This window comes from Advenella kashmirensis W13003, from assembly GCF_000506985.1.
Classification (GTDB): domain Bacteria; phylum Pseudomonadota; class Gammaproteobacteria; order Burkholderiales; family Burkholderiaceae_B; genus Advenella; species Advenella kashmirensis_A.
Window position 1 is genome coordinate 230,687 of the sequence record NZ_KI650979.1, and the last position, 57,671, is coordinate 288,357.

A 57,671-nucleotide genomic window follows, 5' to 3' on the forward strand; every position below is an offset into this window, starting at 1 on the left:
GATGATTAGGTTGAAATTTACATAATCAAATTTTATTTTATTAAATTCCACTTCGCGATAAATAAAATCACATATCTGGCGCTGTCGATCTTGGGAGTTATTTCCATTTGTCTCGCATAAATCCTGCAATTCTCGACTGTATTCCTTTACTTTATCGAAACTCCAAACTGCTTCTGTAAAGTGATCCATTGTGACTTCGCACAAGCTTAGAAAGAGAATTCTCTTTTTTTCTTCAGTAGCTTTTTCTCTATTAGTCTCTCGCTGCCAATTGCTGTTTGCTATATACAAAGAAATGATCGCAGCGGTGAATGTACCGGCGGCAATCAATAAGCTCGTTTTACTGGAAAAGTCAATATCCGAAATCATGAAAAGGATGAAAATCGCTACTGCTAACGTTCCCAATAAAATAAGTTTTAGTTTGTGCTTCACGGCAGTACCCTTTGAGTTGGACCCAGAACACCATCATTTCATAGAACGAAGGCTGAAACTTTACTGATTGAAATCATTTGTATCGATAGGAGCAGCAGTAATGATCCGGAGCAAATTTCGACACTTTTATGGGACATAAGGAAACATCGGAATAGAAACATCAACGAAGTATTGGCTAATCTAATTTTGCACGCAAAGGCTTAAAGAACTATGTCGTATCGCTCTTCAACTGATAACGGCTTTTTCCAACGTTCGGAAGGAGCACCCATCATTGTCGTATCCCCCCATTACGATGATGCCGTATTCAGTTGTGGTCAATTGCTTTGCAACTTGCCGCTTTGCACTGTAATGACAATTTTTACAGGCCAACCAGAGAACACTAGCATGCAGACAGATTGGGATAGACACTGTGGGTTTACTGATGCTGGTCAAGCGATGCAGGCGCGCGCAGCAGAAAATTCTGCTGCTTTATCTATTTTGAAAGTAGAAGGCATAGACCTCGGTTTTTTGGACAGCCAATACATAAAGCGACCTAGAATCGGTTCTGATCTGCTTGCCGATACTATCAGCTCAAACATCGAACAGATAAAGCCGTCATCGGTATTCTTCCCGCTGGGTTTATTTCATGAAGACCATATTCATGTTTCGGATGCCTTCTTGATGATTTGCTACCGCTTTTCTAACGTTCAGTGGTTTGTATACGAGGACATTCCATACAGAAATAGACCTGATCGTGCCTCGCAGCGTATCTCCGAGTTAATTAAAAGAGGTTTAGCAATAGAACCGTTTCATGTCGATTGTATTCGTCGACACAAACGCCAGGCGGTCGAAGCATACAAAAGCCAGTTAAGAGGCCTGGGTTATAACAATAGTCAACCGGTAATGCAACAAAAGGAGACCTATTGGCGTGTCCACTGCAACTTGGAGCTACCATGACCAACGATCAATATACCGTCACTAAGAAAATCACTGTGGTGGTATTGACATACAATCGCTCTCACGAGCTGCGTCGTACACTTATGCAATTGTCGGCTTTACCGGAACAGCCGCCCATTATTGTGGTCAACAACGGGAGTTCTGATACTACAGCTCGTTTGGTAAGCAGAGACTTCCCTGAGGTAAAACTTATTAGCCTGGCGAAAAACTGGGGTGCTGCCGGTCGGAATGTCGGTGTTGACTTGGTAAAAACACCCTATGTCGCGTTCTGTGACGATGACACCTGGTGGACTCCCAGATCGCTGGAAATTGCGGTTGACATACTAGACTACCATCCGGAGATCGCTGTCTTGAACGCTCGTATTTTAGTTGGCGAGGACAAGAAGCTGGATCCTTCTTGTTCGACGATGGAAGAAAGCCCGCTTGGATTCTGGAAAGACGTAGGCCCTTTGTTGACTGGGTTTATGGCAGGGGCCAATGTTATGCGGACGTCAGCGTATATACAGGCCGATGGCTATTGGGATGCCTTCTTTATAGGTGGTGAAGAGTCCTTGATCGCCATGGATATTCTGAATTGTGGAGGAAAAATTGTATACGCACCTGAGTTGGTGGTTCGTCATCTACCTTCAAAACAGCGAGACAACAAGCTGCGTCAGCGATTAATCGCTCGTAACGCAATTTGGACATGCTGGCTGAGACTGCCCTGGCGCCTTGCTTGGTCGCGAAGTAAAGAAATATTGGGACAAATCAGTGACCGCCAACTACGTCGTCGTGCACTCTTTGACGCGCTCTTGGGTTTTAATAAAATTGTCTCAGAACGGCGGGTCCTGAACCGGGACACTTGTGAACTGCTACGGCGCGTGTGGCAAAAAGAGTAAACGAGCTGCGATCGAGCTCTCCGCTGTTGCGATTTTGCTTGCTTTATCCTGGGTGTTTCTCTTTCGAGGTTTCGCGTGTCGATCGCGCATGGAATGGGCGCCCGGCCTTGGTCTCCTCCTCCAATTCGCTTTCAATTACCCTTTTCTGACCCAACCGATAATGTTTCAAACCATACTTTCGTAATGTCTCGGGTCGATACAAAGCGCGAGAGTCAAATATCATGTTGCCGCGCATTTGTCGCTTAATCACATTAAAATCAGGACGTTTAAACTCATCCCATTCAGTCATTACAACAAGCGCGTCAGCATCTTTGCAAACATCCATAGCAGCTTTACCAAACCCCACTTCAGTTTCCGCTAACGCAGCATTTGCTGTCTGTTGAGCTACCGGATCATAAGCATGGACACATGCGCCATCCTCAACCAGATCCCGGATTAACGTTAAGCTGGGCGCTGCCCGTACATCGTTTGTACCCGGTTTGAATGATAAACCCCAAACGGCGATTTTCTTACTGGAAAGATCACCCATGAAATGCTCGCGGATAGCGTCCAGCAATCGATCCCGTTGCGACAGGTTGACTCTCTGGATACTGCGCAACATATCGGCGGGCTCTCCCATCCGCTTTGCTGAATAAATGAGTGCGCTCAAATCCTTAGGAAGGCAAGAACCGCCGTATCCGACACCCGGATGCAAATAGCTTCCTCCGATTCGTGGATCCGCCTCCAGCACTTGGCAAATGGACGAAATCTCTGCACCCAAAGCCCCCGCCAAGCCAGACAGCTCGTTTATCATTGAAATTCTCGCAGCCAGCATGGAGTTACATGCGTATTTTGCAAACTCCGCGCTGCGCACATCCATAAAGATGAGTCGCTGCCCATCATAGTCGAAAGGCTCATATAATTCTTCTAATATTGCGAAACATTGAGGATCCGCGGCGCCAATGACAATACGATCCGGATGACGGAAATCTTGCACTGCCCGGCCCTCTGCAAGAAACTCGGGGTTCGACGCTATTCTTATCCTGATTTTGCGGTCAGAACGGTCGGCTCGTTCACTTGATTGGTTCAATATTTTTTCGATATACTCGCCGGTGCCTACAGGTACGGTCGATTTTACGACCACTATGCAATCACTCGTGATGACCCGCGCCAGGTCTTTAGCGCAGTTCAGAAGATTCTTGAGATCGGCGCTCCCGTCTTCATTGGCAGGGGTACCAACAGCAAGAAATACAATATCGGCTTTCTCCACGGCATCTTCAATTGATACTTCGAATATGAGTCTGCCACTGTCACGCTGAATGGTAAGCAAGTCTCCAAGCTGCGGTTCATAGAAAGGCAAATGTCCGGCTTCTAACGCTTTAATCTTTTTCAGATCACTATCTACACAGATCACACGATTTCCCGCCTCCGCAAGGCAGCATCCAGTTACCAGCCCAACGTATCCTGCTCCAATAACGACTATATTCATAATAATGCCTCTAGTTCCTTATGTCTGTTCTTGCGTTCCCAACCGCGTCGAGACGCTTTGAATTTCTTTTTGGCTTTTCTGCAAGAAATGCGTATAGGTCTGCAGTAGCCCTTGCCTAAAGCGTACCGTCGGCTTCCAGTTAAGATGGTGTTGTGCAAGCGTGATGTCCGGGCAGCGTACGGTAGGATCGTCAGCAGGCAAGGGTCTGAATTCAATATTCGAATCCTTTTGAGCGAGTTCTATTATCAAATTTGCGATCTCCAACACGGATATCTCTTCTGTGTTACCCAGATTAACAGGGCCTCTAAAGGTGTCTGCACTGTTCATGAGAGTAATTAATCCTTTGATCATGTCGTCAACGTAACAGAGTGACCTGGTCTGGCTGCCATCGCCATACACGGTGAGCGGTTCACCTTGTAGCATCTGGTGAATAAGGGTGGAAATAACACGACCATCATCCGCTGCCATGCCTGGCCCGTAAGTATTGAAAATCCGGGCTATCTTGGCCGTCACACCTCGCGTTCGCGCATAGTCCGAAATTAGGGTCTCAGCACAGCGCTTGCCTTCGTCGTAACATGAGCGGACTCCAACCGGATTGACATTTCCATGGTAACTTTCGTGTTGTGGATGTTCTTTGGGATCTCCATACACCTCACTGGTTGATGCCTGTAAAATCCGCGCATTCTGAGCAACAGCCAACTCCAGCAAATTAAACGTTCCCTGAACACAAGTTCGCAATGTATGAACAGGATCTTTCTGATACTGTCGTGGCGAGGCTGCACACGCAAGGTTATAAATTTGAGTGGGAAAAAGGTTCTTAGGTAGAGGGTCAATAATGTCATGTTGGATGACACTGAAATTGGGATGATCATTCAGTGGTCCAAGGTTCGCTTCTGAGCTCGTCAGGAAATTATCCATACAGATGACTGTATCCCCTTGGGTCAACAACCTTCTGCATAAGTGCGTGCCCAGGAATCCGGCACCGCCAGTCACAAGGATGACCTGCTCGTCATTCGTCTCTAACATGGTTTATCCTTTTCAATTCTTGAAGCACGTACTGCCAGTCGTCCACAAAACGCCCAATTCCGAAGCGACTACGTGCTGTGTTTTGTGCTGCCTGGCCCCATTTCATTGCCAGGCCTGGGTCTTTTAGCAGTTTGTTGCACACATCCCGCAATTCCGATGGGCGATTGTCGACGTATCCGTTAATTCCGTTCTGTATAACAAATGGCAACTCGGTTGCCGCAATACCCACGATAGGCATTCCGACCATCATGGCTTGCACGAGTGACAGCCCGAGACTTGCATATCGGATCGGTGTAAAAAAGAATCGGTAACGTGCAATGTAAGCAGGGACATCCATATTACTAATTTCTCCCTGGCCACCCGGCACGTCATTCGATCCCATCCCAATCAAGTCAACGGGCATTGCCTGACTGGCCCATTCATAGATATCTGCACCGACTCGTCTGCCACGACTGGAAAGGTTGTTAATCACCACAATACCCCGTTCCAGTTCACCGCTATATTCCACTTCAGGTGGCTCCGGAACGCCATGCTCAATGACGGCAACAGGCGTGTTTCCCGAATCCCACATCAACGCGTTGTATTGAGTTACATGGACAAGAATCCCGCGCTCCTCCTGAAAAAAGTGACGAGTATTGGTCGGATGAGGCTCTGGCGGATTATGTTCAATATACGCACAGGGCAGTTTTTGTTGCGTTTCAGTCAGAAGCGTCAATCGGTCTTGTTCGTAGACCTGTCTGGACTGATAAATGATGCAGTCGAAATCTTCGCGACATAGTGTCTCAGCCGCCACCATGCGGACATTAGTTCCCCATGGTATTTTTTTCCCCAGATCTGAGTATCCTGATCGATTATCGTTGAACACAGGGATAATGAAGTCATGGGGCAAATGAGTCAGTGAGTACAAGTAATTGCCGTGTACGTGCCAGGTCAGAATTCGCAGCTTTCTCATTGCAATGCACCCGAACGAAGATGGCGGTCTATTTCACTCATAACATGAGTGAAATCCACACCCAAAGCGCACGGATGCCCAATAGGACATTCATCATACAGGCATGGCCGACATGCAACGGGAGTATGCAACACAGTATGGCGTTGTTTATCCAAGGGCGCCCATCGGAGCACATCACTTCCTGAAGCGATCACTACGCTCGGCAAATGGACACCAGCAGCAACGTGAGAAATGCCCGTGTCGTTGCATACCAGTAATTTTCCTCTCTGCAACAAGCTTGCCAGGCTTCCCAACGAGGTAACTCCAGACAAGTCCACGAGCGGGCAGCCGGATCGAGCAATTAATGCTTTTGCTAATTCGGACTCCCTTGTGCTTCCTGTCACTGCGATTTGCCAGCCTCGTTCGCTGATCGCGCGCGCGACTTTAGCGAATCTATCCAAGGGCCATCTGCGCGATGCCAGGCGGGCGCCGGGATGGATAAAAACCGTTTTTTCCAGCTCAAGCCCTGATTGAAGCGCAATAGAATCAGCCGACGCTTCATCTTCCGCTGTCACCGGGAACTCCAGCCTGTCATCAGCCGCGTCAAGTCCAATATACCGCAGCAATGCAAGATATCGATGGACTTCGTGAAGATCATCAGGCCAGGGCAAAAGCCTGCCTCTTACTGCCTGACATTTTTCAGGAACAAACCCGGCCCATTGCTTAGGTGCCATTGCACTCACAATATGATTCGCTCGCCGGCCACTCCCGTGAATCTGTAATGCCAGATCAAATGAACGGGCACGCATATCGCGATAGAAATCGGACAATGCTTCTTTATTTACCGATTGTTCCGGAAATGCAGCATCCCCTGGGAATTCGATTAATTCGTCAAGGTACTCGGGAAATCGCTCCATGACGGGCATGGCACTTTTCAGACCGATAAGTGAAATATGCGCCTTCGGAAGCTGCCGGCGTAGAACTCGCAATGTAGGGATTGCACATAACATATCCCCCAGATTGAGTGCGCGAAATAGGGCAACGTTTCTGATTGTGGCGTTCCATTCGATTGGCGTACTTTTCATGGGAACCAGGCTCCATATCGGCTCATACCCACGAAACGCCAGTAAATGGACAAGGGCGGAATAACAATCGAGGTTAGCAACAACTCAAGCGTATTTCGCATTGTCGGCGCACTACGGGCAAGCCTCGTCAAGAAGAATCGTAGCGTAAACAGAACCCATAACACAATAAAAATGGAAGCAAGATCTAAACGTCCGCTTAGCGCGCTCAACAAAGCGAGCACCGCGAGCGAACTAATAGCAATATATAACCACGGTAAGCCTTTTCTGACGTATGTCCGGTATAGTTTCGGATGCTTTTGATACAGCAACACATCGAAAAGGACTTTTTTTTGCATCGCGATTCCCGCAGCGAACTTGGCAGGCCTCAACGGATGGACAACCAACGCGCCGGGCTCCTTCTGAATAGCGTAGCCGGATTCAAGCAGCGTAAAGTGCAAATCCGAATCCTCACGCCATGCCATGGAGAATCGTTCATCAAAGCCGCCCAATTCATTCAAGATACTGCGCCGCACGAAGCAGTTAGCCGTGACAAATCCGGCCTGCTCCAGACCAGCTGCATCCAGCTCGATGTCCGAAGGCTTCGTCGGCAAAGGCATCGATATACGCCCCGCGACCACCTCAGCTCCCGCATGCATCGCTCTAAGACCGGCAGCAAGCCAACCTTCGTTCGGGATGGTATCGTCGTCAGTGAACGCAATAACAGCAGCGCGAGCGCGCTGCCAGCCTTTGTTTCGGGCGCCCGCCGGCCCTTGTGTTTCAGTGATTTCAAGATATCTGATCTCGGGCCCGTTTGGCATTGCTGACAGTGCATTGCGGATAACATCCCGCACCATTGCGCTGGGACCGTCGTCACAAACGATAATTTCGTAGTCCGAAGGAAATAGCGTCTGCCGCTGGAGCGCATCTAAACATCGCTCCAGCAGATCCGGTCTGCGGTAGGTTGGTACCACCACACTCAGTTGCAGATGTGTATCCGTACTCATATGGATTTCTCTACCAAATAGCCCCCTATGAACAAGGCATCTAACGGAGACGTCCAAAAGGATTCAAGTGCATCTCTCGGGGTGCATACCACCGGCTCACCTCGCGTGTTAAAAGAAGTATTTACTAACACCGGGACATCTGTGAGAGCCTCAAACCGGGTCAGTAAGGCGTGCAGTAAGGCGTTTTGCTTTGCATTCACTGTTTGCACCCGCGCTGTTCCGTCGATATGGCGCACGGCCGGTATAAGCTCGGCCTTATCCGCCAATACATCAAATACGAAAAGCATAAATGGTGCGTCAATCCGCTCCTTTCCCTGGCTATCGAACCATTCATGAGCCCGTTCGGCCAGTACGACCGGCGCAACCGGTCTAAAATCCTCGCGATCCTTAAGCTCGTTGAGGCGCGCTTGCATTCCGGTATGGCGTGGTGAGGCCAGAATGGAGCGTGCACCCAGCGCCCTGGGGCCAAATTCCATCGGCCCCTGGAACCATCCGATCACCTTCTCGTCGGCAAGCCATTCTGCGGCGGTCTGCGCCACATCCCGAACTTTTCGGTGTTTTATACCGGAACGAGTGAGAAACTGACCAATTTCTTCGTCGCTATACTCTGGGCCAAGATACGCGTGGTCCATCACCCAACGCCTATCTTCTTCTGCACTCTCTCGTATATTCATCAACAATGCCGCCCCTAATGAAATGCCGGCATCGCCTGCTGCAGGCTGCACCCAAACATTTTCGAAAGGCCCGGCTACGGCCAAATGCGAATTGAGTACACAGTTCAGGGCGACTCCGCCAGCCATGCACAGGTTCGTTGTACCCGTTTGCTGGTACAGCCACTCGGCCATCTTCAGTACCGTCTCTTCGAGCACTTTCTGCAAGGAATGAGCGATATCCATATGATGCTGCTCAAACTTATCCCCGCGTACCCTTGCGGGTCCAAATTTCTTTTCCAGCCGGCATGGATGCAGGGTATAGACTCCATCTCCATCGTATCGGAGAATCTCATGGAACTCATGCAGAAACTCAGGCTTTCCATAAGAGGCGAGCGCCATCACTTTATACTCGTCCGACGAATGTAAGAATCCCAGATAACGCGTTACTTCTTCATAAAGCAGTCCAAGCGAGTGCGGTAGCTGTATCTGTTTCAAACGTTTATAGATTCCTCCGGCATAGTGCCCATAACTCGTCGTTGTCTGTTCTCCTCTGCCGTCCATGGTTAGGACCGCCGCCTCGTCGAAAGGCGAAGCCAAAAATGCACTGGCCTCGTGACACAGATGATGTTCAAGGAATTGCCACCGGTCCAGAAGATGCGGTAACGTGTCGGATCGAAAGCGCTTTTGCAGGTGCAACGGTACGCCATCAATTAGCTGGCGCGGCGCATTGAGAATGTAGGAAAGAAAAAGTCCGTCCCAGGGCGAACCAGCGCCCACCCATTCCGCAGAAGGTTCCAGCGGCAACTCGATACGTCCTTCTGGCGCAATACTAGCCACGATGAGTGACGGATCAAATCCATATACAATGTGGTCGACAGCAGCCAGATCACAGTTCGCTTTCTCCAGACAGTAATCGATTGAATGATAGGGAAGCTGCCAAGTTGAGAAGGGAACTGGACGCTTTCCGTGTTTGATGCGAGTGAAGCGTTCTTCCTCGACAGCCGCGAGAACAGTACCATCGCGCACGATGGTGGCAGAGCAATCATGAAAAGTTGCATTTATACCTAAGGTAAGCATTCGGCCTCCTTCGTTCGAACAAAAGCCGTACGAAAATGAGATTTTGTGTCCGCGAGCAGGTCTGTCACAGCTTCGCTCACACTTTCCGGCGTCACAAGTCGCAGGCAATTGTGGTGTTTTTCGGGGCATACGCTGCGATAACAGTTTTTACATGGTACGTCGTGGGACAAAACCCGGTGAGCCACCATCCAGGGCTTGTGTTGGGGGTTGGTCAACGCATAGAGATCAACGATCGGCGTGCCCAAAGCTGCAGCCAAATGGACAGGGCCGGTATTATTTGAAAGTAACAAAGAAGCATCTTCAATCAAACAGGCGAACTCACCCAGCGTAAGAATTCCCGCCACATTAAACAAGGGCGCTTTGTTCCCACACTTTTTCATGATTTCCCGGGTTAGGTTTTGTTCTGATGTATTGCCCGTCAAAACCACTTGTCCGGCACGCGAACCCAATTGGCTCAAGACTTTCACATAGCTGTCAAGCGGATATCGGCGCGATGGCGCACTGGCCCCACAATGAGCAACGATCCATGGCTGGTCGCTGCGGATATTCGCTGCCTCCAGTTTTTTGTATAGATGTCGCCGGTCGCTCTCCTTCGTAAGAAATATAAGCCTTGCATCTTCTGCGTAAGCGTGAACATGTCCTACAAGGTCGAGTTGACGCTGAACTTCGTGACGAGTGACGAGTTCGGGTTCTGTTTCGGGGATCCAGTCTGAAAGTAAATGGTATGGGTTTTCTCGACAATATGCGAGGGTCAATGGAATTTCTGCCAGCCTGCACATAAGTGCCGCAGGCAACGGACTCTGGCTATACACGGTAAAGATTACGGCCGCGTCGAATTTTTCTGCGCCCAAGTTACGGAGCAGGTTGCCATCTTCATCAGCGTCGTTTTCCTCATTCTTGACCCACGGCGCATCATATACCAACGTTTTGTTTATAAAGGGGAGATACGGCGCAAGTGCCGCTCCCGAGGGAGAAGCCAGGAGCGTGATATGTCTCGGTACTGCGGCGTTCTTTAAAGCGCGCATAGCTGGCGTGCTCATTAGCACATCACCCATATTATCCAGCCGGATACACAGTATTTTTCGTGCATTCTCCCAAGTGGTTGCTGGCTTCATATACATATCTCCTGTCGGGAGCACTTTGCGAACAGAAGTCGGCTGGCCTCGGCCAAGTCAGCGACTCGATAATGAGGAACACGGGAGTCGTTTAGCAACCATTCCGTTTCGTTGCCATTATCGATCAGCACAGTCTGGCACCCGGCGCGACGGCCAGCTTCAATATCATCCAGAATATCGCCCACAAACCACGATCGCTTAAGGTCAATATCATGTTGGTCAGCAGCTTCCAATAGCAGACCTGGCTTTGGCTTGCGACACACACATTCGCGGGCATACTGTTGGAGCGAACCACCGGGATGATGAGGGCAAAAGTAAAGGCCTGCGAGCCGGGCTCCAACTTGTGCAAACATTCGCTGCAGCTCGTGCTGCATGTTTTCAAGATCTTCCAGACAAAATTTTCCTAGCGCTATGCCAGGCTGATTCGTAATAACAAAAATAGGAACAGGTAATTGTGCAAGTCGGGAGAGTCCTTGCGAGGCACCTGGGGCAAACTGCATTTTCTGCGCATCCACGTTATATGGAACATCCAATAGCACGGTCCCATCTTTATCGAGAAAAATCGCTGGACTTAAGGCCATGACGTTTCCTTCATTGGCAATACCATGATCTCGGGTATGACCGTTTCTGGGGGTTGGGTTAATACAAACTTAATTGTCCGCGCGACATTTTTAGGATCCTGTAGCAACTGCACATCCAAATCCGGGAACCGATCTAATAAAAACGGCGTGCGCATCCCGCCAGCAATGACGGCAGACACCTTAATCCCTTCTCCTCGCAGCTCGGAATGAAGGGCGTGAGTCAATCCCATCAAACCCCATTTGCTAGCATGATAAACGCTCGCATTGGGCCACGCCCTGCGTGCTGCGGTGGAAGCGATGTTAACAATATGGCCGCCGGAGCATAAATGCGCCAAGCCGTGCTTGGAAACCAAAAAGGGGCCGGTAAGGTTGGTGGCGATAACTCTATGCCAGTCAGACGACTCCATTTCCCGAATACCAATAGTAACGTCAATCCCTGCGTTGTTTATGATGGCATCAAGATGCCCGAATCGGTTCACCACCCTGTCATACGCCTTGGTAATGGACCGTTCGTCGGTGACATCCATAACCAACGCTTCCGCTGTGTGGCCGCCGAATGTAATCTCATCGGCTACTTTACTTGCCGTGGATTTATTTATGTCAGCAACAGCTATCTGAGCACCTTCCTGAGCAAGCGCCTCGCAAATCGCAGCTCCAAGCCCTCGTCCGCCTCCGGTCACTAGTATGACGCGACCGGAAAGATTTTCGTATTCATAAGCATCCATTACCACTCCTATAGAATTTAAGTCAATTAGTTAGCGATAAGCGCGTGAAAGCCGAGGGCGAATACTGAGGGGTATGTTGATAATCCAGCTCCCTGAATATGTCGGATAGCTGAGTGCTGACCTGCCTCCATGTGAACATTTTGCGCGCGCGCGCTGCTCCAGCGCGCCCCATTTTTTCCGCAAGAAACGGATTATTCGCCAACAGCGCAAGTTTTATAGCCAGCGCCTCTGAGTCTTTGGGAGGCACAAGAAAGCCCGTTTTACCGTCCAGAACGCTGTATTTAATACCTCCCGTATTGGAGCCAATGACGGGTCTGTTGCACCCCATAGCTTCCAATGGAGTAATGCCGAACGGCTCATACCAGGGTGTTGTTACGAATACATCGCTGGCTCCGTAGTATCGGCTAAGTTCTCCGCGTGCTTTGCTCCCCGTAAATTCGACAATGTCATCAACATGTTCTTCACGTGCAATCGACTTTAAACGATCGTATTCGTCGAAATCTCCAAGTTGGGTGTCGGATAAATTTCCCCCGACAACACATAGACGGGCGTCAACGTGGTGTTCATTTCTTAAACTCCCCACGGCGCGTATCACGTTGTCTATTCCCTTTCGGGCAACCATTCTGCCTAATTGCAGAATATAAAAAGCCTCAGGATCCCAGTGCAGCGGCTCACGAGCGAGTTGTTTATCCAAAGGCGCGAGCTCCGCTGGATCATAACCACATGGAACCATTCTTATACGGGCCGGATCTGCATCATAAAGCGCTATCAGGTCTTCTCGATCCTGCGGACACTCCGCAACGATACAATCCGCTATACGGACAATCTCTTCCTCGATAGAAAAACGCTGATCTGAGAAATGATCATTCTGCGCTTGGTGCAGACGTCGTACTTTGCCAAGTGCATGGAATGTCACAGCAAGGGGTGTATTGGAGTTCCGTGCCAGAGGCATGGCTGCCAACGCCGACATGAAAAAATTGGCGTGTATTATGTCATACCGTATGTTGTTCCTGCATACGTACGACTGCATAAATTCACCAAACTCTTCCATGTAGGGTAGCAGACTCTCTTTGGGCAAGAATACTGGTGGCCCTGCTGGAACATGGATAATGCGTATGTTCTCATGCCAGTTCATTTGCTGTGGCAACGCGGGGTTGTCTGATCTGGTAAAAATATCTATATAGTGTCCGAGGCGCGCCAACTCACGTGCAACGTGGGCTACATATAGGTTTTGCCCACCACTGTCTACACCGCCTAACGCTGCTAACGGGGACGCGTGTTCGCTCACGATCGCGATTCTTTGCATAACACACTCCATGTGTACATTTTGAAAGTGAGTAATCGCCTATATTTTTTTAGATCGATAAGCTGTCGCCCGTTCGACAATACTGACTTTCCTGTGTGAAAATTACTGCGTTACGGTTCATTATTTGACTGGCAGCGGACAAACGCAACCGTTGTATCTTTTATATTGTTAGTAATTACGTTGACCAGAGGGATTTTTTTTACGAACGTATGACAACTGCAAAGAAGTCGCTGTCTGTGAGTTGCCATTAGTGAGCAACACGGTTCTAACAGGATTTGCTGGTAGTTGATGCCAGATATTGGTTTGGCATACAAAATGTAAGTAGTAGACCAAAAACTCTTGGTTTGAATACAGCTATCGCTTTGGTTTGTTGCTCTTATTGGTGCCGCGACCAATTAGGAACTAATAGTGAGCTTTGGCTTCAGTTAATACCAAGATTCGGTTTTAGCGCTTCTTCCTGATGAAGATTGTAAATAGGCCTAACACCAAGAAAATAACAAATAGTATTTGTGCCATTAGTGCGCCCCAAGTTAAAAAACCACCGAACCCGAATATCGCAGATAATAATGCTAGAGCAAAGAAAAAAACAGTGTGCCAGACCATACCGTTCTCCTTTTCAAAAATGTAGAGTCTCCGCCAACAATGCGTGAAGGGATATGTTGGCGGAAGTTTATATTCTTATCTACTGTCCTTTGCGCTCCTCTTCTCGCTTAATTCTCTCCCGTATCCCGCCATCTATTGTTGCCGTACCCACTAAGGGCTTATATATAGCACCGGTTGTTTCGGATACATTGGAGGCCTTATGGACCTGCCGATCAGCAATGTCACTTGACATCCGCTCGGACAAGTCCGGGAAAATATGATGGGAAGCGTTTGATGCATGCGCCTTCCAGCCAACAGGCTGTTCTTCCTTAGGGTCAGTACATGCGGCGACGATGGCGTCAATGACGATCTGAGGATCGTCCATGGCAGCCATTCGAGGCGCGTGCCCAGTGTAATTAGCGGCATGCGTCCACCAAGGCGTATCAACTGCCCAGGGCATAATGGTGCCTACTTTAATATCGTTATTGCCAACGAGCCGGAGCTCCTCATTCAATGTCCGACTTAAACTTAGGACTGCCGCTTTGGTGGCCGCATAGGACGCCTGATATGCCAGAGGCACTTCGCTGTCGATCGAACCGATATTAATAAGTGTTCCAAAACCCTGCGCCCGAAAGTGCCGAAGTGCCTGGTGAGCGCCAAATATCAGCCCTTTTAGGTTGACATCTATAACTCGGGCATGGTCCTCAATGGGGATGTCCCAGAACAAACCCAACGCACCTATCCCGACGTTATTTATCCACACATCGATGCGACCAAAACGATCAATGGAGGCCGTAGCAAGGCGTGCCACCTCAGATGGCTGGCTTACATCTATCGTCACGGAGAGGGCATCACCGCCTGCAGCGCTGATTTCGGTCGCCAATTCTTTTAGTTCGGTGGTCCTACGTGCGGCAAGCACGACATTCGCTCCCATCGCGCTTAGGGCAAGCGCAGTTCCGCGACCGAATCCGCTCGAGGCTCCCGTTATAACGATTGTCGCACCGGCGACGTTTTCGAGATGATTTGACATATGTGCTCCTTGACGTAGTTGAGAAAGTTTCCACACAGCAATTTGGTATGCCCACTCAATCGTCGTTTCTGACGTGCCTCGCACGCAAACCCCTTATCAGTTCCTCTGTATACGGAAGGACTACCATTAATAGCACAGCTGCCATCAAAGTAAGAATGTAGGAGATGGGCAGCGGGTCCGCCTTCCATGCTAAAGCGAACCGAGCGCTTTCCTCTCCCATTCCGAAAATTGCCTTGAACTGTTCCCAATGCAATGCACTTACGCAAATAATGGCTATAAGAGGGATCATCTCGAGAAAGCTGTGGATATGCTGTTCGAAGGGAGTAACTTCACGTGTACCTACAGCATAATTCACGTCCCATAGAGCGGTGGCCTCATGAACTAAAAAGATAAATATCATAAAAGCAATCAAGCCAGCGTTAATTTCCAGGAAAAGCGCTGCCAATAGAGCAAGCCCAACTTCTCCGAATTGGAGAAAATGAAGTATTGATTCCTTAGGTCCAGAGGTGCTTTCGATATGCGATCTACGATGACAACCCCAATCGGCAAACCCCGCAATTAGCCAAAGCGGCAGGATAAAGTACATAAGTATTAGGACTAACGGATCGTTTGACACCATTGTTAACTCAATGTATGAGTCCCTATTGAGGGGTAGCCAAAACAGCGTGGGCAATGATTGAATGGTTTCGCCATTGCTGTTGAACTATTTTTTATAAAAATGGCGGCCAATACATACTCCAACTAAGCCAGCAACAAGCAAAGCACAGCCGGGACTTCGGCGGGTGGAGTCTTCGATGGCTCCAAAAAATGAGTTTATCGCGTACGATGCATCTCCCGCCGCCTCTGAGGCTCTACGTTTTATCTCCCCCTTAGGATCGTTAAGTAGAGTTTCAGCAGCCGCCTGAGTTTTCTCGGCAGCTTTTGCAGATTTATCCTGGATAGTGTCGTCGTTAATCATCATATCACCTCATAAAGAAATAAGAATGTATACACAAATACACAGACTACACCGGCATCTTGAGCATAGTCCTAGAATTCACGCCTCTTTATCTTACTCAGCGGCGCTACTTTGCTCTCCTTCTCTAATCGCAGATTCAAGGTCCTCCTCAGAGAGTATGGAAGTATCTGGATCAGGTGCTTTATGCTCTAAAGCAGATTGAAAACGCAACTTTTCCATATACGGCGTCGGTTTTTTTTTGCGATAGTCCAAGAATTCCTTGCCATAATAACTCCGCGCTTCTGCGACATTTTTTTCTCCCGTAACAATGTCGTGCATTAAATTGAGAGCCAGAAAATTTGCTTCTTCGTCATGACAGCGCGCAGAAACTTCACCAGCAGTCCTTTCAACGATCACACTACCGTCAAACTTGGCAAGTTCGTCGAACTTATCGACGGGAACTTGGTAATCAATTACCGATTCGATGCAGTCTATATGGGGCGATGGAAAATTGTGCTGGTAAAACGTTTTGGATGCTACGATCCGCTTCCATGGTCCAGCGTTAAACCACACAAGGGTGGTCGGCGTAATTTCATGTGGATCACCATATTTATCGATGACAAGTTGCGTAGCTTCTCTAGACTCTTCCGGCCAATCCTGGATAATTTGACTTCCGTTTCTTTCGTGCATATTGGTCTCCCTTCAATTAAAAAAGAGCGCAACAAGATAGTCAGAAATGCAGGAAAAATGTAGCGCTTCCTTTTTGTTAAAAGAAAACAGGCACAAGTTAGTGTGCCCTTCCAAAAATCATACGCTTTTTATGGACTGCTTGTTTTAGTCTTAGCATCTAAATGTTAATGCTTCTGCCACGCATTCTCTGCCACCGCTTATGGATAGAGGCATTTGATCCAAAGCAGAGATGTAGCAATAGCGAGCAGTCTGTTACCAGAGGTGTCCCTGAAACGCAGATTCTTTACGTTCTTCAGTCTGCGCGCTAAATTGGCGCAAAGTGTGGGCTCATGAATAAGCTGATTGATCCTGAAACATTGCCGAGACGATTGACTACTATGCAGATAACGGCGTTCGACTAATCGTAATATTGCTATTGCTCAGTCAAAATCTTTTAAAAGTACAATTAGACCCGCTCATCTAACGGGTGCTACCGTTTCCTTTTAAGTTGTGAACCAACGCGAAAAAGGAGAAAGCAATGCCATTTCGCAGACGGAACCGCAGTGTAGATCTTTCTAAGAAAGAAGGCCCTGAGTTCGACTATTGGCTAAAGTCGAATATTTCCGGCGGCTTTAAAGACTGGTATCGCACTGAGGAAATTGATAGAGAGAAATGGTTGCAAAAGTTAAGTGCTCAGATTCTCGATTCAAAGCCTACACCACGATCATAGCCAGCGAACGCACGTTCTATGACATTTTTTTAAAATTAGAGCCCGCGATATGCGGGCTTTGTCGTACCTATTGAGGACGAAAGGCTTTTAGCGTCCTTTATGATCTACGCAACGTTGCTATCCAGAATTGAAAAATCCATGGGACGTTCCATTAGCCCAACGAATGTCCATACCCGCCTACTTCGGGGTAAACAAGAAATTCAATACGTCTCCATCCTTGACAATATACTCCTTGCCTTCAGCGCGCATTTTGCCCGCTTCCTTGGCGCCCTGCTCGCCTTTATGCGTAATGAAATCATCATAGGCAATGGTCTGGGCGCGAATAAAACCGCGCTCAAAGTCGGTGTGAATCACGCCGGCCGCCTTGGGCGCCGTGTCGCCGATATGGATGGTCCATGCGCGTACTTCCTTGACCCCTGCGGTAAAGTACGTTTGCAAACCAAGCAGGCGGAATGCCGCACGAATCACGCGGTTCAGTCCGGGCTCGTCCATGCCCATGTCGGCCAGGAAAACGTTCTTATCCTCGTCGTCCAGATCCGCAATCTCCGCTTCGATGGCGGCACAAACGGCCACCACCGGCGCATTTTCTTTTGCAGCAAATTCTTCCACTGCGGCCAGATGCGGATTGTCCTTGAAGCCAGCTTCTTTCACATTGGCTACATACATGGCCGGTTTGGCGGTAATGAAGCAGAACGGCTTGATCAGCTCCAGATCATCCTTATCCAGGCCCATGGAACGAATGGTTTTGGCTTCGTTAAGCACAGGAATGATTTTTTCCAGCAGGGCAGCCAGTTTCTGCGCATCCTTGTCGCCGGCGCGACCGGTTTTTTGCGCGCGCAACAGGGCTTTTTCAGCCGAAGCCATATCTGCCAGGGCCAGTTCGGTATTGATCACTTCAATATCGGAAATCGGATTGACCTGGCCGGCCACGTGGATGACATTCTCGTCTTCAAAACAGCGCACAACATGCACAATGGCGTCGGTCTCGCGGATATTGGCCAGGAACTGGTTACCCAGGCCCTCGCCCTTTGATGCACCCGCCACCAGACCGGCGATGTCGACAAATTCGACCGTCGCAGGCAGAATGCGCTCGGGCTTGACCACATCGGCCAGCTTTTCCAGACGCCCGTCAGGCACTTCGACAATGCCCACATTGGGTTCGATGGTGCAGAAAGGGTAGTTTTCCGCAGCAATGCCCGCTTTGGTCAGGGCGTTAAAGAGCGTGGATTTGCCCACGTTGGGCAGTCCGACAATCCCACATTGAAGAGCCATTTATATTCCTTGAGTGTCGCACACGCACGCCTTTGTCGGATCAATGAAAATTGACCGGACTCACCAACGTGATGTGAAAAGTAATGCGCAGTTACTAACGAAACGACCGATCAACCTGCAGCTTTATCGCAATTGTTAACGGATTTCGTGTAAAGCGTTGATTGTAACCTTGTCTGCCGCTCTTCTTCACGGTCTATAGCGTTCTGAAAGAAAGATGCTCCGGGCAGTTTGTTTGCGCGATGATTGCCTGACCCGGACGCTATCGGAAACTCCGAACGTAATGACCCGAATAGCCATTCAAAAGTTTATCGATAAACTAGAATGTTTTGTTACACGTTTACCCAGGAGACTATGGGGACACTTGTTTCCAGACACAAATATCTCAAAATCAGTGGGCCACTCTCCGACCAGAGTTTTGGGACATTCCCTTCTATCACATTTCAAAAGCACACTTTTGCCAGCGCTCCAATCTATCTTTTCTACGGGGAACACAAGGGAATGCACAGGGGGTTCGGTCTGTTTCACATCTGGCAACAGCGATTGATTAGTCGTGGCAACACACTTGAACAAGCCGAAGCATTACTCTATGCAGAATTGCAATCAGTGTTCAAAAAAGCGGATATTCATTGCCTATTCGAAGATATACGTGGGAACCACCGACCGCTAATCGTTGCCTGCCGATCCAAGAACACGGTGATTCTCCAGTTTCTGGTCCCACAACAAGCATATTCCGTTGTCACCTGGTATGACAACACTTCGTCCTGGGGCATCAATAAGAAACAAGAAAAAGGCCCCCGAGTTGGGAGCCTTCAAATTTCGTATTAGTCCAGATAGCCGAACCACCGTCTTAGTGTGTATATGCAAGCCATCTTGCATAGTGCTGTCGTTGGCACACGAACCATACCTGCATTCATGCTGCTATCATCAGGCTTACCGATTTCACCTGCTGTCAGGGGAGTCGTTGGCCCAATGCTCGGGGTTATGCCACGCTCCAAACTTCTTACAGTAATACGAAAAACACTTTGTAAACCGTAGTTGAAATTCTATCAAATACACGTTTTCAAAACAAGGCACATGAACGTCTTTACATACCTCCGCCCATCATCTGAATCACCTGAATCAGATTTCCGCAGGTATCATCAAACACCGCCATTTTGACAGGCCCCGCATCCATGGGCGCGACGGTAAAATTCACGCCCTTGCCTTTGAGTCGCTCATATTCGGCATCCAGGTCGTCCACCAGAAAAGACGTGGCCGGTATGCCATCCTTGACCAGTGCCTGTTTGTACGGCGCAACCGCCGTGTGTACGCTGGGCTCAAGCAACAGCTCGGTACCCTGCGTCTGCTCGGGCGAGACCACCGTCAACCAGCGATAGTCCCCCGCCGGCACATCGTGTTTTAATTTAAAGCCAAGTGTGTTGGTATAGAAATCCAGGGCGTGTGCCTGGTCATCGACAAAAATACTGGTTACGTAAATTCGCACAGCAAGCTCCTTTCCAGAACGGGTAATGGTCCAGCGGTGAGCGACAATGCAGCGAAGACAGCGCCCGGCGACGGCGCTGATGTTTATTTACCCATCAGCATCAGCCAGATCAGCAGCAACGGCCCGCCGTTGAACATCATATGCATCAGCATAGAGGTGCCGATACCGGACCGGACGCGCATCCAGGCCAGCACCAGCCCGGTCATCCATTGCGGCAGCACCATGACCGGAAACATCCACCAGGGCGTGCCGTTCAATTTGAAATTATTCAAATGCACAAATGCGAAGGTCAGCACAGACAGATGAAAGACCCACGGAAACCATTGTACATACAATCGGCGCAGATGCCAGGAGAGCGCTTCGTCGTGACTGGCCAGCCCGCGCATTTTCAGGGCGACCAGCAAGGCCAGCACCAACAGGAAAGCAGCGATGCTCAGCCATGATGGGCCGGAAAAGACCACGATTGCCATCACGGGGATTACCCACAAGATAGCGCGTGGATACCGCAAGCTATAGCGGAACAGCATTTCTTCGGCCAGCGGCGCCCACAACACGGCCATGAGCCAGGGAATGTTATCGGGGTCCATGCGATGTTGCGCCCCGCTGCTTTCCGCCGCGCTCAGCGCCAATGGTGCCAGGACAAACAGATTCACGAACCACAGCAGCGCAACCCAGGCCAGCATGCGCCCAAAAGACACGTTGGGATACCAGTCACGCCACCAGCCACTGCCGCCGCCACGCCCGACCACCCGTGGCGTCAGGCGCGGTCTGCGTACGAACCGCAGGAACGCACGCAGGTCAGTGCCGAATGTGGGGGAGGTCATGCGCTACGCTCACGGACCGCAGCAAGCCGACGCGATGCAGCAGCAAAATCGCCGTCCAGCAAAGGCGTCAGGATTTGTCTGGCACTGTTGATTTCATTCTCAATCAAAGGCATATCGTCTTTGGCCGGCATGGACAACACGTAATCGGCCACCCCTTGAGCCAGACCGCGTTTGCGCGGATGATCTATGCCCAGGCGCATGCGCCAATAGTCGGGCGTGCCCAGTGCCGCCTGAATATCGCGCAAGCCGTTATGGCCGGCGTGCCCGCCGCCTTTTTTCAGTTTGACATCGCCAACCGGCAGATCCAGCTCATCATGCAGCACCAGTACCTGTTCCGGCTCGATCTTGAAAAACCGCGCGACGGCGCCGACAGACTGGCCGGAACGATTCATATAAGTCGCCGGTTTGAGCAGATAGACAGCCTCGCCGTCGTGACGCGCACGTGCCAGCTGACCGAAGAAGCCCGTTTCCAGTGTGAATTGGGTTTTCAGGTCATCGGCATAATGATCGGCAAGCCAGAAGCCCGCATTGTGCCGCGTGGCTTCATACTGCTGGCCAGGATTTCCCAGCCCGACAATCAGACGGATAGGCAACGAAGCCATGTGCTCATTTTCCCTGCAATTTACGAAACAAACCCCCGAAATGCGGATGCACTACGGGGGCGTACTTATTTTTACCTGACCGGCAGAGCCGGCCTGCATTACCCCGCCTGAAGGCAAGGTAACACATCCAAGACTTACTTGGCGTCGTCTTCAGCTGGTTTGTCAGATTTCTCTGCGTCATCAGCGGCTTTTTCTTCGCCTTCGGCTGCTTCGTCGTCTTCAACATTGGCAGCGACGACAGATGCTGTTGCCAGAACGGGGCTTTCTTCGCCTACGCCCAGGAACTCAACGCCAGCGGGCGCCGTGATGTCAGACAGGTGCAGAACGTCATTGACTTCCATTTTGCCCAGATCGACTTCGATGAACTGTGGCAGGTCTTTAGGCAGGCAAGTGACCTCGATGTCATTGAGCACGTGCGAAATAGTCGCATTTTGCTGTTTGACGGCAGGAGATTCATCACCGTTGATAAAGTGGAAAGGAATGCGTGTTGTCAGCGCTTCATTGGCGTTGACGCGCTGGAAATCCACGTGCAGCACTTGTGGTTTGTAGGAATGCCATTGTACGGCGCGCAGCAGAACGTTCTGCTTTTTGCCGTCAAGAATCATATCCAGCACGGATGTATGGAAAGGCTCTTTACGCAGTGCATGGAAGATTTCATTGTGGTCCAGCTCGACGCTTTGCGCTTCGCCTTTTCCACCGTAAACAATGGCCGGGACACGACCAGCGCGACGCAGGCGGCGGCTCGCACTCGATCCCTGAACGCTACGCGTAGTGGCTTCAAATTTCATGGAGAACTCCAAATTAACAATACCGGTTACGGTATTTCAAAAAGGCTGAACCGGTTGGCCCAGCCACCCGACCCGCTGCCGCGACCAGCAGCGAATCAAATGCTTATTCTACAAACAGCGAACTGACCGATTCTGCATGCGAAATGCGCAGAATGGTTTCGCCCAGCAGCGATGCGCTGGAAAGCTGGCGGATGCGGCTGCAATCGGCGGCTTCCTGAGACAGCGGAATAGTGTCGGTCACAACCAGTTCATCCAGCTCGGATTCGGCAATACGACCGACAGCACCGCCTGACAGCACGGCATGCGTACAGTATGCATACACAGCGCCGGCGCCACGCTCTTTGAGTGCCGCAGCCGCTTTACACAGCGTACCTGCGGTATCGACCATGTCATCCATGATAATGCAGGTGCGACCGTCTACTTCACCAATGATGTTCATGACTTCGGATACATTGGCGCGCGGACGGCGCTTGTCGATGATGGCCAGGTCGGCTTCAAGCTGCTTGGCCAGTGCACGGGCACGTACCACGCCGCCGATGTCGGGTGACACCACGACCAGGTCCTTGAAGTGGCGCTGTCCGATATCGGCCAGCAGCACGGGGCCGGCGTAGATGTTGTCTACCGGAATATCGAAAAAGCCCTGGATCTGATCGGCATGCAGGTCCATGGTGAGCAGCCGGTCTACACCGACGCTTTGCAACATGTTGGCAACGACTTTTGCCGTGATGGCCACCCGGGCTGAACGCGGACGACGATCCTGCCGGGCGTAGCCAAAGTACGGAATGGCAGCGGTAATTCGACCGGCCGAGGCGCGGCGCAACGCATCGACCATTGTCATGATTTCCATGAGATTGTCGTTGGTCGGCGCGCACGTGGGCTGCAGCACGAATACATCGCGGCCCCGTACATTTTCCAGGATTTCCACCATGACTTCACCGTCAGAGAAACGACCGACGGTCATTTTGCCCAGCGACATGTCCAAATGATTGACGACATCTACAGCAAGCCTGGGATTGGCAGTGCCGGTAAAAATCATGAAATTAGTGTTGGACATGATAGCTGGAATCGGTGAAGTAAATAAAAAAACCGTGATAAGCACATACCGGTTTATAGCGGCTTATTCACGGTTTCCGCACTTGCAGTACGAATTTGGCTGGGGCGGAAGGATTCGAACCTTCGCATGCTGGAATCAAAATCCAGTGCCTTAACCAGCTTGGCGACGCCCCAAATTCTATATCCAATTATACAGCGGATGCCGGCTGATGCCGTGACAGATAACGACCTGTCTTAACCACTGGCGTGCCTCTGGATGAGAGGCAAGCGCATATTCTACACGCTGGCGGCATGCTTCGGCTTCCTGAAGGCTGGGGTACGATATATAAAAACATGCACCCGATCCTGTCATTCTGGCCTGTATGCCCAATGTTTCAAGCCAGCCCACAAAAAGCGAAAGCGGTTTGAACAAAGCACATGCTGCTGCCTGTAGATCATTTCTGCCAAACTGATGAATATCATGTCCAGCAAAGTCGTGCATTATGATTGATTTTGTGTCTCTTGTCAAATCAGGCGACGCAAAAACTGTTGCAGTTGCGACACTGATTGTGGGAATAAAGAGCACATACACCGCCGGGGGCACCGGGCACGCCTGCAGCGCCTCACCCACTCCCTCTGCAAAGGCCGCCTGCCCGAAAATGAACACCGGCACATCGGCGCCCAGGGTCAGGCCCAAGGCCTGTAGCGCTTCCCGGGACAAACCGCAGCCCCATAGCCGGTTAAGCGCCATCAGCGTGCTGGCGGCGTCGCTGGAGCCGCCTCCCAGGCCGCCGCCGGCTGGAATATTTTTGTCAACCCGGACAGTCACGCCCGCAGCAGCGTTCGAGCTGGCTGGCGCGTGCTGTTGCAGCAGCCGCGCTGCCCGCACGATCAGATCCTGATCATGAGGTACGCCCGGTACGTCGGTCTCGCGCACAATGCGGCCATCGTCGCGCAGCGTAAAATGCAGCCGGTCTGCCAGGTCGATAAATGTAAAAACGGTTTGCAGCAGGTGGTAGCCATCGGGGCGGCGCCCCGTGACGTGCAGAAACAGGTTCAGCTTGGCCGGCGCCGGCACATCGCACAGCTGCTTCATTCGCTTTCAGTCACCACGCGAACGGTTATACGGTCAGTGCCCTGAATACGCTCAAAATTCAGGCGCGTGGGGCCTTTGCTGTCGATATCGGACAGTTTGACGTGCCAGCCGGCTTCGTCAAACTCCTGAGCCCCCTGCCCGCTGGCGCCGGCCTGCCCATTACGCAAGCCCTTGAGCCAGTTGCGCATGCCGCTGACCGGAATGGGGCTGCCCAGCACATCAGCCACCAGACTATCGGGGTCGGCCGCCACGGTCCGCTTGCCATTAGAGCGGGTCAGCACAGCCTGTCCGTCCGACACCACGACGCGCGCCAGCGTAGAGCCCAGCGGATTGGTCAGGTCCAGCGTAAGGATAGCGCCGGTATCCACCCAGGTAAATCCACCCTGTACCGAATCACGATTGCGCTCGACACTTTTATCATACACATTCAGGGCAAAGCGACCGGAACGCTCAAATGTGCCGTCGGCTCGAGCGGCGGACGGGGCCGATGGCGTCTTGGGCACTGTGGAACACGCAGCCAGCGTTGCCGCAACCAGACCGGTTGCGATCCATCGGCTCATGCGTGGTAAAGCGGATATATTCATTTGAAACGGACTCCCAGTCGTTTAAGGGTTTCTGTGAGGGTCGGGTTTTCGCGATCCAGCTCCCAGCCCTTTTTCAGCAGGGCTCGGGCACGCTTTTTCTGCCCGTCGCTCCAGTAGATTTCTGCCAGGTGAGCCGCGATATCGGCCTGGGGCGACAATTCAAAGGCGCTTTCCAGATACTGGCTGGCCAGCGCATGATTGCCCAGCCGGAATTGCAACCAGCCCATACTGTCCAGAATAAAGGGATTGCCCGGCGCCAGTTGCACAGCCTTGTCCAGCAGAACCTGTGCCTGGTCCAGATTGATATTCTGATCGGCAAACACATACCCCAGCGCATTGTAGGCGTCAGGCGACTCGGGTCGCAATGACATGACCTGACGCAGCAGGGTTTCCATTTCCACGATTTTGCCCTGACGTTCATAGAGCATGGCCAGGTCATATTTGATGGCCGGGCTATCCGGCAAGGCTTTGTCAGCCTGGACCAGCCGCGCCACTGCCCTGTCGGTGCGACCCGCGGCCGCCAGTACCTGCGAGGCGGCCAGCTCGACAATGATTTTGTCATCCTTCGTATCGCTGCGAATGCCCGCCAGCAGCGCCAGCGCCTTGTTCAAGTTACCCAGCTTGCCGTACAGCGCCGCCTGTTTCATGCGGATTTGCGGCATGGCGACCGACTCATCGATTTTTTCCAGCTGGGCAATGGCCTGCCGGTAATTGCCTTCGTCTTCGTAGATCTGGGCATACAGCAGGCGCGCATCGGTGGATTGACCCTGGGCATCGGTTTCGGCATCGGATAGCGCCGCGCGCCGCTGACCCTGCACCTCCAGAAACTCATTCAGGCGTGCACGCGCCGTTTTGTAGTGCTTGGCCTGGTAATTGACCTGGGCCTCCAGGTACAGCAGGTCGAAGTCTTCGGGAAAAGTCTTGCGCATACGCTTGAGATCGGCCAGGGCGGTATCGAATTTGCCCTCTTCAACCAGCTGGCTGATGTACAACAGACGCACGCGGCGAATATTGGGATGGTCATCAATAAACTTGCGCCCCAGCGACATGGCCAGTTTGCGATTGATCTTCACACCATACTGCAGGACCCGCTCGGCTGCCGCATCGGAATTGGGATCCAGCCGCAGCGACTGATGCGCGGCCTCCCAGGCCAGTATCGGGTTATTGGCCTGGAAGGCCAGATCCGACAGAAGCAGATGCGCCACCGATGAGGTGTCGCCGTTTTTATGGATGACCTGCGTAAAGACCTTCAGGGCCTCCTGCTTGTCCTTCATGCGCGCCACGACTGCGGCCGCCTGGTACAGGGCACGGTCCTTGTTACCTGCAACGGCAATGCGTTCACGCAGCGCTTTGACGATGCCATCGGTGTCGCCATTGCTGGCCGACAGGGCCAGGGTGGCAGCCACAGCTTCTTCATCGCCCGGAGCCAATTGGCTCCACAGCTTTGCCGCCCCACTCGCCTCGCGAGGCTGGGAAGCGGCCAGATACAAGTGCATGGCACGCTTGGCCAGGCGCGGAATTTTCCGTTCGCGCGCCAGGTCCATGGCGGTTTCTGCCGCCAGGTCGATTTTGCCTTCCTGGGCTGCGATCTCCATGATCAGCAGGCGATAAATGTCATCGGCCTCGGTATGATTGACCAGAACCACGGGCGTGGCCTGCTCGTTCGATAAAAAATCGAGCATGGCGCGCCGGTCTGCAGGCTGATCGAATTGGGCGTGTGCAGCCGCAGTCCACAGCAGCGGGGCAACAAAAACGGCGGCGCGAATAACGCTTTTCATCGGAATCACAGGCAGATGGACAAGGCCAGGTAACAAAAAACAAATGTTATCATCCCTGCTTAGTTATTATTAATAAATCCTTAAATTTAGGCATTTTACCGTCGCCGGTGCCGCTTGCCGCGCACGACGCGAACTGCCTGGTTCCTATGCCTGAATTACCTGAAGTCGAAACCACCCGCCGGGGGCTGGACACAATCATTACCGGCAAGCGCGTGCTTGCGGTCAATGTGTACGAAGCGCGCATGCGCTGGCCTGTGACCCCGGATCTGAACGCGATTCTGCAGGGAAAACCGTTGCTGGCCTGCGAGCGCAGGGGTAAATATTTGCTGTTGCGTTTCGAGCATGGAACGCTGCTGATTCACCTGGGCATGTCCGGATCGCTGCGTCAGGTCGAAGCCAACGCCTTTTTGCGCAAGCACGATCATGTGGAATGGTGTTTTGATGGCGCCACCGTGCGCCTGAATGATCCGCGGCGCTTTGGCGCGGTGCTGTGGCATCCCAATGATGCCGGGCCTGTGGCCGCCCACCCGCTGCTGGCCGGTCTGGGTATTGAGCCTTTCGATCCGGCGTTCACACCTGCGCTGCTCTATGCAGGATTGCAGAACCGCAGTGTGGCCATCAAGCAGGCACTGCTGGGCGGGCAGATTGTCGTCGGGGTGGGCAATATTTACGCATCGGAAAGCCTGTTCCTGGCCCGGATCCATCCACGCACGCCAGCCAATCGCATTTCGCCGGGCCGCGCAACCCGCCTGCATGCAGCCATCCTGACCACGCTGTCCAATGCCCTTGAATCGGGCGGCAGTACCCTGCGCAACTACACCGGTACGCAGGAGGAACCGGGGGCCTACTTTGAGATTCACGCGGCCGTCTACGACCGTGAAAACCAGCCCTGCCGCACTTGCGGCACACCAATACGCAAAATCGTCCAGGGCCAGCGCGCCACGTTTTTCTGCCCTAAATGTCAGCGCTATTGATGACTTTGCCCGGATTCATCAGGACGTGAGGGTCCAGCGCCCGCTTGATTTTACGCATCAGCGCCAGTTCGACCTCTGACTTATACAAGGGCAGCAGGTCTTTTTTGAGCTGCCCGACGCCATGTTCGGCACTGATGGACCCCGCAAACGCATGCACACTGTCATGGACCAGCTGATAGACCTGGGACTGCAAACCCAGAAACGCGGTCTCGTCGGACCCGGCTGGCGCCGCGACGTTATAGTGCAGGTTGCCATCACCCAGATGACCGAACACAATATGCCGGACACCCGGAAACGCCTGTTGCAACTGCGCGTTGGTCTGATCGACAAAATCGGCCATGCGTGAGACGGGAATGGACACATCGTGCTTGATATTCTTGCCCATCTGCTTCTCAGCCAGGGGAATGCTTTCGCGCAAATGCCACAAGTCGTTGCTCTGGGCAATCGAGGCAGCGATCACGGCATCAACCACATCGCCGGCTTCAATCGCATCGCCCACCACCGTTTCAAAACGCTCCCGTGCATGGTCTGCGCTTTCGCTGTCAGAAATCTCCAATAAGGCGTACCAGGCGCACTGGCGGCCGGATTCATCAAAGGGCCATTTTTGCTGCGTAAACTGGCGCGTCACTGAATCCAGGCAATAATGGGAAATCAGCTCGAAACCGGTCAGCGCTGCTCCAAACCCCTTGCGCGCCCGGGCCAGCATACGCACAGCCGCCGGTAGTTCATTGAATGCCAGCATCGCCGTACAGCGCGCCACCGGCTGGGGATACAGCTTGAGTGTCGCCGCCGTAATAATTCCCAGCGTGCCTTCGCTGCCAATGTACAAATCCCGCAGATCATAGCCGGTATTGTCCTTGCGCAGCCCGCGCAGGCCGGACCAGATGTCGCCGTCGGCCGTGACCACTTCCAGCCCCAGCGTCAGATCGCGCGTATTGCCATAACGCAGCACCTGGGTACCGCCGGCATTGGTGGCCAGATTGCCACCAATAGTGCAACTGCCTTCAGCCGCCAGGCTGAGCGGAAACAGGCGATCTGCCGCCGCCGCGGCTTCCTGAACCTCGCGCAAGGTGCAACCCGCCTGCACGGTGATGGTGTCGTCAGCCGTATCCACCTGTAAAACGCGATTCAGCCGCGTGAGCACCACCACCACGCTCTTGCCCTGCGCATCGGGCGTAGCGCCCCCGCAAAGGCCGGTGTTGCCACCCTGCGGCACCATCGGCGCCTGATGTTCAATACAGCAGCGTACCACCTGTGCCACTTCCTGCACGTTGCCTGGTCGCACAACGGCCAGTGCCTGCCCCGTGTAGCGCCCGCGCCAGTCAGTCAGATAAGGCTGCGCCGCCTCGCCGGTCAGCACGTGGTCTGCGCCCACAACCTGCTGCAGCGCCATCACAATATTCATTTCTACCTTCCCATTCGACTTGTTTGCCGCCTCATTGGTGCAGCACACAATTTGGTACTGATCGTCGCAGGCAACAGACGTATAATACAGTCCACATTCTACCCAATTTCAAGCTGTTGCCCGCCGCGCGCGCGGCGCGACCGCCGCAATAGTCTTCCAAAGGACAGTCGATGCCCCAGGTTCTGCCCCAAACCGTATTCAAAGCCTATGACATTCGTGGTACGGTGCCTGACCAGTTGAACGAATCATTCGCTTATCTGCTGGGGCGCGCCCTGGCCCGTCGCGCCCTGGCCTGCGGCACGGACCGCATTGTGGTTGGATTCGATGGCCGCCTGTCCAGCCCGGGGCTGTCAGAATCCCTGCAAAAAGGCATGAGGGACGAAGGCATTGATACCGTTGACATTGGCATGGTTCCGACACCGCTGGTGTACTTCGAATCCTACTCGGAAAACATTGGTGCGGCCGTGGCCATTACCGGCAGTCATAATCCCCCAAGGTACAACGGCTTCAAAATGATGATCGGCGGCAAGGCGCTTTATGGCGATGATGTGCTGGCCCTGCGCGAAGAGATGCAGGCGCTGGCCTCGCAGCCGGTAGCCGACAAAAAAGGGGGCACCCATCGCAAGGATATCGTTCAGACCTATATCGATCGGATCGTGTCCGATGTCAAACTCGTTCGTCCCATGAAGATTGCCATCGACTGCGGCAACGGTGTGGCCGGTATCGTGGCCACCAAACTGTTTCGCGCGCTGAGCTGCCAGGTGACCGAACTTTTTTGCGATGTGGACGGCGCCTTTCCCAACCATCACCCCGACCCGGCCGACCCGCATAACCTGGAAGACCTGCAACGCACGCTTGAGCAGACCGATTGCGAAATCGGGCTGGCCTTTGATGGCGACGGCGACCGTCTGGGCGTGGTGACCCGTAGCGGCAGCATCATCTGGCCGGATCGGCAACTGATTCTGTTCGCCCGCGATATTCTCGCCCGCCAGCCCGGCGCGACCATTATCTATGATGTCAAATGCAGCCGGCATGTGACGGCCGCTGTGAAGGAAGCCGGCGGCGAACCGCTTATGTGGCGCACCGGCCACTCTCTTATCAAAGCCAAGCTGGCTGAAACCGGCGCGCCGATTGCCGGCGAGATGAGCGGCCATGTGTTTTTCAAGGAACGCTGGTTCGGCTTTGATGATGGTCTGTACACCGGCGCCCGCCTGCTGGAAATCCTGGCGCGCGACGCCAATCCGACCGCCGTGCTGGACGCCCTGCCCGAGGGCATTTCCACACCCGAACTCAAACTCGATATGCAGGAAGGTCAGCAATATGCGTTGATCAAAACACTGCAGGAAAAGGCCCGCTTTCCCGGTGCGACCAGCATCAATACAATTGACGGGGTCCGCGCAGAATACGAAGATGGCTTCGGCCTGGCACGCGCGTCCAATACCACGCCGGTCATTGTGTTGCGATTTGAAGGCGACTCGCAAGAGGCCATTGATCGCATCCGTGCCGAATTCAAGGCGGTCTTTGCCGAGTTCGCACCCGACGCCAGCCTGCCGTTCTGATCATTCCCGTTATCGTTCCAGTGCCTGATAGATATCCAGATGGGCCTGAACCACCTTGCGGATATCGAACGCATCCTGTGCCAGCGCGCGACCTGCCCTGCCCATGGCCTGACGTTTTTCCGTATCTTCGGCCAGCTCGCATACCGCATCGTAAATCGCCCGCGCATCCCGCACCGGCACCAATACGCCCGTCAATCCTGCTTCGATCGCGTCCCGGCAGCCCGGCACATCGGTCGTAATCACGGCACGCCCGCAAGCGGCGGCTTCGACCAGCGATTTTGGCAATCCTTCGCGGTAGGAAGGCAGCACCACAATATGCGAATCGGCATACAGGGCGGCGATGTCATTGCGCTCTCCCAGCCATTGCACACGATCTCCCCAGGAACGGGCTTCGTCTTCGGTCACTGACGCCGGATTGCCCGGATCAGGATTGCCTACCACCAGCCAGCGGTAAGGCTTGCCATCCCGTTGCGACATACCCGCCGCCTCGACATATTCAAGCAAGCCTTTATCCTTGAGCAGCCGCGCCACGAAAATAATCGTGATCGGCAAAGGCGGTTCTGGCTGCGCAGCATACTGCTCCAGGTTGACACCGGATCCGCGGATCATCACCACCTGCTCGTCCCTGACCGCGCCAATATTGCCCAGAATCTCGCGATCATTGCTGTTCTGGAAAATAACGCGACTGTTGCGGTGCCCCAGCGCGTAGCGGTACAGCTGCTGGGTCACGAGCCGGACCCAGTCAATACCCTTGTGTTCGCGCGTAAAAATGAAGCCCAGGCCCGATATGGCCGACACCACGCCTTTGACGCCTGCGAGCCGGGCGGCAATGCCACCGTACAGCACCGGTTTGATCGTGACCAGATGCACGATATCGGGCTCCACGATTTTGAAGAGCCGATAGATTGCGTAAAGTGTCTTGATTTCGGCCAGCGGATTCATGCCGCTGCGGGACATGGGCAACACATAATGCGTCAGGCCATGGCCCTTGATCGCTTCCACTGCCTCCCCATCCATCGTGGCTACGCTCACATCGTAGCCCTGCGCTTTTGCGGCCAGCGCAATGGGCAGGCGATGAGACAGAAAGAAAGCAGGATTGTTCACCACAAACATCAGGGAACGCGAAGAGGTTTGCTTGGTCATGGTCATCAAATCCCTATAACGTCGATTTTTCCGGTCGGGTATGACCTGCTTTTTTGTCGATTGTCATACCCGCGCGTTTTGTCCAGGCTCGGCAGCAAGCATGGCCCGCCAGGTGTGTTCGTAACGCTGCACCATCTTCGGCAGGGAAAATTCCTGCAACACCCGTTCGCGCACGCGCTCGGCGATGACCTGGCTGCCCTCTGAATCCAGTGCGGCAAATGCCTTGCCGATGCCCTCGGCCAGCATCGCAGGCTCCTGCGGCGGCACAACCCACCCGGTATCGCCCACAATCACGACGGCATCGCCGACATCGGTCACGACGCCAGGAACGCCGCAGGCCATGGCCTCGGCCACCACATTGGGAAACCCTTCCGCCAGGCTGGAGAGGACATGCACATCCAGCGCACTCATGATATCGGGAACGTCATCGCGCATTCCCAGCAGAATCACCTGATCGACGACATCGGCCTCGCGCAGCAGTCGCATCAGCTCGGCATTGTCCGCATCCAGCCCCTTGCCGATCAGCACACAGCGCAAATCCAGCCCGTTGGCCTTGCAACGCGCCAGCGCCTGGATCAGCGTGCGATGGTCCTTCAGCGGATTCCAGCGCGCCACAAAGCCGATGACCCGCGTATCCGGGGCCAGTTGCCATGCCTGGCGAAGACGCGTGCGTGCCTGAAGATTACGCTGCCAGCGTGTCAGATCGTAGCCATTTTGTATCACGACCATTTTGTCCGCATCATAACCCCACTGCACATGACGTGCCCGGGCGCCTTCCGCGCAGCAGACAATGGTTTGTGGCAACCAGCGCGACACCAGGCCGCAGAACCGCGCCAACAGCCACGCAGACTTGCTGCTGCTCTTGAGATTTTCCCCCGAATTGCGGATGCCCCAGGCAATATGCCGCAAGCCGGCCGTGCGTGCGGCCAGACCGGCGATGGCATCGGCATGATACATCCAGGTTTGCACGACGTCGGGTTTGAGTGCGATCAACTCACGCCGCAGTGCCACGAAGTTGGCCGGGGTGATTTTGCCCGGTGCCATGCCAAGTGTAATAACAGAAATACCGGCTGCGCGCAGCGATGCGCCATACAGGCCATCATCGGTGAAGCTGACCAGCGTATGCCGCACACCATGCGCGGGCGCCAGCAACAGGCGGTTCAATACCGCTTCGGCACCGCCCTGCCCCAGACCGCTGATCACGTGTACCACGTGCAGCTCACGCTGTGCCGTCGGCGCCTCGTTCATGACGACTGCTCCGGTCGCGTTCCCGGCGTGACCGGCTTGCGGCCCAGCACGGCGTCAAATAGAAACTGCCACTGCTCCAGCACCGCCGCCAGACTGTAGCGGTCGCGTACCGAAATCGTTGCACGGTGGCCCAGTTCACTGCGTAAAATTTCATCTGTCATAATCTGCCGCAGCGATTCCTGCAAGGCGGCCTCGTCAGTCAGTCCGACCAGAATGGCATCACGCCCGTTTCTGGACAGCTCGGCAGGACCACTGGGGCAATCCATGGTCACGCAGGGCAGGCCCAGCGCCATGGATTCCAGCAAGACATTGGGGAATCCTTCTACTTCCGAGGTCATGACAAACGCATCGGCGCGACTCAGGGCTTCCCAGGGTTGATCGGTTTTGCCTGGCAGGCGGATCCGGTTCTGCAGCCCCAGCGTTTCCACTTTCCGCCGCAATGGCTCAAGCAACGGCCCTTCGCCCCAAATTGTCAGATCCCACTCGGGCACCTCCGGCGCCAGCCGGCTGAACACATCGATCAGCATTTCGAAGCGCTTGGTCGCCACAAAGCGACCCATGGCGCACAATTGCCGCCGACCGCCGCTGGATGCTTGCGCGTCCTGTGGTGCCGCAGCGTTCGCTGCAGCGTCCCCCGCTGATCGGGCCCCGACTGCCTGACTCTCGCCAGGCTGGCTGTCGGTGGGCCGGCTGTCGGTTTCCGAAATATAGGTGACCCTGCCGGTGCCATCTGCCGCTTTGGCCGCAGACTCCAGCGCTGGCGGCAGCGGGTTCGGAATGACCGCCACATGCTGCAAATCCGGCACCGCCCGGGCAAACACATCGGCGGCCTGCTGCGTCTGCAGCATGACCGCATCGGCCTGCGGGTACAACAACCTGCGCGCACGCGCCAGGACAGGACTGACATTCTTGCTCGCCGCCGGATTGGTCCGCTCGCAGACGATCACCGGTATATCCAGGCCCTTGGTAGCGGCCAGCACCATCACGTTCACATTCGTCAGGAAGGAGACAATCACGTCGGGCGCCACTTCCTGAATCAGGCGGCGCAACACCAGCGGCTTGGCCAGAGTGCGAAACATGCCCGGGCCGCTCAAATGGCGTGATACCCAGATTTGGCGCACGCCCGGATCCAGTGGATAGAAAGACTGGCCCGTGCCACGGGAATACGTGGGCATCAGGCAGACATCATGGCCTTCGGCCACCCATGCATTGGCCAGCGAAGCCGCCACCCGCTCGGCGCCGCCGGCGTTCATGGAACTGACAAGTAACAGGATTCGCACGGGCTACTCCTTGCCGTTGCAGTTAAGGTTTTTCATGGTTTGATTCCGTATTCGTCCAGCCAGGCCTGCAGCATCAGGATACCCCACAAGCGCGGGCTGTGGTCGGCCGCCCCGCTTTGATGCTGCATCCAGATCGCATGCACGCGATCGGCATCCAGCAAATTCTGTTCCTGCAAGCGTGACATCGCCAGCAATTGCTCGCCCCATTCCCGCAAGGGACCACGCAGCCATTGCCCCATGGGCACTGAAAAGCCTTTCTTGGGCCGGTCCAGCATCTCGCGCGGGACATGGCGATACAGCAATTGCTTCAGCAGCCATTTGCTCTCACTCCCCCGCACTTTGTATTTTTCATCCAGACTCCAGGCAAATTCATAGACCCGGTGATCGAGCAGCGGCACACGGGTTTCCAGCGACACCGCCATCGCCGCGCGATCGACCTTGACCAGAATATCATCGGGCAGATATGACGCCGTATCCAGCGCCATCATGGTATCCAGCAAACTGTCCAGCGGCGGCTGCGCAAACGCGGTGGGCGGCTCGCTGGCGCCTTTGACGACGCTTGCCGGATCCTGCCAGTAAGAGACGAACTGGCGGTAGAACGCAACCATATCGTCCGCACCCAGCACCTGCTCCAGCTTGCCGAATTTTTCCGCACGCGGCCCGGACAGCAGGCTGCCAGCCAACCGTGCGCCCACGCGCAGCGGCGTTGTCAGTCCTGCGGGCACTTTTTCACGTTTGCGCCACCACTGCCGCACACGCTGGTAACGCGAATAGCCGCCAAACAGCTCATCGCCCGCGTCTCCGGACAGCGCGACCGTCACTTCCTGCCTGGCCATGCGCATGACCAGTGCCGTCGGAATCTGCGAAGAATCGGCAAAGGGTTCGTCGTACATGCGTGGCAGCGAAGGGATCAAGTCCAGACTGTCCTGAGCGCTCACATACAATTCAGTGTGATCGGTGCCCAAATGGCGTGCCACTTGTGCTGCGTACTCGGCCTCGTTGTACTCGGGCTCGGTAAAGCCGATAGAAAAGGTCCTTAGCGATCCCGCTGTCTCTTCCCGGGTCAGACTGGCAATCAGCGACGAATCAATGCCTCCGGACAGAAAGGCGCCCAGCGGCACATCGGACAGCAACTGCCCGCGAATCGCCTGACGCAACACCTTATCGAGCTCATCCACCGCCTCGTCATCGCGCTCAACGCGGCGCCGCGGCTGTGTGCGCGCTACGTCCAGCGCCGACCAATAGGTTTGGGGTTCGGGCCAGTCGGCCTGTTCAATCTGATCCAGCGATAGTGTGACCCAGGTGCCGGGCAGCAGCTTGCGCACCTGCGTAAAAATGCTATAGGGCGCAGGAATATAGTTGTGGCGCAGAAACAGGGCAATCGCATCACGATTCAATTGCGTATTGAAACCCGGCAGGGACATCAGCGCCTTGAGTTCCGACGCAAACATAAACCCTGCCGGCGTGTAACCGTAATACAGCGGCTTTTCGCCGAAGCGATCACGCGCCAGTACCAGACTGCGCGCCTCGCGATCCCACACAGCAATGGCAAACATGCCCACCATGCGCTTTAACGTCTCTTCGATTCCCCAGACCATCAGGCCGGCCAGGATGGTTTCCGTATCGGAATGACCACGCCAGGCATGGGCATAACCGTCCTGCTCCAGCGCTTCGCGCAATTGCGGATGGTTGTAGATTTCCCCGTTGAAAACCAGCATGAAGCGCTGATCGGCGCTGGCCATGGGCTGATGGCCCTGTTCAGAGAGGTCCTGAATGGCCAGCCTCACATGGCCGAAAGCCACGGGACTGTCGGCGTCTTCCCAGAAACCCCGGCTGTCCGGCCCGCGATGCGCGATCTTGCTGCAACTGGCTGCCAGCAGTGTTTCCTTGTGTTCAAACCGGCCCAAAAGCCCGACAATCCCGCACATAAGCCTTGCCTATTCCTTTTTTTCGTGATGCTGTATGTCGTTGAAAACCTCTTGCCACAAGGACAGGACCCGCCGCATCGAGAAACGGTCGCGCACGTCCACGGCGCGGCTGGCCAGCGTCTTGCGGGCTTGTTTGTCATGCATCAGTCCAGACAGCGCCGCGGCCAGCGCCTGCGGATCTTCGACAGGCGTCACCAGCAGGCCGTCGATATCGGGCCGGATGATTTCGCGCGGCCCTGTTTCGCAATCGAAGGCCACGCTGGGCATGCCGCAGGCCATCGCCTCCAGCAAACTGTTGGATAAGCCTTCAACCCGCGAGCTGAGCACATAGATATCACAAGCCTGATACCACTGCCGCATATTGCCTACGCGCCCCGGCATACTGATGCGATCGGCCAGCCCGGCTGCGTCGATCTGCGCCTGCAGCCGCTCGCGCTCAGTGCCTTCGCCAAGAATGACCAGATCCCAATCGGGGAACACCTGGGCCAGGTCGCGGAAAGCATCAATGAGTATGTCGAAACCCTTATCGGTGTGCAGGCGGCCCACCGCCAGCAGGCGACAGCGGCCATTGCGCGATGGCGGCGTCACTTTGGGTTCGCTGTCGGCCAGCGGCCAATGCACTGCATTCGGAATCACGGCCATGTCCGAACCCGGCACATGATTGACAATCCAGCTTGCCGTATCGCGGGTCAGCGCAACCACTTTGGCCGCCCTGGGATACGTCCGGCGGCGCAGTTTCAGCCAGAAGGAAGACAGGTTCTGTGAGGGTGGATGGGTATGCTCGGTGGCAATCACGCGCGTGCGCAGGCCGGTTGACGCAATCACAGAGAGAATGGATGCGGTCGTCATCATGCCCAGCACAATATCAGGACGGTAGCGTTGCAGGGCCTTGCGCAATACGTACAGACGGCGCAAATTGGCCATAATACCCGACAGACCCGCAGTGTTCAGCGCCACCCGTTCGATATGCCGGTTCAGTTCGTAAACATCGCCGCTGGCATCCGTCTGCGTGACCACAATGACGTCATGCCCATGAATATGCCACTGGTTGGCCAGGTCGACCGCCACCCTTTCGGCGCCGCCCGCATGCAGCGAATGGATAAAGAGCATAATTCGCAAGGTAGGTGGCTTCACAGTTGTGGCGTTCGAAGGCATAGTTCAATCAGCAGGTTTTTCTGGAGGAGATTTTTTGGACACATCATACGTCAGCGTCACAAAGACATAACAAATATAAGACAGAAGATACATGCAGCTGGTAGCCAGCATGATCCCTTCAACGCCCATGGCCGGCGCCAGAAATTGATTCAGCACCGCTTTCAGGGCAAAATTCGCAACAGCGATGGCGGCCATCAGGCGATAACGATTCTGGCTGGCCATCAGTTGCACCAGAATCAGCACGCCAAAATAAAACGGCAACTGCAAAATCCCCCAGCGCAATACGCTGGCCACCGCGACCGTATCATCGGCCGTAAATGCACCTTTTTCAAACAGAATCTTTACGATCCAGGGCGCCATCACCCAGCACACCGCCACCGCCACCAGGCCGCCCGCCAGCATGAGAACAGACCACTTGAGCGCCATCGTGCGGGCACGATGCGCGTCACCCTGGCTTTGCACATCAGCCAGCACGGGCAGCGCCGCGCGTCCGACCGAGGCGGCGCCCAGGCCAATAATCAGCGACAGCAGCCGCGCCGCATATCCCAGCGTGGCATTGGCGTTTTCACCCAGCTTGGCTGCGGCGATCTGGTCCAATGGCCCCACGAAACTCATGGCAATCTGCCCGATCAGCATGACCCCGGCCGCGTTCAGCAACAAGGGCCACTGATGGGATTTTAATGTGAAACTGGGCACACCCCATATTCCATCGTCCGCCTTGCGCGCCAGCAGCGTCAGCCAGACGGATTGAATCACATACCCCACAAGCGTGCCCAACAGCAGCGGCATGACACTCGCATCGCCCGGTGTCAGCAGAATCCAGGCCAGAATCATCAGGGCCGGGATACTTTCCAGCAAGGTGTTCACATGCCGTTCATGCGCCCGCAGCCGGGACGTGCCCACGCCGATCAGCAGGGTCAGCAGCGCGGCCGGCGCAAATGCCCATATCAGCTCGGAACTGTGCTGCCGCGTGAGCTCGTTCAAATTGCCGCCGGCATAATCCAGCACATACGGCCAAAGCATCCAGGTCAGCACGCCGGTGAGCACACCGATTGCCAGCACCCAGCCTTGCAACTCACGCAGAAACTGCACCCGTTCCTGATTCGGCGCATAGCGCGTCTTGACCAGCACCGGAATCAGGACAATCGAAAACGCCCCCACAATAGTGACCGGCAACCAGTTGGCCATGGTCATGGTGAACTGATAGGCGTCCACCACTTCGCTCACGCCATAGCGATGCGCCACCGCCATTTCCTTGAGCGCGCCCGCCGCCTTGCCGATCAGCAGAAAAAATGCCACACGCATCGCGCCTTGCGCGATGCGTAAATGGTCAGGATGCAGCCCTTTAAACCGCCCGATTACCCGCTTCAAGGATTAACGCAGAAACTGGGTATACCAGGGCATGGCCACTTCAATCCCTTCCAGAATTGTGTGCGTAGGGTTGTAACCCAACTGATCATGCGCCTTGGTGATATCCGCCTGCGAATGACGAACATCGCCCGTGCGAAAATCGCGGTATACCGGTTTTTTCTCGTACTTCACGCCGTTCTTGTCCAGCGTGCTGGCCAGATGGGCGAACAACTCATTCAGACTGGTCCGGGCGTTGACCGCCACATTGAACACCTGGCTGCCCTGCTCCGGCATATTGGCCGCGGCCAGCAGATTGGCCTGCACCGCGTTTTCTACGAAGCAGAAATCACGGCTGGTCTCGCCATCGCCATTGATGAAGACATCTTCACCCTTGATCATGGACGATGTCCACTTGGGAATGACCGCTGCATATGCGCCATCGGGGTTCTGCCGTTTGCCGAACACATTGAAATAACGCAGGCCGACCGAGCTGAAGCCGTAGGACCGTGCAAACACGTCGGCATACAGTTCATTCACATATTTGGTCACGGCATAGGGAGAAAGCGGGTTGCCGATCTTGTCTTCCACTTTGGGCAGATCGGGGTGATCTCCGTAAGTAGAGCTGGAGGCCGCATAAACAAAGGACTTGATATTGGCTTCGCGCGCCGCGACCAGCATGTTCAGAAAGCCGCTGATATTGACCGCGTTGGTGGTAATCGGATCGTCCAGGCTGCGCGGCACGGAACCCAGCGCCGCCTGATGCAGGACATAGTCTACGCCTGTCACTGCTTTCTTGCAGACGTCCAGATCGCGGATATCGCCCTCGATGAAATTGAAATTGGCCCACTGCGTCTGGCTGACGGACTGTTGCACTTCATCCAGATTGTGCTGAAAGCCGGTGGAAAAGTTATCCAGCCCGACCACTTTCTGGTCCAGCAAAAGCAGGGTTTCCAGCAGATTGGAACCGATAAAGCCGGCACAGCCGGTAACCAGCCAGGTCCGCGGTTCGGCCTGAATGGAGTTTTTGAGATTCTCGAATGCCTGAGTCATAATTTTCACCTGCTATGGGTTGAGCCCGTCAAAAATACAGGCGCCACCGATACGATATCGCTTGCGCCTGCCCGTACGATGGTCGTGATTACAGCCGGATATCCGACTGATCTGCCGTCAATACATATTTGAGGTCATAAAGAACATGCTGGGGTTTGCCCAGCGCCCGGATGCCCTCGGCACCCAGGGTAACAAACTGATGATGCGACACCGCCAGGATAATGGCATCGTAGGCGCCTTTTTCCGGCGACTTCACGGGCGTAATGCCGTATTCATGCTCGGCCTCTGCCGGGTCGACCCATGGATCATACACATCGACGTCCATGCTGTACTCGCCCAGTTCCTTCAGAATATCCACGATACGCGTATTACGCAGATCGGGGCAGTTTTCCTTGAAGGTCAGGCCCATGACCAATACTTTGGCGCCCTGTACCTGAATCTGCCGCTTGGTCATGGCCTTGACCAGTTGCGACACCACATAAGATCCCATGGAATCATTCAGACGGCGCCCCGCCAGAATGATTTCGGGGTGATAACCAATGGCTTGCGCTTTATGCGTGAGGTAATACGGATCCACGCCAATGCAGTGACCGCCGACCAGACCCGGACGGAACGGCAGGAAATTCCATTTGGTGCCCGCCGCTTCCAGCACGGCTTCGGTATCAATGCCCATTTTATTGAAGATCAGGGCCAGCTCGTTGATCAGCGCAATGTTCACATCACGCTGGGTGTTTTCGATCACTTTGGCCGCTTCAGCCACGCGGATGCTGGACGCCTTGTGCGTACCGGCGGTAATGATCTGTCCGTACAGCTCGTTGACCAGATCGGCGATTTCCGGTGTTGATCCGGACGTCACTTTCTTGATGGTGGAAACGCGATGATTCTTGTCGCCCGGATTGATCCGCTCCGGGCTGTAGCCGGCGAAGAAATCTTTGTTAAAGGTGAGGCCGGAAAACTTTTCCAGTACCGGCACACAATCTTCTTCCGTCGCGCCCGGATACACCGTGGATTCGTAAATCACGATGTCTCCTTTTTTGAGCACCTTGCCAATGGTTTCACTGGCCTTGATCAGCGGCGTCAGATCAGGTTGCTTGTAGTCGTCGATCGGCGTAGGCACGGTCACGATATACACATTGCATTTGGCCAGGTCTGCAGAATCGGCGCTGTAGCTCAACTGGCCGGCCTCGGCCAGTTCTTCGGAAGAGACTTCAAGCGTGTGATCGACCCCGCCCTGCAATTCTTTGATGCGTTTCTGGTTGATATCAAAACCCAGCACACTGCGCTTCTTGCCGAATTCCACCGCCAAAGGCAGGCCGACATAACCAAGTCCGACAATTGCTAATTTTATATCGCCAAGTTGCACGTAATTCTCCAGAAGGGAAGTCAAATAGATGTGATGGAACGAGTATCAATAAGCTGATTTTAACAATTTACCGGTAACCGCGGAGAAAGAAGCGGCAAGCAGGTATTACCGGACTGAAACAAACCAGCTCGCGGATCAGCGCCGACGTGACACAGAAGGCAGCAGCAACCAGCGCGGACAGCGCCAGGCCACCAGCCGGGAATAAAGCCAGATATACACCGACGCAAATACCAGCATGCTGATACACAGGGCGATTGGATTGTCCCAATAATAGGTTGCCGGGATCAGGCCGATCAGCGTCAGGACCCAAAGATAGGGCGAAGTCAGCGCATTGCACATGACCGGCACCATCCCCGCGCCCCTGCGGTTGAAGGTCACGCGCACCAGCCGGCGAAAAATGAGCTGATGCAAATGCAGCGCATCGGGCTGGTCCACCGGTACGCCCCGCTTGAAGCGTCGGCGCCAGATCGAAAACAGCGTTTCAAAGACCGGATAAAACAGCACCGCCAGCGCATAAAAAGGAGACACAGACGGATTGCGCACCACCAGCAGCACGGCCAGTTCGGCCAGCATAAAGCCAATGAAATAGGCGCCCCCGTCTCCTAAAAAGACGCGACCGAAAGGAAAATTCCAGACGAAAAAACCCACAATTGACGAGGCCATGGCCAGAGCGATAGCGAAAATAGCCAGGTCATCCACCTGATAGGCAACCAGGGCAATGGAGGTAGCCATCAGCATGGCCACCATGCCGGCCAGCCCGTTCATACCATCCACAATATTGAGCGCGTGCGTACAACCGCCCACCGCGACCACCGTAAAGATCAGGGAAACAGGCCAGAAGCCAAGAATATAGTTGAAGACATCGATGCTGACGCGACTGACGCCGCCAAAGAACCACCAGGCAATGGCAGCCGACAGAAACGCGGCCAGCAAACGCTTGCCGGCACCGATATCTTTGGTGATATCTTCAAGAATGCCCGCCACAAACACCGGCAGCGACGCCACAAACAAGGCAGGCCACAACCAGTTCAGCGTCATGTTGTCGGGGCGGCCCAGCACCAGCAGGCCGGCCAGCGTGCCGGCAAACACCGCCAGGCCGCCGATACGCGGCGTGGATTTTTTATGGGAGGCTTGTGGTTTATCCAGATCGTAGTCGCCGGTGTAGCGGCCATGCCATCTTTCGGAAAAAACGATCAGCCCGCCGACCATGAAGGCGACAATGCTGATATAGAGATATTGCCAGGTGAATGTCAAAGTCGATCCAAAATGCAAAATACTTAACAAGCGACAATAGTAACGCGCGGGGACCGGCCGCTATCCGGTTTGAAACAAACGGCATAACATTTCATATTCAGCAATTTTAATAACTAATCTGCATCAACAGCACAGTTATGTGATTTATGCTGAATTTAGCTTTGCATTTCCGTGCGCTGAAAAAACACAAAAAAAAGCCCAAGACCTTGCGATCTTGGGCTAAATCCACCAAAGGAGGAGGGTGGAGGAGACAACCTTGGCAAGACAAATGGCAAAAACCCAAGCAGTTGGCGGGCAAATACAGCTTGCTGCCTGCAATGGAAACGTTGAACGGGTTACCTGCCATTATTTTCTTGAACTGGCCGGTGTTCCTGCTACCGCTTTCACTGCTTACTGCGAATTTCCGAAAAACCATTTCGTCATCCGTTAAACAGATAGTACTCTTTTCTTTTGTGCAACGCAAGAAAATTTTCAATCAAGCGTTTGAATTTGGGCCCTGGTTTACTTCAATGTGTTTCAAAATGGCCTCTCCTATCGCAATGTCCATAGGTATTAACGCTTGCCTGCGGGTTGTTCCCATAGACAAATACAGACCATTGCCTAAAACGCGTTGTATTTTTGATACAAAACAAATAAAAAAAAGCGGCTTTCGTGTCATTTTCAGCAAGAGGACAGGTTCAGATGCATGGTTCGCCGACCGGCTCCCTTTTCTCACGTAACCCCTGGAGGCGGTTCCGACGCCCTCCTGCCCCCCGATTTTGCCGCAACGGCTGCCGTTGCAGTGCAGGAGAAACAGGCCGGGCGTTGGCCGCCGTGCTGACCTTAAAGACGATAGGCCAGTGTCGTCATAACTTTGGACATGGCCGTCATGACTTTGCGTACGGGCATCGGCAGCGGAGTCCCGCCATGATGCTCGGCTGTCTCGCGATGATGAATCTCGTCCAGCTTCATCTGCTGCACAATGGCGCGCGAACGACTGTCGTGTGCGGGCAATTCGGTCAGATGGCTGTCCAGATGTGCCTCGACCTGGCGTTCCGTTTCCGCCATAAAGCCCAGATTGCGCTCGCGCCCGGCCGCGCTGGCCAGCACGCCCAGCCCGAAAGAGCCTGCATACCACAGTGGATTGAGCAGGCTGGTGTGGCTGTTGAGCTCGCGGATACGGTCGTGGCACCAGGAAAGATGATCCACTTCCTCCTGGGCAGCAGTATCGAATACATTGCGCGTCGAGGCGTCGCGACACATCAGCGACTGACCGCGATACAGCGCCTGTGCGCACACCTCGCCAACATGATTGACACGCATCAGGCCTGCCGCATGCCGGGCTTCGGCATTGCTCAGCTGCGGGTCATCGGCGGCGGGCTTGCCTGCCGGATTGGGCCGGGAGGCGCGCGAGGCGCCCGACAATACTTCAAGTGCGGTGCCTACCTCGGCCAGGATACGGTCGGCAAGCGAATATCGACGGTCAAATTCACGTACTGCAATAGCTTTTTCGGTCATAAGTCAGCCTGTGTTCGGATAAAACAGCGACAGGAACCACCCGGTGGCCAATTTGTGTCCCGGCGGAGTCTGTCAGAAAGTCCATTGTAGCAATGAGGTATGATTTCATTTTGATTTAAGGCAGGAATCCATCATGGAATGCAATATCGAATGGAACGGGCCCGACGGCATGCTGTTCGTCGCCCGAACCGGCAGCGGGCACACGGTCACCATGGATGGCGCACCCGACGGGGGCGGCAACAATCTGGCGCCGCGGCCTATGGAAATGATGCTGGTGAGCGCCGGCGGCTGCTCGGCCTATGATGTCGTGCTGATTCTGAAACGCGGCCGCCACCAGGTCACGCGCTGCCAGGTCGCGGTACAGGGCGAGCGGGCCGACACCGACCCGAAGATTTTCACCAAAATCCATTTCGTCTTCACCGTTACCGGCAAAAACCTGCCGGAAAAAGCCGTGGAGCGAGCCGTCAGCCTGTCCCACGAAAAATATTGTTCCGCGGTGGCGATGCTGGAGAAATCCGCCGTTATTACCCACTCTTACGTGATCGCCGAGGCTTGATATGAACGATCAGTACGAAAATTTCATGCGTCATGTGATGGACAATGGCGTGGAAAAAACCGACCGCACCGGTACCGGTACGCGTTCGGTGTTCGGGCATCAGATGCGGTTCAATCTGGCCGAAGGCTTCCCGCTGATCACCACAAAAAAACTGCACACCAAAAGTATCTTTATCGAACTGCTCTGGTTCCTGCGCGGCGACTCGAACGTGCGCTGGCTGCAGGAGCGCGGCGTCACGATCTGGGACGAATGGGCCGATGCCGATGGCAATCTGGGGCCGGTATATGGCGTGCAATGGCGCTCCTGGCCCAAGCCCGACGGCGGCCATATTGACCAGATTGCCCAGGTCATCGAACAGATCCGCGCCAATCCCGACTCGCGTCGCCTGATTGTCTCAGCCTGGAACGTGGCCGACATCGGCCAGATGAAACTGCCACCCTGCCACGCGTTCTTCCAGTTCTATGTGGCCGAGGGCAAACTGTCGTGCCAGCTTTACCAGCGCAGCGCCGATATATTCCTGGGCGTGCCGTTCAATATTGCCAGCTACGCGCTGCTCACGCACCTGGTCGCGCAGCAATGCGGCCTGGAGGTGGGAGACTTCGTCTGGACGGGCGGCGACTGCCATCTTTACAGCAATCATATGGAACAGGCCAGACTGCAGCTGTCACGCACGCCCTACCCGTTCCCGCGCCTGATCATCCATCGCAAGCCCGATTCCATTTTCGATTATGACTATGAGGATTTCGAGATCGCCGATTATCAGTTTCATCCGCATATCAAGGCGCCGGTCGCCGTCTGAAACCGGCGGCCGTGCTGCCTTTGCATGACCCGACTTTGCACGACCCGATCATCGCCCTGTTTGCCAGGCCTTCCGATAACGAAGGCCGGTCCCGCCGTATTACACTCAGGAACCGCCATGTCTTCACTCATTCTTCTTGTTGCCTACGCCGTCGAAAACCGCGTAATCGGCGTCAACAATACCCTGCCCTGGCACTTGTCGGGCGATCTTAAGCGATTCAAATCCCTGACCATGGGCAAGCCGATTATCATGGGCCGCAAAACCTGGGAGTCCATCGGGCGCCCCCTGCCCGGCCGGCGCAATATTGTCGTCACGCGCAATCCGGCGTTTGCCGCCGAGGGCGCAGAGATTGTCCGTTCTCTTGATGCCGCCATTGCCCAGGCCTTTGACGGCAGCGACACGGCATTCGTGATTGGTGGCGAACAAATCTATGCGCAGGCGATCGAAAAAGCGCAACAGGTCATGGCAACCGAAATCCACCAGTCGGTGGACGGTGATGCCTTTTTCCCCGACCTGGACGAGCAGCTGTGGCGTGAAGTCTCGCGCGAAGCGCAGCCGGAAGAAAACGGGATGAAATACGATTATGTGCTGTACGAGCGGATCCCGAAAGACCTGCAAAAAGGCAGCGTCAGCATTCCCTGATATTTCAATTGAAATAGCAGGCCGCTCCGCTAATCAAACTGTTGGCGCAATCATTTCTGCGCGGTAGTGCCGATGTCTTCAGCTCTTCAGTGCCTTCGTTACTCCGGCATGGCTCCCGCCCCTGCCCGGCGACTTCTACTCAGGGCCACCTTCCATATGCGTCTTGTTCTGCGCCTGCGCAGCGACTTCCTTGAGCATCATGGTGGCCGGTGCCACCAGGGCAATATCGGCATCATGCAAATGCTGCAAAATGTCGAACAGCAAGGCACTGCGCACCCGTGCCACCATGCGCGGTGAATTCACATAACCGGTGGCAATAAAAATCAGGCCCGAGGCGTCGATACTGTCAAGCAGAATGTCGGGACGCGGCTCATCCAGTACTTCTTCATTGGCCTGATAGGCCTGCAGAATAATCTCTTTCACCTTTGAGGGGTCCGTGCCCACGGGCAGCGCCAGCCGGATCAGCACGCGCCCGATGGGGCTGGCATGGGTCACGTTGCGTACCACCTTTGTAATAAACTCGGAGTTGGGCACGATCATGGTGGAGCGATCCCACAACTGGATCTCGGTGGCCCGCACATTGATGCGACGGATATCCCCTTCAGCACCGTCAAGCGACACCCAGTCGCCGACCTTGACCGGCCGCTCGGCCAGCAGAATCAGACCCGACACAAAGTTCTGCACAATCGCCTGCAGACCAAAACCGATACCCACTGACAATGCACTGGCAATCCAGGCCACCCGTTCCAGACCGATACCCAGCGCCGACAGCGTCAACGCCCCGGCCAGCACGTAACCGGCATAACCAAAAAGCGCACTGGCCGAGGCCCGCATGCCCGCATCCATGCGGGTGGTCGGCAGATACTGATCACTCAGCCAGTTCTGCAATATTTTGACCAGCGCGAACCCCAGCACCAGCACTGCCAGCGCAATCAGAATCGCAGTCGGCCGTATCTGCACTTCACCCAGCTTCACACCGGAATACAAGAACGAAAAATTGCGCAGCCACTCGGTTGGCCCGCCGCCAAAGGGCGCCAGCAACAGGGCCAGCGCCAGCAAAACAATCAGCAATCGTCCCAGGCCCGAGGCCAGCACCAGCAACTGGCTGCGTATGGCCGGATACGCCGTGGCCTCTTCCTGCCCATCCTGTCGCTTCACGGCAATCAGCATTACCGTGCAGGTGTCCTCGATCAGCACCGCCAGCAGGTAGGCCGACAGCAGCACCAGAAAAATCCACACCAGTTGCTGGACAATGATGGAGCCCAGCGCCACGTAACCCAGCACCAGTGCGATCTGGCTCACGATCAACGCAATGCCGGCCAGATTGATCACCACATTGAGCCAGCCGGGAATACTCATCTGGTTGCTGCGCTGGGTGGCATCGGTCTCAGTCGCATAGCGCCGGCGTGAACGCACCATGGCCACGCCAATGGCAACGCTGGTGGTCAGGGAAATAATACAGTTGACGGCGACGGTCAGCGCCAGACTGGCATACACAGTGGCAAACACGCCCTGAATAAACCAGCCCAGACTGATAATCCCGGCCAGGGCTACCGGAAACCAGCGCAGATTCAGCGCGACATCGTCGCGCATGGGAATCAGGCGCCACGAGGCATGATGGGCTGCCAGCAGGGCCTTGCCCAGGCCGGCCACAAACCCGCAAAACCACGATACCAGCACAAAATGACCCAGAATATCGACCATGGTCCCCGTCGGGTCCTGCGTCCAGGTCAGACCGGTCCGTATGGTTTCGGCCACCAGTCCGAATGCCACGGCAGACATCAATACCACCACAACGGCGTACAGAGACCGCCGCAGGCGTCCCGGCGCCACAAAGTGTGTCATGACTTTGAGCAGCAGTTCTTCAAATACCAGACGCACGGCAATGATCAGCGCAATGATAACGGCCATGACAATGCCCAGCGTCGGCGTAATCGTCGCCAGCATCCCACTCAATTCGCTGGCCAGGGGCTGAGTGCGGATGCTGTCACGCGTCCACTCCCGCGTCAGATCGGTCCAGAAGGTCCCCGACACAATAGAGGTCGTGCGCTCGCCCAACTGCGCCTGAAAGCGCAGGCGCCGCTCTTTGCTCAATTGCTCGGCCGCCTGCTCTGCTTCTACCGAGATCAGGCGCGCCAGCTTGATTTGCGAATCGAGCTTGCTGCTTTCCTTGCCCAACTGGCCCCGCTGCTCGCTGATATTGGGCGCTTCGGGCGTGGCCGCATCGGCCGGTCCCAGTTCTGCCAGCCGCTCCTGCACATCCTTGAGTTTGGGCGCGAGAGCGGCAGCAGCATCTGCTGCTGCCGACTGGGTCTTCAAGGCCTGTTCGCGCATTTCAGCCAGCGCGCTATCGTCCAGCGGCGTATCGGCGATTTTTTCCAGCTGCTTTTTGATCGGATCGATCTGGCCCTGCGCCTGTTTGAGCACCTGGGCAATGTCGGCAGGCGCGTCTTTATCCTGCGCCCAGACCGGCGCAGCACAAAACAGAGCGACCAGTGCCAGCACAAGCAGCCCTGCACCCAGCCGGTTCAGTCGAAAAAAGAATGCGCGCGCGGGCAGCGAAAATATCATGAATGTGAATACGGCAGTTGAAAACGCCAATATTAACGCCGTTTGGGCGGCCGCAAGAGGTGCGCTTGTGTATATTTCTGATTCGATTTATTACGACAGCGGGCGCATGACCCCGATTGCATGCAGCACTTGCCGCCAGGCCAGTTCAGATATACTTTGCATATTCTTATCACATTCAGGGTGTATTGTTCTACGTTCCCGGGTGAACGCTGTACCGTTGACCTGTTTCGATACTCAAAATACGCCAGGCCTGTTTTCCGTCCATGACCATTCTGAATAAACAAAAAGCCCCGCTGGTTCATCTGGCCAATGCCATTGGCGCCATGAGCGAAGTCTCTTCGCGAGTCGGTCAGTACGTACTTGCCAATCCTGAAAAAGTGGTCCGGCAAACCGTGGCCGAGCTGGCCGAGTACACCCATAGTGGCCAGGCCAGTGTGCTGCGATTGTGTCGCCAGCTGGGCTTCAAGGGCTTCAGCGATTTCAAGCTGGCGCTGATGGCCGAGCTGGCCGCCACCGAACGCAATGGCGCCATCGACAACGGTAACGAAGAGGACCGCTACAACGCGCTGGTCAGCCGCCTGACCCTGAGCATGCAGAAAACCGCCAGCGCATTGCATGCCGAGCAGGTACTGGCCATCGCCCTGCATATTGCCAAGGCACGGCGGATTTTCCTGTTCGGTTCGGGCATCTCCGGTCTGGTCAGCCCGCTGGCTGCCTACCGTCTCATGCGGCTCGGGCTGCCCGCGCAGGCGTTTCAGGATCCGGTCCTGGCGCACGAGGTAATGACCGATATCGACAAAAACTGTGTGGCCCTGGGCATTTCAGAGAGTGGTGTGACGCTGGATACCGTGGAATTTCTCAAACGCGCGCGCGCCGCTGGCGCCAAAACCATTGCCATTACCGGCCGCGTCAACAGCCCGGTGGCGCAGGCGGCCGATCTGGTTTTGCTGGCCGTCCCCATCGAACCGCTGACCATCGGCGGCGACGTTTCACCGGCGATCAGCAAAATTTACCTGATCGAACTGCTCGCCATGGCCATCGCGGATCTGTCGCGAACGGGTACGCCCCGCACTGCGTTGGAGTAAAATTCCAAATTAAATAAATAATATTGAAATAAATAACCAATAGAATGATGCCTGTTCAGACAAGACAGGTATCGTCATCATGGCCGCTTCAGTCAGCCTTGCCCGGATCGAAAAGGTTTACGGCACCAAACGCACGCTCAACAATGTATCGCTGGAAGTCGCCGCCGGTGAGTTTCTCACGCTCGTCGGCCCTTCCGGCTGTGGCAAGTCCACCCTGCTGCGCATCATCGCAGGCCTCACACCTCATGACAGCGGCCAGGTTCATATCGGCGAACGCGATGTCACAGCCCTGCCTGCGCGCGACCGCAACGTGTCGATGGTATTTCAGAGTTACGCACTCTATCCTCACATGACGGTGGCTGAAAATATTGCCACGCCCCTGCGCATGCAGCGTCTGCCCGCCATGGCACGCATTCCGCTCATCGGCCGCTTCTGGCCCGGCAGCCGCAAGCTGCGTGCCCGGATTGCGCAGGAAGTGGCAACCGTGGCCGCCCAGGTGGAAATCGAAAACCTGCTGCACTCAAGACCCGCACAATTGTCAGGTGGCCAGCGACAACGTGTCGCGGTCGCCCGGGCGATGGTCAAACAGCCTGGCGTTTTTCTGATGGACGAGCCGCTATCCAATCTGGACGCCCGTCTGCGCGTACATATGCGCGCTGAAATCTCGGCACTGCACCAGCGCACCGGCGCTACCTTCATTTATGTGACACATGACCAGGTCGAAGCCATGACCCTGTCAACCCGGGTGGCCGTGGTGATGGACGGCTGCATCGTGCAGGTCGGCACGCCCAGGGAGCTCTATGACGACCCGCAGGATATCCGCGTCGCCCGTTTTATCGGCAGCCCGGAAATGAACATACTGGCCATTACCTCCAACAGCCCGCACCGCGCCTGGCTGAAGGACGCCTCGATTCAATTGCCCGTGCAGGCCGCCGACACCGTTCATATGGGCTTTCGCCCGGAACATCTGAAACTGGCTGATCGCAGCACACACTACGGCGCTCACACGCTGCGTATTCCCGCCCTCTTTGAACGCATAGAGGTGCTGGGTCACGACGCCCTGCTGTTTTGCCGACACCCGGATTCGCAGGAAACCATTGTGGCGCGCGCGCCGGTAGCCGATGTGGACCAGATGCGTAGCCGTGGCAATGGCTGGGATAAGCTCACTTTCGAAATAGATCTGGCGCAGACATTCTGGTTCGATGCGCAAGGCAGCCGACTGCCGCCGGCTACATCGGTGTGCGAAATCCTGCCCCTGCACAAGCGCGTGTCCTGAACCATGAACACGATCGCTACTGCTGCCATCACCGCTGCGGCTGCAACGGAACCGACGCCCGCCAGGACCAAATACCGCTGGCCTGACAGCCTGGCCTGGTGGTTCGCGCTGCCGGCCTCGTTCCTCATGCTGACGACCCTGATTCTGCCGGTCGTGATCGTAGCGCTGCTCAGTTTCACAAATTACGAGCTGGGCATGCCCGATACCGCCTTCGTCGGTATCGACAATTATCTTTCCGTGCTTCGCGATCCGAAATTCTGGCACGTCTTGCACAATACCTTGTTGTACACACTGTTCGTCGTCCCTGGCTCGGTAATCGGCGGCCTGCTGCTGGCGGTGCTGGTGCAAAGCGTCGGCAAGGGACGCCGCCTGTACCAATGCCTTTTTTTTCTGCCGGTCACCGCCACACTGGTCGCCATGGCGACGGTCTGGAAATATCTGCTGCACGGCCAGATCGGTCCGGTCAATCAACTGTTGCACAGCCTGGGCTTTACCCCCATCGAATTTTTCGGCGATCCCGGGATGGTGCTGTTCTCGCTTGCCGTGATTGGCGTGTGGCAACTGGCCGGCTTCAACATGGTACTGTTCATCGCCGGTCTGGTCGCGATTCCCCAGGATCTTTATGACGCCGCCAGCGTCGATGGCGCAGACCGTCCGCTGGACCGCTTCTTTACGGTCACCTTGCCGCTGCTCGGACCCACGATGCTGTTTGTGATTGTGACCTCAAGCCTGACGGCATTCAAAGTCTTCGATACCGTTGCTGTCCTCACGCGCGGCGGGCCGCAGGGCGCAAGCGAAGTCATCCTTTATCAGATTTATCTCGAAGGCTTCCAGTATTTGCGTACCGGCAGCGCGGCAGCGATGACTGTCCTGTTTCTTGCCTGCATCCTGGTGCTCTCCTGGCTGCAGACCCGCATCACCGAAAGAAAGGTTCATTACCTGTGAACACATTGAACACCGCCCCCGCCGGCCGTCTTCTGTCGCGCCCCGCCCTTTATGCCCTGTTGCGCCATGCCATCCTGCTTGCGCTCGCCTTCGTCATGCTGTTCCCGTTTTACTGGATGATTGTCACCTCCTTTCGCCCCGCGCAGGAAGTCTTTTCCGGCACCTTCAACTGGCTGCCGCAACAATTTACCGGCTGGGACAATTTTCGTACTGCACTGAACGATGCGCCGCTGCTGCTGTATATGTTCAACGGCACGATCGTCTGCCTGGGCGTGCTGGTCGTGCAGCTTGCCACCGCCATTCCTTGCGGATGGGCACTGGCGCGCTATCGCTTTCGCGGCGAACGCGTGCTGTTCGGCCTGGTGCTGCTCGGCCTGTGCATCCCCATCCAGGTGCCGGCAATTCCCCTTTTTCTTGGCCTGGCCATCACCGATTTGCTCAATACCTATTTTGCGCTGATGGTGCCGTTCTTTCTGTCAGTCTTTGCCATCTTTCTGTTCAGACAATCCTTCAAGACCTTTCCCGAAGACATCGTGCAGGCAGCACGGCTTGATGGCCTGTCTGAAAAAGCCATTTTGTGGACGATCGTGGTGCCTGCCAGCAAACCGGCCATTGCGGCCTTTGCGGTCTTTTCCGTGACCAGTCACTGGAATGATCTGTACTGGCCGCTGATCGTGATCACCAACGCCGAGCTCATGACCCCGCCGCTGGGGCTGGCCTCGTTTGCCGACCCTGAAAGCGGTGCGAACTTTGGCGCGCTGATGGCATCGGCCACCATCGTGACCCTGCCACTCATGGTGCTTTTCCTTTTTATTCAACGCCATTTTATTCAGGGCGTAACCAATACAGGCGTCAAGTAACGGCGCCGGCTTCGGGCCGCCAGTCCGAAGTTTTTCCTCTGGAGTATAAGTGATATGAAAACTGTTCGTCGGATCCTGCTGGGACTGTCGGTAAGCGCCTTGTGCGGGCACGCTGTTGTGGCGCAGGCCGAAACCATGACCCTGGATGTCATGCACGCCTGGCCGGGTCATAATCCTTTTTATGAAAAAGTGGCGCAGGCCTTTACCAAAGAGAATCCGGATATCGTCATTCGCTTTCGCGCCTCGCCCCCCTCCTATGACGAAGCACACCAGGCTGTGCTGCGCAGCATGATGACTGGCCAGTTGCCCGATGTGTATTTCTCCGGCTTTCATCTGTTGCCGGAACTGGTGCATGCCCTGCAACGGCGCAAGCAGGCCGTGGATCTGAAGCCATTCATCGAAAAAGAACCGGCACAATGGCTCACTGATAATTACGAGTCATCGATCCTCAAGCTGGCGCAGGTGAACGGAACACAATACGGGCTGGCCTTCAACGCCTCTACACCCGTCATTTTCTACAATGCCGATCTGGTGAAAAAAGCCGGCGGCGATCCCGATGCCTTCCCCACAGACTGGGCCTCGCTCATGGCACTGGCAGCCAGGATCGGTAAAACGGGTGATGGCACCAATGGCATGGCCTACGACGTTCACGCCTGGCCCGATGACTGGCTCTGGCGCGCACTCATCATGGAACAAGGCGCCCCCATCATGAATCAGGACGGCAAAACCGTCGCCTTTGGCGGCGAATCAGGCCTGCACGCCATGAAAAAAGCGCGCAGCTTTGTCACCGATGGCGCCATGGCTCTGCGCGACTTCGATCAGTCGCGCCAACAATTCGTATCCGGCAAACTGGGCTTTATTTTTGCATCGCCCAATAGCGCCCGGGCATTTTCAGAACTGATCGGCACGCGCTTTGAATTGCGCTCTTCCGTCTTTCCCCTGGAGAACCGGGAAACAGGCAAAGTGCCCACCGGCGGCAACGCCATGATGATTCTGGCCAAGGATGACAAGCGCCAGCAGGCCGCCTGGAAGTTCATCAAATATGCCACCGGTCCGAAGGGACAAACCGACGCCGTACTGGGTTCAGGCTATATGCCCACCAACAAGATCGCCCTGCAACCCGAATATCTGGGCGACTTCTACAAAAAGAACCCGAATTGGGAAACCAGTCTGAAACAGATCCAGTACGCCAGCCCCTGGGGCGGTTATCCCGGCAACAGCGGTGTACAGATCTGGCGTACCCAGCGTGACATTATCGGCTCGGTCATGCGCGGCAACGTCACGCCCGAGGACGGACTGGCAAAAATGGTAGAAGCCACCAACGCCCTGCTCGCAAAATAAGCCCTTTTTTCACGGTATCCCATGACCTCCTCCCTGGATTTAATTATTTTTGACTGCGACGGCGTAATCGCCGACAGCGAAGTCCTGTCTACCCGCACCTCTGCCATGGCGCTGGCCGAATTCGGCCTGGATCTGACTGAACAAGAGGTTGCCGATCTGCTGGTCGGCCAGACGCTTGAGACCGGCCTGGCACGCATCCGCCAGCAGTACCACATCGAATTGCCCGCCACATTTGCCGAGCGCAAAATGCAACTGACCGAAGCGGCTTTTCGCCGGGAGCTGGCGCCGGTCCAGGGCTTCATTCCGTTTCTGGAAACCCTGGCGTTGCCATACTGCGTCGCTTCAAACAGCAGCCACGAACGGCTACGGTTTACGTTTGAAGCGACGGGACTCACGCATTATTTTACCGGTCGCATCTTTAGCGCAGACGATGTCGCGCAAGGCAAGCCTGCACCCGATCTGTTTCTGTACGCCGCCCGCCGGAACGCCACGCCTCCAGAACATTGTCTGGTGATTGATGACAGCCCCAGCGGTGTGCGCGCGGCTGTCGCCGCTGGCATGCCCGTGATCGGTTTCACCGGCGGCAGCCACGCCACCCCCGCACTGGACGAGCAACTGCGTGATGCCGGTGCGACCTGGATCATGCCTGACTACGAATCGGTCAGCACGCATATTTCCCAATACAACGTAAAGGAATTCTCATGACACTCGATGCTTTGTTTTCCGCCCCCGGCCCTTTCCTGCGCGGCAACCTGCATGCGCACACCACCAACTCCGACGGCATGCTGCCGACCGAAGAAGTAGTCAGACGCTATAAAGAATCCGGCTACGATTTCCTGGCGCTGACCGACCACTTTCTGCCCTCTTATGAATTTCCGCTGACCGATGCGCGGCAGTACCAGACCGATACCTTTACACCTCTGGCGGCAGCGGAACTGCATGCGCCCCGCAACGAGAATAGCGCGCTGTGGCATATCACCGCCATTGGCCTGCCCTACGATTTTGAGCCCACCCGTGAGGGCGAAGACGGTCCGACCATCGCCCGTCGTGCCGCCGATGCCGGCGCCTTTATTACCCTGGTGCATCCCGCCTGGTACAGCCTGTCGCTGGCCGATGCGCTTACCATTGACTGTGCACATGCGGTGGAAATCTATAATCATGGCTGCCAGATCATGCACGATAAAGGCGATGGCGCTTATTTGCTGGATGGCCTGCTGGATCGTGGACAACGGATGCTGGCTACGGCTGTGGATGATGCGCATTTCAAGTCACCGGATTTTGGCGCGGCCTGGGTGCAGCTCAAGGCGCAAAGTCGTGATCAGGCTGATATCGTCGCAGCCCTGAAGGCCGGCCAGTTTTACTCCACACAAGGGCCGGTGTTTCATCAGATTGAAACCCGCGAAGACCAGTTGACGGTGTCCTGTTCTGCCGTGAACGGCGTGCTGGTCGTGGGCGCCGGTTACCTGATGGCGCATCAGTTTGCAACCGGGCTTACCCGCGCCAGCATCGACCTGTCCCCGCTGGCAAAAAGCCCCTGGTATCGGGTCGTGCTGATCGCGGCAGACGGCAAGCGCGCCTGGAGCAATCCTGTCTGGAAGTGAACAGGTTACTGGCATGAGGAAGTGAATGGATTTCTGGCCCGCTCATATCGCGACTTCCGACCATGCAAAAAAACCGGGGCGGCCCGCCGGACGTTGTCCTGCGTTGCCGCCCCGGCTGACTTCGGCCTTCGCCAGCGCTAGTCCATATAGGCTTCCAGCGGCGGGCACGAGCACACCAGGTTACGATCACCAAAGGCGTTATCGACGCGCGCCACCGGCGGCCAATATTTGCCGACAGGTGAGACGTGTCCGGGATACGCCGCTGCGCTGCGCGCATACGGATGCGTCCACTCGTCGGCCGTGAGCATTTGCGCGGTATGCGGTGCGTTGGTCAGCACATTGTCTTTGGCATCCGCGGTGCCCGCTTCCACCTGGGCGATTTCGCGACGGATGGCGATCATGGCCTCCACGAACCGGTCCAGCTCCTTCAGGCTTTCTGACTCGGTGGGTTCCACCATCAGGGTGCCCGCCACCGGGAAACTCATGGTCGGCGCATGGAAACCATAATCGACCAGGCGCTTGGCCACATCGTCCACGGTAATGCCGCAAGCGTCCTTGATCGGGCGCAAGTCCAGAATGCACTCATGTGCCACGCGGCCATTGCGACCGCTGTAGAGCACCGGATAATGCGGCGCCAGGCGGGTAGCAATGTAGTTGGCATTCAAGAGTGCCACTTCGGTAGCGCGCTGCAGGCCCGAGGCCCCCATCAGGGCGATATAAGCGTAAGAGATCGGCAAAATGCTGGCCGAACCAAACGGCGCGGAAGACACCGGACCCGGACGGCCATTGGCCGCGGCATCGGGCGCGCCTTTTTCATTCAACACGCCCGGCAGATAGGGTGTCAGATGCGCGCGAACAGCGACCGGACCCACGCCGGGACCGCCACCGCCATGCGGAATGCAGAAGGTTTTGTGCAAGTTCAGGTGCGAGACGTCGGAACCGAACTGGCCAGGCTTGGCCAGACCGACCATGGCGTTCATATTGGCGCCGTCCAGATACACCTGGCCACCGGCCTCGTGCACCAGATCGCAAATCTGCACGATCGCTTCCTCGAACACACCATGGGTCGACGGGTAGGTAATCATCAGCGCTGCCAGGCGATCGCCGGTCTGTTCGATTTTGCGCTTCAGGTCTTCAACATCGACATTACCGTTGCTGTCGGATGCCACAACCGTGACCGACATGCCGGCCAGATTGGCCGAGGCCGGGTTGGTGCCGTGCGCAGAAGCGGGAATCAGGCAGACGTTGCGCTGCCCCTGGCCGTTGGCCTGATGATAGGCGCGAATGGCCAGCAGGCCGGCATATTCGCCCTGGGCGCCCGAGTTGGGCTGCAGGCTGACCGAATCATAGCCGGTGATTTCACACAGTGCGGCAGACAACCGTTCCACCAGTTCGGCATAGCCCGTGGTCTGCGCAGAAGGCGCAAACGGGTGGATATGGGCAAATTCGGGCCAGGTGATCGGAATCATCTCGGCCGTTGCATTCAGCTTCATGGTGCAGGAACCGAGCGGGATCATGGAACGATCCAGCGCCAGATCCTTATCGGCCAGACCGCGCAGATAACGCAGCATATCGGTTTCAGAATGAATGCTGGAGAAAATCGGATGGGACAGAATCGCGGACTGACGGGCCAGCGTGACAGGCACAAAGGTGTCTTCCCCGGCATTCAGGGCAGCGACATCAATCGTTGCCGCACCGCTGGCGCGGGTCAGGACATCGGCCAGGTTCTGCAGATCGGCCAGTGTGACTGTTTCGTCCATGGACAGGGCAAACTCATTCCCGGACAACCAGCGCACGTTGATTTTTGCCGCGTCCAATTCACGGCGCAAGGCCTCGGCATGCGTGGTCTGCACGCGCAGCGTGTCGAACCAGCTTTCATTCTGTACCTGATAGCCGGCGCTCTGCAGCAGGCTGCGCAATAAGGTGGTAGTCACATACACACGCTGGGCAATGCGACGCACGCCCTTGGCACCGTGATAGACCGCAAACATGCTGGCCATGACTGCAAGCAGAACCTGCGCCGTGCAAATATTGGAGGTCGCCTTCTCGCGACGGATATGCTGTTCGCGGGTCTGCAGCGCCAGACGCATGGCTGGCTTGCCCTGTGCGTCTTTGGAGACTCCGACCAGACGACCCGGCATGGTGCGTTTGAATGCATCACGACATGCCATGAAGCCGGCATGCGGGCC

The 57,671-nt window shown here is 55.1% G+C and carries 52 protein-coding genes and 1 tRNA gene (2 of these 53 running past the window's edge); 15 read left to right on the top strand and 38 right to left on the bottom strand.

All coding sequences use genetic code 11. From position 1 onward, the window contains the following. Positions 1–429, bottom strand: partial view of a hypothetical protein gene (locus tag W822_RS25300; protein ID WP_024003286.1) — the 5' portion only. 219 nt of this gene lie to the left of the window's left edge; only the first 429 of its 648 coding nucleotides appear in the window; it begins with the start codon at positions 427–429; the stop codon falls past the left edge of the window. 210 nt (positions 430–639) lie between these two features. Between W822_RS25300 and W822_RS25305 the strand changes: the two genes are divergently transcribed. Together W822_RS25305 and W822_RS0123075 are read left to right on the top strand one after the other, a co-directional pair. Then, positions 640–1,365 (top strand): PIG-L deacetylase family protein, encoded by a 726-nt coding sequence (locus W822_RS25305; RefSeq protein ID WP_081724245.1) that lies wholly within the window; start codon positions 640–642, stop codon positions 1,363–1,365. Continuing rightward, entirely contained in the window at positions 1,362–2,243 is an 882-nt protein-coding gene (locus W822_RS0123075; protein ID WP_034279369.1) for a glycosyltransferase family 2 protein, read from the top strand. Before W822_RS25305 ends, W822_RS0123075 begins: the two co-directional genes overlap by 4 nt. Before the next feature lie 43 nt (positions 2,244–2,286). Here W822_RS0123075 and W822_RS25310 read toward each other — a convergent pair whose 3' ends face one another. The 24 genes from W822_RS25310 to W822_RS25435 form a co-directional block, all read right to left on the bottom strand. Next, a complete protein-coding gene (locus W822_RS25310) occupies positions 2,287–3,711 on the bottom strand; it encodes a UDP-glucose dehydrogenase family protein (RefSeq protein ID WP_024003289.1) in 1,425 nt (474 codons plus the stop codon). 18 nt (positions 3,712–3,729) lie between these two features. Beyond that, on the bottom strand, positions 3,730–4,737 hold the full coding sequence (locus W822_RS25315; RefSeq protein ID WP_024003290.1) for a UDP-glucuronic acid decarboxylase family protein: 1,008 nt from the start codon (positions 4,735–4,737) through the stop codon (positions 3,730–3,732). Then, positions 4,721–5,689, bottom strand: coding sequence for a glycosyltransferase (locus W822_RS25320; protein ID WP_031241988.1), 969 nt, complete (start codon positions 5,687–5,689; stop codon positions 4,721–4,723). The genes W822_RS25315 and W822_RS25320 overlap by 17 nt, the downstream gene beginning before the upstream one ends. Then, entirely contained in the window at positions 5,686–6,753 is a 1,068-nt protein-coding gene (locus W822_RS25325) for a glycosyltransferase family 9 protein (protein WP_024003292.1), read from the bottom strand. Before W822_RS25325 ends, W822_RS25320 begins: the two co-directional genes overlap by 4 nt. Next, the gene (locus tag W822_RS25330) at positions 6,750–7,736 is read right to left on the bottom strand and encodes a glycosyltransferase family 2 protein (RefSeq protein ID WP_024003293.1); all 987 of its coding nucleotides are present in this window, start codon (positions 7,734–7,736) and stop codon (positions 6,750–6,752) included. The genes W822_RS25325 and W822_RS25330 overlap by 4 nt, the downstream gene beginning before the upstream one ends. Then, positions 7,733–9,466, bottom strand: a complete 1,734-nt coding sequence (locus W822_RS25335) for a carbamoyltransferase family protein (RefSeq protein WP_024003294.1) — start codon at positions 9,464–9,466, stop codon at positions 7,733–7,735. The genes W822_RS25330 and W822_RS25335 overlap by 4 nt, the downstream gene beginning before the upstream one ends. Next, positions 9,454–10,581, bottom strand: coding sequence for a glycosyltransferase family 9 protein (locus W822_RS25340; protein WP_024003295.1), 1,128 nt, complete (start codon positions 10,579–10,581; stop codon positions 9,454–9,456). The genes W822_RS25335 and W822_RS25340 overlap by 13 nt, the downstream gene beginning before the upstream one ends. Continuing rightward, complete coding sequence (locus W822_RS25345) at positions 10,578–11,162, bottom strand: D-glycero-alpha-D-manno-heptose-1,7-bisphosphate 7-phosphatase (protein WP_024003296.1); 585 nt, start codon at positions 11,160–11,162, stop codon at positions 10,578–10,580. Before W822_RS25345 ends, W822_RS25340 begins: the two co-directional genes overlap by 4 nt. Next, complete coding sequence (locus W822_RS25350) at positions 11,153–11,887, bottom strand: SDR family oxidoreductase (RefSeq protein ID WP_024003297.1); 735 nt, start codon at positions 11,885–11,887, stop codon at positions 11,153–11,155. The genes W822_RS25345 and W822_RS25350 overlap by 10 nt, the downstream gene beginning before the upstream one ends. A 22-nt stretch (positions 11,888–11,909) precedes the next feature. Further along, on the bottom strand, positions 11,910–13,193 hold the full coding sequence (locus W822_RS25355; RefSeq protein WP_024003298.1) for a glycosyltransferase: 1,284 nt from the start codon (positions 13,191–13,193) through the stop codon (positions 11,910–11,912). A gap of 682 nt (positions 13,194–13,875) precedes the next feature. Continuing rightward, the gene (locus W822_RS25360; RefSeq protein WP_024003300.1) at positions 13,876–14,805 is read right to left on the bottom strand and encodes an SDR family NAD(P)-dependent oxidoreductase; all 930 of its coding nucleotides are present in this window, start codon (positions 14,803–14,805) and stop codon (positions 13,876–13,878) included. Between the two features lie 55 nt (positions 14,806–14,860). Continuing rightward, complete coding sequence (locus W822_RS25365; protein ID WP_031241993.1) at positions 14,861–15,424, bottom strand: hypothetical protein; 564 nt, start codon at positions 15,422–15,424, stop codon at positions 14,861–14,863. Positions 15,425–15,508: 84 nt separating this feature from the next. Further along, positions 15,509–15,766 (bottom strand): hypothetical protein, encoded by a 258-nt coding sequence (locus W822_RS25370; protein WP_024003302.1) that lies wholly within the window; start codon positions 15,764–15,766, stop codon positions 15,509–15,511. Positions 15,767–15,856: 90 nt separating this feature from the next. Beyond that, positions 15,857–16,432 carry a hypothetical protein gene (locus W822_RS25375; RefSeq protein WP_024003303.1) on the bottom strand — a complete coding sequence of 192 codons (576 nt, stop codon included), beginning with the start codon at positions 16,430–16,432 and terminating at the stop codon, positions 15,857–15,859. Positions 16,433–17,318: 886 nt separating this feature from the next. After that, positions 17,319–18,413: a redox-regulated ATPase YchF gene (gene ychF / locus W822_RS25385; protein ID WP_024003305.1), complete on the bottom strand. Its 1,095-nt coding sequence runs from the start codon at positions 18,411–18,413 to the stop codon at positions 17,319–17,321. 1,084 nt (positions 18,414–19,497) lie between these two features. Further along, complete coding sequence (locus tag W822_RS25395; RefSeq protein ID WP_024003307.1) at positions 19,498–19,896, bottom strand: VOC family protein; 399 nt, start codon at positions 19,894–19,896, stop codon at positions 19,498–19,500. 83 nt (positions 19,897–19,979) lie between these two features. Beyond that, positions 19,980–20,720, bottom strand: a complete 741-nt coding sequence (locus W822_RS25400) for a CPBP family glutamic-type intramembrane protease (protein ID WP_024003308.1) — start codon at positions 20,718–20,720, stop codon at positions 19,980–19,982. Further along, positions 20,717–21,322, bottom strand: a complete 606-nt coding sequence (gene pth, locus W822_RS25405) for an aminoacyl-tRNA hydrolase (RefSeq protein ID WP_024003309.1) — start codon at positions 21,320–21,322, stop codon at positions 20,717–20,719. Before pth ends, W822_RS25400 begins: the two co-directional genes overlap by 4 nt. A gap of 134 nt (positions 21,323–21,456) precedes the next feature. Beyond that, a complete protein-coding gene (locus W822_RS25410) occupies positions 21,457–22,110 on the bottom strand; it encodes a 50S ribosomal protein L25/general stress protein Ctc (RefSeq protein WP_024003310.1) in 654 nt (217 codons plus the stop codon). Positions 22,111–22,213: 103 nt separating this feature from the next. Next, positions 22,214–23,164, bottom strand: a complete 951-nt coding sequence (locus W822_RS25415) for a ribose-phosphate pyrophosphokinase (RefSeq protein ID WP_024003311.1) — start codon at positions 23,162–23,164, stop codon at positions 22,214–22,216. 96 nt (positions 23,165–23,260) lie between these two features. Next, positions 23,261–23,337: transfer RNA gene (locus tag W822_RS25420), tRNA-Gln, on the bottom strand. 4 nt (positions 23,338–23,341) lie between these two features. After that, a complete protein-coding gene (ispE, locus tag W822_RS25425; protein ID WP_031241994.1) occupies positions 23,342–24,238 on the bottom strand; it encodes a 4-(cytidine 5'-diphospho)-2-C-methyl-D-erythritol kinase in 897 nt (298 codons plus the stop codon). Next, on the bottom strand, positions 24,235–24,822 hold the full coding sequence (locus W822_RS25430; RefSeq protein ID WP_024003313.1) for an outer membrane lipoprotein LolB: 588 nt from the start codon (positions 24,820–24,822) through the stop codon (positions 24,235–24,237). Before W822_RS25430 ends, ispE begins: the two co-directional genes overlap by 4 nt. Continuing rightward, positions 24,819–26,600 (bottom strand): tetratricopeptide repeat protein, encoded by a 1,782-nt coding sequence (locus W822_RS25435; RefSeq protein ID WP_024003314.1) that lies wholly within the window; start codon positions 26,598–26,600, stop codon positions 24,819–24,821. Before W822_RS25435 ends, W822_RS25430 begins: the two co-directional genes overlap by 4 nt. A 146-nt stretch (positions 26,601–26,746) precedes the next feature. Between W822_RS25435 and mutM the strand changes: the two genes are divergently transcribed. Continuing rightward, positions 26,747–27,574 (top strand): bifunctional DNA-formamidopyrimidine glycosylase/DNA-(apurinic or apyrimidinic site) lyase, encoded by an 828-nt coding sequence (gene mutM, locus W822_RS25440; protein ID WP_024003315.1) that lies wholly within the window; start codon positions 26,747–26,749, stop codon positions 27,572–27,574. Here the strand turns inward: mutM and W822_RS25445 are convergent. Beyond that, the gene (locus tag W822_RS25445) at positions 27,555–28,979 is read right to left on the bottom strand and encodes an FAD-binding oxidoreductase (protein WP_024003316.1); all 1,425 of its coding nucleotides are present in this window, start codon (positions 28,977–28,979) and stop codon (positions 27,555–27,557) included. The two genes, mutM and W822_RS25445, sit on opposite strands and share 20 nt — an antisense overlap. Positions 28,980–29,149: 170 nt before the next feature. On the opposite strand from W822_RS25445, the gene W822_RS25450 reads away from it, so the two are divergent. Next, positions 29,150–30,538: a phosphomannomutase/phosphoglucomutase gene (locus W822_RS25450; RefSeq protein ID WP_024003317.1), complete on the top strand. Its 1,389-nt coding sequence runs from the start codon at positions 29,150–29,152 to the stop codon at positions 30,536–30,538. Between the two features lie 9 nt (positions 30,539–30,547). On the opposite strand, the gene W822_RS46485 is transcribed toward W822_RS25450, so the two are convergent. From W822_RS46485 to W822_RS25495, 9 genes are all read right to left on the bottom strand, one after another. Next, complete coding sequence (locus tag W822_RS46485) at positions 30,548–31,681, bottom strand: glycosyltransferase family 4 protein (RefSeq protein ID WP_031241996.1); 1,134 nt, start codon at positions 31,679–31,681, stop codon at positions 30,548–30,550. A 63-nt stretch (positions 31,682–31,744) separates the two neighbouring features. Then, positions 31,745–32,929, bottom strand: coding sequence for a glycosyltransferase family 4 protein (locus W822_RS46490; protein WP_031241997.1), 1,185 nt, complete (start codon positions 32,927–32,929; stop codon positions 31,745–31,747). Further along, a complete protein-coding gene (locus W822_RS25465) occupies positions 32,926–34,209 on the bottom strand; it encodes a glycosyltransferase family 4 protein (protein ID WP_024003320.1) in 1,284 nt (427 codons plus the stop codon). The genes W822_RS46490 and W822_RS25465 overlap by 4 nt, the downstream gene beginning before the upstream one ends. A 32-nt stretch (positions 34,210–34,241) precedes the next feature. After that, the gene (asnB, locus tag W822_RS25470) at positions 34,242–36,137 is read right to left on the bottom strand and encodes an asparagine synthase (glutamine-hydrolyzing) (protein ID WP_024003321.1); all 1,896 of its coding nucleotides are present in this window, start codon (positions 36,135–36,137) and stop codon (positions 34,242–34,244) included. A 9-nt stretch (positions 36,138–36,146) separates the two neighbouring features. After that, entirely contained in the window at positions 36,147–37,292 is a 1,146-nt protein-coding gene (locus W822_RS25475; protein WP_024003322.1) for a glycosyltransferase family 4 protein, read from the bottom strand. A 3-nt stretch (positions 37,293–37,295) separates the two neighbouring features. Next, a complete protein-coding gene (gene murJ, locus W822_RS25480) occupies positions 37,296–38,663 on the bottom strand; it encodes a murein biosynthesis integral membrane protein MurJ (RefSeq protein ID WP_024003323.1) in 1,368 nt (455 codons plus the stop codon). Positions 38,664–38,666: 3 nt separating this feature from the next. Beyond that, positions 38,667–39,692: an SDR family oxidoreductase gene (locus tag W822_RS25485; RefSeq protein ID WP_024003324.1), complete on the bottom strand. Its 1,026-nt coding sequence runs from the start codon at positions 39,690–39,692 to the stop codon at positions 38,667–38,669. An 88-nt stretch (positions 39,693–39,780) separates the two neighbouring features. Beyond that, complete coding sequence (gene tviB, locus W822_RS25490) at positions 39,781–41,055, bottom strand: Vi polysaccharide biosynthesis UDP-N-acetylglucosamine C-6 dehydrogenase TviB (RefSeq protein ID WP_024003325.1); 1,275 nt, start codon at positions 41,053–41,055, stop codon at positions 39,781–39,783. 135 nt (positions 41,056–41,190) lie between these two features. Then, complete coding sequence (locus tag W822_RS25495; RefSeq protein WP_051401676.1) at positions 41,191–42,264, bottom strand: MraY family glycosyltransferase; 1,074 nt, start codon at positions 42,262–42,264, stop codon at positions 41,191–41,193. Positions 42,265–42,455: 191 nt separating this feature from the next. Here W822_RS25495 and W822_RS25500 point away from each other — a divergent pair, with 191 nt between their 5' ends. Beyond that, complete coding sequence (locus W822_RS25500) at positions 42,456–43,028, top strand: hypothetical protein (RefSeq protein WP_024003327.1); 573 nt, start codon at positions 42,456–42,458, stop codon at positions 43,026–43,028. Positions 43,029–43,131: 103 nt separating this feature from the next. Here W822_RS25500 and coq7 read toward each other — a convergent pair whose 3' ends face one another. Beyond that, on the bottom strand, positions 43,132–43,806 hold the full coding sequence (coq7, locus tag W822_RS25505; protein ID WP_024003328.1) for a 2-polyprenyl-3-methyl-6-methoxy-1,4-benzoquinone monooxygenase: 675 nt from the start codon (positions 43,804–43,806) through the stop codon (positions 43,132–43,134). Positions 43,807–43,939: 133 nt separating this feature from the next. Here coq7 and W822_RS25510 point away from each other — a divergent pair, with 133 nt between their 5' ends. The 3 genes from W822_RS25510 (at position 43,940) to W822_RS25520 (ending at position 45,803) form a co-directional block, all read left to right on the top strand. Beyond that, positions 43,940–44,362: an OsmC family protein gene (locus W822_RS25510; RefSeq protein ID WP_024003329.1), complete on the top strand. Its 423-nt coding sequence runs from the start codon at positions 43,940–43,942 to the stop codon at positions 44,360–44,362. 1 nt (position 44,363) lies between these two features. Next, on the top strand, positions 44,364–45,161 hold the full coding sequence (locus W822_RS25515; RefSeq protein WP_024003330.1) for a thymidylate synthase: 798 nt from the start codon (positions 44,364–44,366) through the stop codon (positions 45,159–45,161). A 117-nt stretch (positions 45,162–45,278) separates the two neighbouring features. Next, positions 45,279–45,803 carry a dihydrofolate reductase gene (locus tag W822_RS25520; RefSeq protein WP_024003331.1) on the top strand — a complete coding sequence of 175 codons (525 nt, stop codon included), beginning with the start codon at positions 45,279–45,281 and terminating at the stop codon, positions 45,801–45,803. Positions 45,804–45,938: 135 nt separating this feature from the next. Here W822_RS25520 and W822_RS25525 read toward each other — a convergent pair whose 3' ends face one another. Continuing rightward, complete coding sequence (locus W822_RS25525; RefSeq protein WP_155848063.1) at positions 45,939–48,374, bottom strand: DUF3772 domain-containing protein; 2,436 nt, start codon at positions 48,372–48,374, stop codon at positions 45,939–45,941. 263 nt (positions 48,375–48,637) lie between these two features. On the opposite strand from W822_RS25525, the gene W822_RS25530 reads away from it, so the two are divergent. The 7 genes from W822_RS25530 to W822_RS25560 all read left to right on the top strand — a co-directional run bounded on the left by W822_RS25530 (position 48,638) and on the right by W822_RS25560 (position 55,482). Then, a complete protein-coding gene (locus W822_RS25530) occupies positions 48,638–49,459 on the top strand; it encodes a MurR/RpiR family transcriptional regulator (RefSeq protein WP_024003333.1) in 822 nt (273 codons plus the stop codon). Between the two features lie 79 nt (positions 49,460–49,538). Continuing rightward, positions 49,539–50,735, top strand: a complete 1,197-nt coding sequence (locus W822_RS25535; RefSeq protein ID WP_024003334.1) for an ABC transporter ATP-binding protein — start codon at positions 49,539–49,541, stop codon at positions 50,733–50,735. Positions 50,736–50,738: 3 nt separating this feature from the next. Further along, complete coding sequence (locus tag W822_RS25540) at positions 50,739–51,680, top strand: carbohydrate ABC transporter permease (RefSeq protein WP_024003335.1); 942 nt, start codon at positions 50,739–50,741, stop codon at positions 51,678–51,680. After that, complete coding sequence (locus tag W822_RS25545) at positions 51,677–52,540, top strand: carbohydrate ABC transporter permease (protein WP_024003336.1); 864 nt, start codon at positions 51,677–51,679, stop codon at positions 52,538–52,540. Before W822_RS25540 ends, W822_RS25545 begins: the two co-directional genes overlap by 4 nt. Positions 52,541–52,594: 54 nt before the next feature. Then, positions 52,595–53,881 (top strand): ABC transporter substrate-binding protein, encoded by a 1,287-nt coding sequence (locus W822_RS25550; RefSeq protein ID WP_024003337.1) that lies wholly within the window; start codon positions 52,595–52,597, stop codon positions 53,879–53,881. Positions 53,882–53,902: 21 nt separating this feature from the next. Then, positions 53,903–54,586, top strand: a complete 684-nt coding sequence (locus W822_RS25555; RefSeq protein ID WP_024003338.1) for an HAD family hydrolase — start codon at positions 53,903–53,905, stop codon at positions 54,584–54,586. After that, positions 54,583–55,482, top strand: a complete 900-nt coding sequence (locus W822_RS25560) for a CehA/McbA family metallohydrolase (RefSeq protein WP_024003339.1) — start codon at positions 54,583–54,585, stop codon at positions 55,480–55,482. Before W822_RS25555 ends, W822_RS25560 begins: the two co-directional genes overlap by 4 nt. A gap of 137 nt (positions 55,483–55,619) precedes the next feature. Here W822_RS25560 and gcvP read toward each other — a convergent pair whose 3' ends face one another. Next, a protein-coding gene (gene gcvP / locus W822_RS25565) for an aminomethyl-transferring glycine dehydrogenase (protein WP_024003340.1) crosses the window boundary here: on the bottom strand, positions 55,620–57,671 show its 3' portion. The gene runs 825 nt beyond the window's last position; 2,052 of the gene's 2,877 nt are visible here — the last part of the coding sequence; the start codon falls outside the window, past its right edge — the gene reads right to left on this strand; its stop codon occupies positions 55,620–55,622.

Coding starts and splice junctions, on each gene's coding strand:
- W822_RS25305 (WP_081724245.1), top strand. CDS start 640: ATGTCGTATCGCTCTTCAACTGATAACGGCTTTTTCCAACGTTCGGAA.
- W822_RS0123075 (WP_034279369.1), top strand. CDS start 1,362: ATGACCAACGATCAATATACCGTCACTAAGAAAATCACTGTGGTGGTA.
- W822_RS25310 (WP_024003289.1), bottom strand. CDS start 3,711: ATGAATATAGTCGTTATTGGAGCAGGATACGTTGGGCTGGTAACTGGA.
- W822_RS25315 (WP_024003290.1), bottom strand. CDS start 4,737: ATGTTAGAGACGAATGACGAGCAGGTCATCCTTGTGACTGGCGGTGCC.
- W822_RS25320 (WP_031241988.1), bottom strand. CDS start 5,689: ATGAGAAAGCTGCGAATTCTGACCTGGCACGTACACGGCAATTACTTG.
- W822_RS25325 (WP_024003292.1), bottom strand. CDS start 6,753: ATGAAAAGTACGCCAATCGAATGGAACGCCACAATCAGAAACGTTGCC.
- W822_RS25330 (WP_024003293.1), bottom strand. CDS start 7,736: ATGAGTACGGATACACATCTGCAACTGAGTGTGGTGGTACCAACCTAC.
- W822_RS25335 (WP_024003294.1), bottom strand. CDS start 9,466: ATGCTTACCTTAGGTATAAATGCAACTTTTCATGATTGCTCTGCCACC.
- W822_RS25340 (WP_024003295.1), bottom strand. CDS start 10,581: ATGAAGCCAGCAACCACTTGGGAGAATGCACGAAAAATACTGTGTATC.
- W822_RS25345 (WP_024003296.1), bottom strand. CDS start 11,162: ATGGCCTTAAGTCCAGCGATTTTTCTCGATAAAGATGGGACCGTGCTA.
- W822_RS25350 (WP_024003297.1), bottom strand. CDS start 11,887: ATGGATGCTTATGAATACGAAAATCTTTCCGGTCGCGTCATACTAGTG.
- W822_RS25355 (WP_024003298.1), bottom strand. CDS start 13,193: ATGCAAAGAATCGCGATCGTGAGCGAACACGCGTCCCCGTTAGCAGCG.
- W822_RS25360 (WP_024003300.1), bottom strand. CDS start 14,805: ATGTCAAATCATCTCGAAAACGTCGCCGGTGCGACAATCGTTATAACG.
- W822_RS25365 (WP_031241993.1), bottom strand. CDS start 15,424: ATGGTGTCAAACGATCCGTTAGTCCTAATACTTATGTACTTTATCCTG.
- W822_RS25370 (WP_024003302.1), bottom strand. CDS start 15,766: ATGATGATTAACGACGACACTATCCAGGATAAATCTGCAAAAGCTGCC.
- W822_RS25375 (WP_024003303.1), bottom strand. CDS start 16,432: ATGCACGAAAGAAACGGAAGTCAAATTATCCAGGATTGGCCGGAAGAG.
- ychF (WP_024003305.1), bottom strand. CDS start 18,413: ATGGCTCTTCAATGTGGGATTGTCGGACTGCCCAACGTGGGCAAATCC.
- W822_RS25400 (WP_024003308.1), bottom strand. CDS start 20,720: ATGACCTCCCCCACATTCGGCACTGACCTGCGTGCGTTCCTGCGGTTC.
- pth (WP_024003309.1), bottom strand. CDS start 21,322: ATGGCTTCGTTGCCTATCCGTCTGATTGTCGGGCTGGGAAATCCTGGC.
- W822_RS25410 (WP_024003310.1), bottom strand. CDS start 22,110: ATGAAATTTGAAGCCACTACGCGTAGCGTTCAGGGATCGAGTGCGAGC.
- W822_RS25415 (WP_024003311.1), bottom strand. CDS start 23,164: ATGTCCAACACTAATTTCATGATTTTTACCGGCACTGCCAATCCCAGG.
- ispE (WP_031241994.1), bottom strand. CDS start 24,238: ATGAAGCAGCTGTGCGATGTGCCGGCGCCGGCCAAGCTGAACCTGTTT.
- W822_RS25430 (WP_024003313.1), bottom strand. CDS start 24,822: ATGAATATATCCGCTTTACCACGCATGAGCCGATGGATCGCAACCGGT.
- W822_RS25435 (WP_024003314.1), bottom strand. CDS start 26,600: ATGAAAAGCGTTATTCGCGCCGCCGTTTTTGTTGCCCCGCTGCTGTGG.
- mutM (WP_024003315.1), top strand. CDS start 26,747: ATGCCTGAATTACCTGAAGTCGAAACCACCCGCCGGGGGCTGGACACA.
- W822_RS25445 (WP_024003316.1), bottom strand. CDS start 28,979: ATGAATATTGTGATGGCGCTGCAGCAGGTTGTGGGCGCAGACCACGTG.
- W822_RS25450 (WP_024003317.1), top strand. CDS start 29,150: ATGCCCCAGGTTCTGCCCCAAACCGTATTCAAAGCCTATGACATTCGT.
- W822_RS46485 (WP_031241996.1), bottom strand. CDS start 31,681: ATGACCAAGCAAACCTCTTCGCGTTCCCTGATGTTTGTGGTGAACAAT.
- W822_RS46490 (WP_031241997.1), bottom strand. CDS start 32,929: ATGAACGAGGCGCCGACGGCACAGCGTGAGCTGCACGTGGTACACGTG.
- asnB (WP_024003321.1), bottom strand. CDS start 36,137: ATGTGCGGGATTGTCGGGCTTTTGGGCCGGTTTGAACACAAGGAAACA.
- W822_RS25475 (WP_024003322.1), bottom strand. CDS start 37,292: ATGCCTTCGAACGCCACAACTGTGAAGCCACCTACCTTGCGAATTATG.
- W822_RS25485 (WP_024003324.1), bottom strand. CDS start 39,692: ATGACTCAGGCATTCGAGAATCTCAAAAACTCCATTCAGGCCGAACCG.
- W822_RS25495 (WP_051401676.1), bottom strand. CDS start 42,264: ATGGTCGGCGGGCTGATCGTTTTTTCCGAAAGATGGCATGGCCGCTAC.
- W822_RS25500 (WP_024003327.1), top strand. CDS start 42,456: ATGCTGAATTTAGCTTTGCATTTCCGTGCGCTGAAAAAACACAAAAAA.
- coq7 (WP_024003328.1), bottom strand. CDS start 43,806: ATGACCGAAAAAGCTATTGCAGTACGTGAATTTGACCGTCGATATTCG.
- W822_RS25510 (WP_024003329.1), top strand. CDS start 43,940: ATGGAATGCAATATCGAATGGAACGGGCCCGACGGCATGCTGTTCGTC.
- W822_RS25515 (WP_024003330.1), top strand. CDS start 44,364: ATGAACGATCAGTACGAAAATTTCATGCGTCATGTGATGGACAATGGC.
- W822_RS25520 (WP_024003331.1), top strand. CDS start 45,279: ATGTCTTCACTCATTCTTCTTGTTGCCTACGCCGTCGAAAACCGCGTA.
- W822_RS25525 (WP_155848063.1), bottom strand. CDS start 48,374: ATGATATTTTCGCTGCCCGCGCGCGCATTCTTTTTTCGACTGAACCGG.
- W822_RS25530 (WP_024003333.1), top strand. CDS start 48,638: ATGACCATTCTGAATAAACAAAAAGCCCCGCTGGTTCATCTGGCCAAT.
- W822_RS25535 (WP_024003334.1), top strand. CDS start 49,539: ATGGCCGCTTCAGTCAGCCTTGCCCGGATCGAAAAGGTTTACGGCACC.
- W822_RS25540 (WP_024003335.1), top strand. CDS start 50,739: ATGAACACGATCGCTACTGCTGCCATCACCGCTGCGGCTGCAACGGAA.
- W822_RS25550 (WP_024003337.1), top strand. CDS start 52,595: ATGAAAACTGTTCGTCGGATCCTGCTGGGACTGTCGGTAAGCGCCTTG.
- W822_RS25555 (WP_024003338.1), top strand. CDS start 53,903: ATGACCTCCTCCCTGGATTTAATTATTTTTGACTGCGACGGCGTAATC.
- W822_RS25560 (WP_024003339.1), top strand. CDS start 54,583: ATGACACTCGATGCTTTGTTTTCCGCCCCCGGCCCTTTCCTGCGCGGC.